A 57,164-nucleotide genomic window follows, 5' to 3' on the forward strand; every position below is an offset into this window, starting at 1 on the left:
GGGTGTTCGAGGGCGCGGTGCACAGGCAATTCGGCAAAATCGGCCTTCCCGACGCCGGGGCCGCATCCGACGTGGACAAAACGATGAAGCGGCGGCGCGAGATCGAGCGCATCGCGGACGAGGAGTGGCAAATGGCCAACAATGTCGCACCCACCAAGAACTACACAACGATGCTCGACGAGGTGTACCAGCGTGCGGCGTGCCCGAGCAGCCCGCGCTGTATGTTGCGTACCTGGGCGTAACATCAAGGAGACCATGGTTCTCGAGATTGAGGTGACGGGGCCCGGTGACTATACGCGCGGCGTGAGGCGCATCACGGGGTCGATTACCTACGAGTTCGAGACAAAGACATTCAACTACGACCGCGGGATCAAGCTGCTCGCGGGTGTGATGTCCGCAATGGAGACGGCTACATTCGCCTAAGCCAGCAACAAAGATGCTCCGAAAGCACGCCGAGTATAATAAACCCACCAGTCACCCCAGCCTTCGGAGCCTTCCATGAACGCTACGCCGCAATCCATCGTTAGTCTGCTCACCACTGCGAATCAGCGAATGGTCATTCCCGTGTATCAACGTGCGTATTCGTGGGATGAAGAACAGTGCCGCCAACTATGGGATGACATTATCACCATCGGCCGACGTCCGTCCGGGACGCACTTTACCGGTTCTGTGGTGATGGTTCTCGGCGGGGAGTTCAGCGCTGGGGGAGTGAACAAGCTACTTGTTATCGATGGCCAGCAGCGCATCACGACGCTCAGTTTGCTTATCGTCGCTATGGCGGAGTTTGCTCGCGAACATCCGGAGAAGCTCACGCACACCTCTTACGATGAGATCGTTGACAGTGGCTACCTTGTGCTTAAGTACAAGAAGGGCGAGGATCACTATCGCCTTACGCTTTCACAGGGCGACGAGACGACGCTTCGTTCGGTGCTCGACCATCTGGAAAAGCCGGATGTCGATATCGTCAACGAATCGCATCGCATCATCGACAATCTTGCCCGTTTCCGTACATGGCTCAACAACATAGAGGATCCCAATGTAGTTTGGGACGGTATTCAGCGCTTGGAGATCGTTGCCATCACACTCGCGCAAGGTCAAGACAACCCGCAGCTCATCTTCGAGTCGATGAATTCCACCGGCAAAGACCTTTCTACCGCAGACCTCGTTCGCAACTTTGTGCTCATGGGTCTTCCCATGGATGAACAGGAAGAGCTGTATTCGAATTACTGGCGCAAGATTGAGGAGACGCTCGGCGCCGATAGCTACGATCTGGTCTTCGATGATTTCCTGCGCAATTGGCTTACGGTCATCAACGCGCCCGTAAGTGTCGTCGTGCGCCACGTTTACCGGTTGTTCAAGCAGCATGTGAGAAACGGGGGCTATGACCAGCCCGGGCAGATGGCAAGTCTTTTGAAGGATATTCGCCGTTTCGCTGGGTATTACGCGAACATCACGGCGGGCTCGTGCGACGATCTCGAGCTCAAGGCCATCCTCGACCGTATCGCGCAGCTTGAGGTATCGGTGGTGAATCCGCTGATTATGGCATTCTTCGAAGACTATGGTAACGGCGCGTTCACTCACGAGGACTTCGTCTCGATGCTGCGCACCACCGAGAGCTACCTTTTCCGACGTGCCGTATGCGATGTTCCCACGAACAGCTTGAACAAGTTCTTCCCCTCGATCATTGCTCGTCTCAAAGTGGTTAAGGCGGAGGGCGGAAGTTATCGCAAGGCGTACGAGGCATTTCTTCTGAATGAGTTCGACACCGCTCGCCGTATGCCTACCAACGCCGAGTTCGAGCGTGCGCTTAAAACACGCGACTGCTACGCCTTTAGGCGCGGACGCTACTTGCTGTCGACGCTCGAAAACAGTTATCACCCCAAGAATCCGCCCAACCTCATAGATGCGAACCATACCATCGAGCACATCATGCCGCGCAACGCGCTTGCTCATGCGGAATGGAAGGAGATGCTGGGCGAGGAATGCGAACGTGTCTACGATGAGTTCATCAACAATCTTGGCAATCTAACGCTTACCGCCTACAACTCCGAGCTCTCCGACGCATCGTTTGCAGAAAAGAAGGCACGAGCTGTCGGTGGTTTCGATAAGGAATATCTGGTTATATCTTCTGACTTACATGATACGAATGTATGGAATGAACAAACCATCCGTGCTCGCTGCGCACGGCTTGTGAAGCAGGCGCTTAAGGTGTGGCCGATACCAGAGGCGAACGAACTTGTCTTTAAGAGTGTCGCGCTGAATGCACCTGCCATTTCTGGCGAGACAGTAAACGATGCCCCTCACGAGAAGCTGTTTTCGGCGGAAGGCAAAAAAGTTGCCACTAAGTTGAGAGACGTCTATCGGGAGGTTCTTGAGGAACTTGCTTCTGAGGGGAAAGTTCGCCATTACCACGATCGCGACTTGTGGTTCGGTACTGCACGGATGGACGAGTATCTGAAACCCACATCTTCGGAAACTTGTGGCTCATGGGATGACGGGCACGCCTATCGCTATTGGGTGTATGCAATCAACCGGGTCGATGCACTTGTTCCTACGGTGCGCATCGAGCTTGGTCCCAAGGATCAATCCGAGGCCATGCTGGTACATCAAGAGTTGTTGCGCCGGCATTTTGCTCCGGCGCGCAAGCCTATTGTGCCGAGCGATCGCTACCGCCAGATACTGAAGATTGATACAGGAGTCGACGAGTCTGCAACCGAGTCTCTGGATGCCATTGCCGTTGAGGAGATTCGCTTTAAGATTCGTGGCGCTGTCGAAGAGCTTCTGAATCGCGAGGCAAAGTTCTTTGAGATGACAAACGGATAGAGGGCTGCGTCGGCGCTGTTTGGTAAGAGTTTGGTGTCAGGGAAAGGCATCTAGCTTATCACTGAGGATGGCGACTGTACCCGCTGGCGGCGCAAGGCGCCACGCCCTCAGTTAAGTCAGGAGCTCCAATTTCGTCTAGACACGGTTACTGTTGCTATACTGCAAATTAGCTCGCGCGGCATGCCGCCCTCTACAACTGGAGGTTTTCGATGCCGCGCAGCAACGAGGCACGCCCCGACTTCGACGACGGGAAACGGCCTCGTTTTTGCTCTTTGCTCATCACGAGTCGAACGAGTTTCTCGATAGTTGCTGTTCAAGCTTTATCTATCCGTAGCGTTCGTGTCGTCGGCTGACGGCTTGCCGCACCGGGGCTCTTCGAATGCTGATTCGTCCCACTCGTCATTCTCATATGCGGCGCTTCGAGCGTCGGCTTCAGCTTCGGTCATCCCGATCTTTTCAAAAGTCCTTTATCGCTCACGGCCAGGCATCCGCTCCTACCTATACATCACCAGCGTATGAAACCCCTCCATGCTGCCGGTGAGTCCCTGGCCTTGGATCGAATTGAACTTTACGTCCAAGATTTCATAGCCGTCGTCTTGCATGGCAGAGATAATCGCGTCGATCTGCCCGGTGTACTTGTTCTCGCACTCGAACGTCTGGTTCAGGAATTTCGAGAAACTATTCAGCATTACAACGTGCACCTTGCCGTCCTTGGGCGCGAGGCTTGCGCGTACGGTCTCGGCGTATTGGAACATGCCGTCGTTCCGGTACTGCTGCGCCTTGTTTTCGAGCTTTTCTTCACGCGAGCCGAAGATTCCCATGATGCGTCCTTTCGAATGGTGAACGATGGCGAGCCTGCGTCTTTAGGACATCGTATCGCATGGGGACGACTGCGGTCTTTGAGCACATGGGTGAGCGGTCTGCAAGTTGGGAGACAAACAGGCGCACAGCTCATCCTGCTTTTGTGATACTATCACTACAGTGATACTTCAGATACAGAAGCGAAGGCGGTGGCGCCATGATCCTCTGGCATGGGTCGTCCGAAATCGTTAAGCAACCGCGCTTGGAGCTGTGCCGTCCATACAACGACTACGGCGCGGGCTTCTACTGTACTGAGCATGAAGACCTTGCAAAGGAATGGGCGTGCCCTGGTGAAGCGGATGGGTTTGCGAATCGCTATGAGCTTGCTACGGACAAGCTCGCCATCCTCGACCTTTCTAGTTCGGAATATTCGGTGCTCACTTGGCTTGCTTTGTTGCTCGCAAATCGCCGTGTCGATCTCTCGAATGCCATCGCTCGCACCGCTCGCGACTACCTGCTCGATCGCTTTCTCATCGATACGTCGGGTTTCGATATCATCCGCGGATACCGTGCAGACGATTCGTACTTTTCGTTCGCGCGGGCGTTTTTGAACAACACGATTTCCGTAGCGCAGCTTTCCGAGGCTATGCGGTTGGGAAATCTGGGCGAGCAGGTTGCGCTTACCAGTGCGAAGGCGTTCGAGCGCATCCGATGTACCGGCTATGAACTTGCGTCTTGCGAGATCTATCACGCGCGTAGGGCCGAACGCGATCGCCGTGCGCGGAGCCAGTACCAATCTCTTTGCGCGCAGCTCGATCGTACCGGGCTGTATGTTCGCGATATCCTGCTCGAGGAGGTCGATCCCCATGACCCACGCCTCTTCTAAAGGCCGTGGCGTCGCTGCCCGCGCGTACGACGTCCTCTACCTAGAAGACGCCATGTCCTGCCTTGCATGCTTCTTCGACTATGCGGTCTGGGACTACGGTGCTGAAGGATTTGAGGTTGCGAACCTTTTTGCGTCGAGCCAGCTCGCCCGGCAGTTCGAAGCGGGAGCACCGTGGGTGGTTTCCGGGCGGTCGGGCATCGAGCTCTTCTGGGACATGTGCTGCGAGCTTGGTTACGACGATGAGCGGGCGATGATCGAGCAGGGCTTTCGACCAGACAGGACGCCTGAGTATTGGGCGGGCTGGATCGCGGCGTACCTCCAATGGCGGTTTGCGCTTACGTTCCGTACGGTTTTCGATGTGCTGCCGTTCGATGTGCTTGTCGACTTGTACGACCCGTGGCACGAAGCATCCGAAGAGCGTGTGGCTCAGTTGTTTGCGGAGCGGATGACAAGCTATCAGGGGCAGACGAACCTCGCGCGCATGCGGAGTGCCTGTGGATACACACAGCGTGAACTCGCCGAGCTATCTGGTGTTTCACTGCGGTCGATACAGATGTATGAGCAGCGCAACAAGGATATCAACCGGGCGCAAGCTTCCGCCGTGGCGCAGATTGCTCGCGTGCTTCACTGCCGGGTAGAGGATCTGCTCGAACCGGTTGTTGCGGTGGCGTAGCCCGGTATGCGACGTCTGCGGGGCGCAGCGCTCTACCGCTCAGCCTTCCTCGCGACCTGGATTCCCGGTGCGACCTCGGAGGCGAACGCGTCGAAGTTCTCCGGCACGCCCACGATGCTGCCGTAATGGATAGGCACTACGGTTTTCGGGTGCAGCGCGTTTACGAACGCCGCGGCCTGATGCGGGTCGCACGTGTACGTCCCGCCGATGGGCACGAGCGCCACATCGCACGCCACCTGCTCGTTATCCGGGCTCTGGTCGGTGTCGCCCGCCGCGTAGTAGCGCACGCCGTCGACGGTGAGCGCATAGCCCAGCCAGCCGTTCGCCTGCGGATGCATCTCCAGGCGCTCCGGCTCCACGTTGTATGCAGGCACGGCCTCGACGGCAACGCCGGGCGGCTCGAGCCGCCCGCCCGCTTGCAGCGGGTGCACCGCCGTCGCCCCAATCTCATCCGCCACACGGGCCACCTCGGCACCCATGCTTGCCGGTGCCACGAGCTCGGTGTGGTCGCCCGCCACACGCGCGATGTCCTCCGGCGAGAAGTGGTCGAAGTGCGCGTGGGCTATGAACACGTAGTCCGCGTCGTGCGCCGCCTCGGCATCCGTGAGGCTGAAGGGGTCAAGGTAGATGACCACGCCATCCTTGCTCTGGATGCGGATGGCGCTTTGCGTGAACACGCGGATGTTCTCGAGGCTGGTCATGGGTGCTCCTCCTTGGGTTGTTCTGCGCCCGGCATATCCCGTTCATGCCCCATTTGCGCGCACTGAGCCGCGGCAGATTCTCTCAGCTTTTTCTCAGGTTCCTTCGGCATTATGACCATGCGCCCAGAGAAAGGCGCACGGATTAGCGAAAACCGCTCGAAGCGGAACGCAAGAGAAGGAGGACACCATGAAGAAGCTCGACCTCGCCAACCCCAAGCTCGCCCTCGTCCCCCTGTGCATGATCGGCCTGTGCGGCATGCTCTTCCTGACCGGCTGCGATACGTCGGCGGCAAGCGCTCTGGTTTCAGGTGCGACGAAGGGACAGAGCGTGGTAGCAAGTGGCGACGACGCCAATGGCGCGAACCAGGCTCCGGCGACCACGCAGGCTCCCGCCCCAGGCGCTACGGACTACGACGATGGCAACACCAACTACGACGACGGCGCCACGGACTACGACGGCGCCACGGACTACGACGGCAACAGCGTGTACGAATCGGGTGACAGCCTCTACGACGATTCTTGGGATGACGGAAACAGCGGCTACGATGACGGCGCTTCTGCCTACGTCGCACCCGCGCCCGCCCCCGCGGCTTCGGCACCCGCGGTCTCTGCTCCCGCTACGGGCAACAGCGGCTACAGCAACTACGACTCCGACAGCGGTTACGACTCCGACAGCGGCTACGACGACTAGCGCGGCGATGTTAAAAAACCCCTGGGGTTATTTTACATGCTGTAAGGAAACGGTAAGGCTTTTCGGATAGAGCTACCACTTGCCGAAGGAGGGGCGCTACGCTGCAAGGGCGGGCGCCCTTCTCCGTAGAATCGACTTGCACGGTGCGCTCGGAGCGGAATGGGTGGGATTCATATGCGCGTCTTGGTCGTTGAAGACGAGGAGAACATCGTCGCGTACCTCAAGGCGAGCTTGGAAGACGAGGGTTTCACCGTCGATATCGCCTGCGACGGCAACACGGGTCTGGAGATGGCGCTCACCGAGGCGTACGACGTCATTACCCTCGACATCATGCTCCCCGGCATGAACGGCTACAACGTGTGCGGCGAGCTGCGAGGCGCGGGCATCACGACGCCGGTGCTCATGCTCACTGCCAAGGATGGCGAGTACGACGAGGCGGATGCGCTCGATATTGGTGCCGACGACTTTCTTCGGAAACCCTTTTCGCTTGTGGTGCTGGTAGCGCGCCTGCGAGCGCTGCTGCGGCGCGGGGCGAGCAAGGGTTCGGCGAAGCTGCAGGTGGGTGACCTCACGCTCGATCCGGCTTCCAAGGCCGTCGAACGCGGCGGCACGGCGATCGAGCTCACGCCGCGCGAGTTCGCCTTGCTGGAATACCTCATGTACAACGCGGGACAGGTGCTCACCAAGACGCAGATCCTCGACCACGTGTGGTCGCCGGGGTACATGGGCGGCGACAACGTCGTCGAGGTGTACGTGGGCTACCTGCGGAAGAAAGTTGACGCGGCGTTTGGGCAGCGTCTCATCCACACCGTGCGCGGGGTGGGGTATCGGATGTCCGAGCCGGCGTAGGACGACGCAAGGCCGGTGTCCGGTACGGGTGATGCCGCTGGGACGTGCTGCCGCGTGGAAACGCGATGTCGCACGGGCGCGCCAGCGTGCATGACGCCGCGGGACACATTGGCCAGAAACCAGGGAGAGACCATGCATCTTTTCAAAAGCATTCGAGGGAAGGTTTCGGTAATCACCGTCGCGGTGTGCGCGGCTGCCATGGTCGCCATTACTGCCGCCGTTGCGCTGGCGACGGGTTGGGCGATCAGCGCCACCATCTCGGGCAGTCTTGATCAGCGCCTCGAAGAGATCGAAGCGCAGGTCGCTGCCGGCCAGATGCCCGACGAGCTGCGCGGGACCGGCGCCGATCTTGTACAGATCATCGATGAGTCTGGAAACGTGGTGGCGTCGAGCGATTGGGCGAGCGACGTGGCACCCATCTCGGAGGGTGGTCTGGCGCCGGGAGAGGAGCGCCGCGGCGAGCGTGAGCGCGTCTCGCTGACGTTTGACATGGCTGATGAGCAGCCTGCCGAAGACGATGCCGACGACGTGGCGCCGCAGGCGGAGGAGCGCGAGCAGGCGGATCCCTCGGCAACGCCGCAAAGTAGCCCGTCACGTCCGCAAGCTTCCGCGCCGGCAGCCTCTTCGAACTATAACAGCGGGTATTCGTCTGCTCCCGCTCCGTCGCAGCCGCAACAAGCTGCCTCGAATTACGACGACGGGGGCAACTCCGGCTACGACGACGGGGGCAACTCCGGCTACGACGACGGGGGCAGCTCCGGCTATGACGGCGACGCCTCGGCGCGCGGCCGCATCCATGCACATGCACGCCATTTCGTACAGCAGCGGCTTCCTTTCGTGGCGGAGCAGGCGGGCGCATCGTCTGCCCAGGAACTTTCGGTATCGGTCGAGGAGATGCACATCGACGCCACTACGGCGCTCGGTATCGAAGGGCCGATCCTCGTGGTGGAGCGCGGCGTCCAGACGCCCGATGGCGTGGTCACCATCGCCGCGCTGACGTCGCTCGCTCCCGCGCGCGAGGCAATGAGGACGGTCGCCATCGTACTTGCCATCGCCATGCTTGGCTCCCTGTGCGCAGTCGCGGTGCTCTCGTGGTTCGCCGTCGCGCGCACGCTCGCGCCGGTCGAGCGCATGCGCGCGGAGGCCGCGACGATATCCATCGGCGACTTGAGCCGCCGCTTGCCCGTGCCGGAGCACGATCGCGACCTGGAACCGCTGGCAACCACGTTCAATGATATGCTCGCGCGCCTCGAGGCTGCCGTCGCGGAGCAGCGCCGTTTCGTCTCCGATGCGTCGCACGAGCTCAAGAGCCCGGTGGCGGCTATTCGCGTCATGCTCGAGACCATGCGCGACCATCCGGACGCGGTTGACGCGGATACGCTTGCAAACGACCTGCTCTCTGAAAACGAGCGTCTGGGCGGTATTGTGAGCAACCTGCTGTTGCTCGCGCGCCAGGATGAGGGCGTGTCGCGTTTGGACAAGCAGCAGCTCGACCTGTGCGACCTGCTCTATGAAGAGGCCTCGTCTTTGAAAGCGAGGGCGTCGTGCGAGGTCGATGTTTCCGGTGTGGAGCCGGTGGTGTGCACGGCAGATCACGAGGCGCTTTCGCATGCGGTGCGCAACGTGTTCGACAACGCGGCGCGTTATGCACGGAGCCGCGTGGCGATCTCGTGCCGCAATGTTGAGAACGCGGACGGCGAATTCGTCGAGATCGTTGTGAGCGATGATGGGCCGGGTATCCCGGAACAGGATCGCGAGCGCGTGTTCGGTCGGTTCGTACGCCTGGAAGAGGGTCGTTCACGCAAGAGCGGCAGTACCGGGCTGGGTCTTTCTGTGGTGCGGACGATCGCGCGGCAGCATGGCGGCGATGCGCGCTTTATCGACCCCGAACTCGGCGGCGCGAGCATCGCGATTCGCATCGAGGCGTAACCGAGAGCCCCTTCGACGCCTCCTCTCTATCTGTTTTGAACTGCGCCACCAAAGCTGACATTGAGAAGCATAACTTACAGGAATTTGACCTACATCGACGATAAACGGGGATGTAGAGTGAATCTGTGCATGCGAATCGTGTGATAATCGACGCATGCGACGTTGCCGGCGCGGGTGCGCCGTCCGCGCTGCATGTCAGTCGAATCCCAGCAGAAGAAGGGGGACACCATGCTCATCGAATCCATCTATGACGAATCATTCCGCAACTATGGTCGCGTGTGGACAGATGTCCCCGCCGCGTTCACCGAGCCCGTGGTCCACGCGCTCGCCGAGTACGCGCCTTGCCCGGAGGACGGCACGAAGTACGAGGCCAGCGCCACCGCACTCGAAGAGCTCGAGGTCGCGCCTGCGTTCAAGGGGCTTCTCTTCGGCGGTCGTCCCACTCAACTGGGTTGGTGCTGCGGCCATAACACGCGTCTCAACGCCTTGGAGTACCACCGCTCCAGCGAGTTCAACCTCGGTGCGAACGACTTCATCCTGCTCCTTGCGAAGCAGCACCAGATAGAGGGGATGGGCGTCGACGCCACGCTCGACATGTCGCTCGTGCGCGCGTTCCGCGTGCCCGCCGGTGTGCTCGTCGAAGTCTTTGCCGACACCCTGCACTACGCGCCTTGTCAGACAGGCGATGAGGGCTTCCGCACGCTCGTCGCGTTGCCCCAGGGCACGAACGGCCCTCTGCCGGAGCTCGATTCTGCGCTTGCCAACGCCGGCGATGCCCCGCTCCTGTGGGCTGCCGATAAATGGCTCATCGTGCACGCGGAGAGCAACAAGGCTGCCGCTGGCGCCCACGTGGGTCTTCTGGGCGAGAGCATCGATATCGCGGAGGATATCGCGTAGTAGCCAAGTAGCATAAGGTACGGGTGCGGGCGCAAAAGCGAAGTGCCTGCAAGAAGAAAGAGGGCAACCTCATGAAGATCGCTATTCCAACCATGGGTGCGGGCGGGCTCGAGTGCGATCGCTCGGGTCATTTTGGCCACTGCGACTGCTTTATCCGGCTGGACGCAGAACGGTGCTGCGGTGGGCTCCTTCGACGATCCCTCCGCAGCTCAGACCACTTTCACGATGCCGGCGGGTGCCGTCGAGCTCACTGCGAACTACGATGCGCATAGTCTGGCGCACCACGACGGACAGGATCCCGCCTGCACCGACCCTGGCTGGGCTGCCTATGACGAGTGCGCCTGCGGCTACTCGACCTATCAGGAGATCCCTGCTGCCGGCCATAGCTTCGTAGACGGCGTCTGCACCGTGTGCGGCGAGAAGGAGTCGAGTCAGGATCCGGACCAGACGACCCCTGTCAATCCTGAGCGCCCGGCTGAACCCAGCGAGCCCGGCTCGTCTGAAGGGCTGGAGCAGGATGCGGCCGCCATTCCGGCTACGGGTGATATGAGCATGCTCGCGGTGGCTGCGGCGGCGGTTGTTGGCGCTGCGGTGCTCGCAGGCGGGCTGCTCGCAAGGCGGCACAGGAGCTAACGCGACGGTACGACAACCTTTATCTAGATGAGACTTTAGGGCGGATGCTTAGGTAACGGGCATCCGCCCTTATCGTCTGCCGTGCGCTGCATGCCAAGTCTCACTTCAAGACTCTCCGCAAGACGCTCCATCGTGCCTCTCTATGCTGGGCCATTGAACCGGTTTCGGTTAAGGCAAGGCGGCGAGCGCTTCTTCGCCGTATGCAGTCCGCGCTACAATGTCTCCATTTGATGGTAGCCGCCCTCGATGCGGCTTAGGTGCCGCGGCAGGAGGGAAAGGGGAGCCGACGCCGATGATATTCTCGCTTGCCCCCATGGAGGGGATCACGGGAAGCGTATTTCGCAGGGTCCACGCGGAGTGCTTCGGCGCCCTCGACCGCTACTACACTCCGTTCCTCGCTCCGCCGCAGGTAGGCTCTTCGTTTGGCGGCAAGGCGTATAAAGAGGTCGACCCGGAGCGCAACCAAGGTCTCGACGTAGTTCCGCAGCTGCTCACCAACGATGCAGACAAGTTCGTGTGGGCGACGCAGGTGCTTGCCGATATGGGCTATGCGGAGGTGAACTTGAACCTGGGGTGCCCTTCCGGGACGGTCGTTGCCAAGGGGAGGGGTGCCGGCTTTCTCAGAAACCTCGGGGAACTCGAAGGGTTCCTGCAGGAGGTGTGCGACCGGTCGCGTCTTCCGATCTCGGTCAAGACGCGGGTCGGTGTGCTGGAAGACGCTGAATACGAGAAGATCCTCGAGCTGTACTGCCGCTTCCCGCTCCAGGAGCTCATCGTCCATCCTCGTGTTCAGAAAGATCGCTACCAGGGCGTTCCGCGCCTGGAGCTCTACGGCGAGACGCTCAGACGGGCGCCGTTTCCTGTGGCGTATAACGGGGACATCTTTGGGACCGATGACATGGCGGCGTTACTCGAGGCGTATCCGGAGACGCGCCACGTGATGCTCGGCCGCGGCATCCTCTCCAACCCCGCGCTGGCGCGCATGCTCAACGGCGGGCAGGCTGCCACAGCAGCCGAGCTCAAGCACTTCCACGACAAGCTCTTCTGCGCCTATGAGGAAGAGATCGGCGGCAACGCGGTGTTTCGCATGAAGGAATGGTGGTCCTACGCCAAATATTCCTTCGCAGACCCGCAGGTCGTGCATCGCGCGGTGCGGAAAGCTCGCAAGGTGGGGGAGTACGAGGAAGCGGTCGAGCGCGTGTTCCAGACGCAGGGGCTGAGCGCGGAGCCGCGCTTCGGGGGGTTCTAGGCGGATGCTTCCTGCCGGGCATCCCGGCGACCGGTCCCGTCCGGTTGCCCCTGTCCGCACGGGCGGGTATCCTAGTCACTCCAACATCGAGTGGTTTGGAGCCATTGCATGGATATCACCCTCACGCTCGCGCAAGAGCTGAACCTCAAGCCTGCTGCCGTTCAGGCGGCCATCGACCTTATCGACGAGGGCAACACGATTCCCTTCATCGCGCGCTACCGCAAGGAAGCCACGGGCGGTATGGACGACGTCGCGCTCCGCACCTTGGGCGACCGCCTTACCTACCTGCGTAATCTCGAACAGCGCAAAGAGGATGTGATCATCCTCATCAACGCCCAGGGCAAGCTCACGCCCGAGCTCGAGGCCGAGATTCGCTCCGCCACGCAGCTCCAGCGCGTCGAGGACCTCTACAAGCCCTACCGCAAGAAGCGGCAGACGCGCGCGCAGAAAGCTCGCGAGGCGGGGCTCGAGCCGCTCGCCAACATGATCATCATGCAGGTCACGCCCAAGGGCGGCGCGACTCCGCTCGACGCGGCCGCCGCATACGTTACCGCCGAGGCGGCCCAGGCCGGTTACGACACGCCCGAAAAGGCCCTTGCGGGTGCTCAGGACATCGTGGCCGAGACGGTTGCCGAGGACCCGGAGAACGTTGCCGACCTGCGCTCCTTCACCGAGGGCACGGGCGAGATCGTCGCAGCTGCGGTGGATGCGGACGAGAAGACGCCGTACGAGCCCTACTACGATTTCTCCGAGCCGGCGCGCAAGATCCCCAACCATCGCATCCTTGCCATCGACCGCGGCGAGCGCGAGGGCAAACTTCGCGTGCGCGTGGGCGTGGACACGCAAGCTGCCGTTACTCGCCTCGGTTCCCGCTGGCCGCGCCGCCAGGGTCCCTTCGCCCCGGTGCTCGACGCCGCCATCGCCGACGGCTACAAGCGCCTCATGGCGCCCTCGCTCGAGCGCGAGCTCCGCGCCAAGCTCACGGTCCGCGCGCAGACGGATGCTATCAAGGTCTTCGGCAAGAACCTCGAGAGCCTGCTCTCGGCCCGTCCGGTGCGCGGCGCGCGCGTGATCGCGCTTGACCCTGGTTTCCGCACGGGCTGCAAGGTCGCAGTGCTGGACGAGACGGGCAAGCTGCTCGATCACGGCGTCGTCTACCCCACCAAGCCGCGTCACGACGTGGCGGGCACCAAGCGCGAGCTGGCGCGTCTGGTGAAGAAGCACCATATCAACACCATCGTGATCGGCAACGGTACGGCGAGCCGCGAGACCGAAGAGGTCGTGTCGGAGTTCATCGCCGAGCAGGCGCCCGATCTGCGCTATACCATCGTGAACGAGGCCGGCGCGTCCGTGTATTCGGCGAGTGAGCTGGCAAGTGCGGAGTATCCCGAGCTCGATGTGACCACGCGCGGTGCCATGAGCCTGGGCCGACGCCTGCAGGACCCGCTGGCCGAGCTCGTGAAGATTCCGCCGCAGTCCATCGGCGTGGGCCAGTACCAGCACGACCTTGACCAGGCCGAGCTCTCGCGCACGCTTGGCAACGTGGTGGAGGACGTGGTGAACCGCGTGGGCGTGGATGTGAACACGGCGAGCGCGAGCCTCTTGAGCTACGTTTCCGGCATCACGCAGCCGGTGGCGAAGAACATCGTGGCGTACCGCGAGGAGAACGGCGTGTTCACCGACCGCAACCAGCTCAAGAAGGTGCCCAAGCTTGGGCCGAAGGCCTTCGAGCAGTGCGCGGGCTTTTTGCGCATCTCGGGCGGTAAGAACCCGCTCGATGCGACGAGCGTGCACCCGGAGAGCTATGCGGTTGCCACGCAGGTGCTCGAGCGCGCCGGCGTGACGGCGGCGGACCTCGCGGCGGGCGGTATCCCGGACATCGATAAGCGCGTGGGCAACGTGGGCGCGCTCGCGGGCGAGCTGGGCTGCGGCTTCATGACGCTCATCGATATCATCGACGAGCTCAAGAAGCCCGGCCGCGACCCGCGCGACGATGCGCCCGAGGTCGTGTTCAGCCGCGCAGCGCTCTCTATCGACGACCTGCAGCCGGGCATGGAGCTTACCGGCACCGTGCGCAATGTGGTCGACTTCGGAGCCTTCGTGGACGTGGGCGTGCACCAGGACGGCCTCGTGCACATCTCCAAGCTGGCGAAGCGCTTCGTGAAGCACCCGAGCGACGTGGTGGCCGTGGGCGACACCGTGAAGGTGTGGGTGGAAAAGGTCGATCGCGACCGCGGCAAGATCTCGCTCACCATGGTGCAGGGGAAGTAGCAGCTGGGCAGCAGAGTGATAAAACGGGTCAATATGGGACGGGTCCAAATTGACCACTTTCGGTCAAAACGGGCACGTCCCCAAATTGGAATTGAGGAGATGGGGGATGAACTGGCGTGATTACGCGAAATACGCTCAGCAGAGTATCGACGAGCTTGCGCGGGACTGCGAGGTGCAGGTGTTTCGGTCGAAGGGCCCGGGCGGCCAGGGTGTGAACACCACGGATTCCGCGGTGCGCATGACGCATGTCCCCACGGGCATCACCGTGACCGCGCGCGAGACGCGGAGTCAGTTTCAGAACCGCCAGCTCTGCCTGCAGAAGATCGTGTCGATCCTCAAGCGCCGCGCCCAGCCGCCGCGCGTGCGCAAGAAGACCAAGGTACCCAAGGCCGCACGCGAACGTCGGCTGGCGGATAAGCGCCATCGGTCCCAGCTCAAGCGGCAGCGCGGGCGGGCTGGGGATGAGTGGTAGGGGCGGGTTTGCGAGCCTGGGGTGCTGTGTTCGCTCGACAGTCGTAGCGTTCCGGGCGGCGTGTGCCCCTCGGAATACGGTTTCAGACCTCCGAGATTACTTAATGAGTGCCTCGACTGCCGGGAGTTTGCCTTCATCGAAGGACTTAATCTGGTATGTCGTTTCCAAGTTGAGCCAGAACTCCGGCGTAGTTCCGAGCGCGCGGGAGAGGAGCCAGGCCATCTCGACGGAAATGGCGCGGCGCCCGTGGACGATGTCCGAGATTGCGGACTGTGGCTTGTTGATCGCCTTGGCCAGACGATATTGCGAGATACCCAGGGGCTGAAGGAACTCCTCGAGTAGGATCTCGCCGGGCGTGGAAATGAGGCTGTTAATGGTAGTCACAAAACTCAACCCCTTTTGGTTCTCCGTTTGACCAGGTGAAGCAAAGTCTCCATTGGTCATTTACGCGAATGCTATATTGCCCAAACCGATCGCCTTGAAGGCGCTTGAGCCTGTTATTGGGAGGAATCCGAAGGTCCTGTATCGCGTGCGCGGCGTCGAGCATTTGCAGCTTGCGAAACAGCACTTTTCTGCAATCCGAAGGGATGCGCCTAGGACATGCCCCTCCGTTGCTTTCCCAGAATTGCTGAAGATCTTTGTCGGCAAATTCCATAGCGACTCCAATGCTTCTGTCAAACAGTAGTATAGGTGCTCAGACATTCCATTTCAATAATGAAAAGGTGGATGAGCTGATCGGGTATATGCCTAGGAGCGGTTTGGCACTATCCAGCAACGCTAGTACACTTGGATCGCGATGCGGCTATGGAGGCATTTGCGGGATTCCTGAATGATCAGAGCTTGAATGAACAGCAGATTTCATTCGTGAAGCGTGTGGTCAACTATGTGGTTGATAACGGCTATATGGAACCGCAGGCATTGACGCAGCCCCCGTTCGATCGTCCGAAATCGTTTGTCAGGATGTTCTCAACGCAGCAGCAGATGGATTTGTTAACGGCAATTAGAAACATCAGGGAGAATGCGACCCGACCGGCTGCGTAGGAGGAGTAGAAAAATGACCTCGCTTGGTGCGCTTCATCGTTTCCTAGAGAGGCGTGCGGGGTACTGCTGCCAGATAGTTTACTGTGTCGGCTACTCGTCAAATAGATCGGAATGAGTTCCGGTGCGTGACACGACATGGACGAGCCTGAGTGCCATCTCCGGTTATTCGTTCAATGCGGTAAACATCGTCGACGCTGAGTCATAGGATTCCGCGGGCACCTTCCCCGCAAGAATATCGCGGGCTTCGCGCATCGCCGCTTCGGTCTCGCTGTTGTACCGCGGCTGCCGAACGTCGAAAGGCAGCCCGCCCTCAAGAATCGATTTGTGCAGGAAGATGTTGATTGCTTCGGTGAGTGTCATTCCAAGACTTCCGTAAATTGATTCTGCCTCTGCCTTGATCCGCGGATTGACCCTCATGCTGATCGATGCGATCTTAGCCATTGCTGTTCCGTGCATCGGCATCGCATATTCATTGCATTACTTGCCCGCTTGTGGCAAGTCTGTTCACGATGTGCGGCTATTCTTATTCAAAGCGCGCTTGGCTTTTCCAGGCTGAAGGAGAAAGCGGAGTGCATCGGCACAACGTCGAAGGAGGGACTCCCATGCAGCTTCTCTCAATCCTCCGTATGGCAAGCGGAGCCTCCCTGTGGCGCGGGCTCGACTATGTGGAGCAGGGGCGTGTGAAGAACCTTCGGCCCGTCGGCGAGGGCGCCTTCGATGCCGAGGTGAAGGGCTCCGCAAATCTGCCCTACACCGTCCACGTGGACACTGCGCATGTTCGGCAGTCCTATTGCGACTGCCCGCACGCGGCGGGCACGAGGCGTATCTGCAAACACATGGTTGCCACGGTGTTCGCCGCCTATCCCCAACAGATCGATGCCTTCAAGTGGGAGGTCGAACAGGCGGAGCTGGAATACAGGCGCGAAGAGGCGGCCCATCGCGCGGAGCTCATTCGTTACGTAAACAGCCTCAAGAAAGGCGAGCTTCGCAAGGCCTTGCTCGACGCGCTGATCGAGCTGGAGGAGCGCTGCGACCGCTGGTGGTAGAGCTCCTGAACGACGCATCCTCGCTCTTCCGAGGCACCGTTTGCAGGTTCATTCCACTTTTGGGAATATCTTTTTCAACGATACGAAGTACAGCGTTTTGAACGCAGAAAAACCGCAGGATTATGGGAACGTTGGCATGCGGCAAGGCGACCGCGGCAAAAAGATATTCCCAAAACTGGAACGAGTGGTTTTGGCAGTCTTGTTTGGGGAAGAGCAAGTGTTCGAAGGGGGTGCCGGGCGAGCATTTTCCGCTAGCAGCGCCTCGAATCGAGCGCGCCGAGCGACCCGCTAGGGCCCAACGAGAGAGGGGAGTAATGCCGTGGTTGCCTCATATGCATCGATAGCCAGCAAGGCGGACCTTCTTGCTGCCGACGCGGTGCGGGATATTGCCCTGTGCGGTCGCTCGCTCGGCGAGACGGATCCGGTGCATCCAGACCTGGCATCCGCCGGCACGCACGAACCAACCCCGACGCCGTATTTCGTGCTGGAAGAGCTGCTTGGCAAGCTTGGTCTCACGGCGAACGACCATCTGCTCGATGTAGGCTGCGGAACGGGCAGGGTTCTTGCCTATGCGGCCTCGCAGCTTCCATGCCGGGCAACGGGAGTGGAGTTGGACGCACGTCTCGCCAACATCGCCTCATCGTGGGCAGCATCGTCTCCTCAGCTCAACGTTATCGCTGGCAGCGTGCTCGATATCTCGCTCGCGCCCTATACCTGCTTTTACCTGTTCAATCCATTCGACACCGCTGTGCTCACGCGCTTCCTCGACAAGGCAGAGCGCGAGGCGGCGCGGCCCTTCACGCTCGTCCACATGTCCGATAACGGAGAATCGTTCGCCTATCTGGGCCGTCCCGGTTGACGGCTCGTCCGTTCGGGCAGCATTCAGATGTTCCAAAAGGCTTCTGGTAGAAGCATCAAGTTCTACGAGTTTCCGCAGCATTATTCCGTCTGGCGTTATGAGGGCGTGAAGTAGATTCGTCCCTGTGCGCTAGAACAAGCAGCTCTCGATCACGTTCTTTCCACGCAGCGTGCCAAACCACTCGGCGGGAATCCCCTCAATGCCGTATACGATGCCCGCCAGCGCGCCGGCTACGGCGGCGGTGGTATCGGTATCGTCGCCGAGATTGACGGCGGCGAGCGTGCAGTCTCGGTAGCTGTTCGTTGTGAGCAGACACCAGAGGGACGCCTCTAGCGTGTCGCGCACGAAGCCTCCGGAGCGCACCTCACGTACAGGGCGCTCGGCGAGCGCAGCATACGGGCCCGTGGCTTCTCGCATCGGGACGCCTGCCGCCAACCGCCGGGCGATCGCTACGAGCTCTACGCATGCTTTGGTCGAGGTGCGGTGCGCGTGCGTGATGGCCGAGACCGCCTCGATGTCCTCGTCGCGCGCATCGGTGAATGCCAAGGGGACCGTGCGCATGAGCGAGCCGTTGCCGTTGTCCCATTCGTCTGCGCAGCCAAAGCCCTGGTCGAGCGCTCGAGCCGTCGCTCCGCCGATGTCGAACAGGCCGTCCACGGTATAGGCGCCCTCGCGGTACCAGCGGAAAAACCGCGCGCGGATATCTTCTGCGTCCACACGACCCAGCTCGCGGTAGCTGTCGCAGATGGCAAGCGCCATCGATGTGTCGTCCGACCACGTTCCCGCGGGTTGGTTGTGCGAGCCGTGGCCCACCATGCCCGTGCAGCGAAACGTCCCCCGCGGGCGAAACTCGTACGGCACGCCGAGCGCATCGGCCACTGCCTGTCCGTAGATGCAATCGCGCAGCGTTCCCGCCATGGCGCCTCCCAGCTCGTTGTCTCTGCCCGATAGTCAACCATATCACGCGCGCGGTGTGAGCGGGCATCTTGCGAGCGGACAAACGAAGGCGGGCCCCGAGCGATGTGCCCGGAGCCCGCATGGTCCTATGGTGTTTGTGCGTGCCGTGGCGTTCGTTTGCTGGCTGCTACGGCAATCGAGTACCGCTTGCTAATCTCTCTTGCGGCGTATGCGCGCGGCGATCGCAGCGCCTGCAAAGGCGAGCGCGCTTCCTGCAGCGGCAACCATCATGGGCAGCGAGAGTGCGTCGCCGGTGGCGGCGAGCTTGCCGCCGTCCTCTTCCGCACGGGATGCGCCGGCGTCTTCGCTGGCCCCGGGGCGGTTTCCGCCCTCGCCGGCGCCTTCACCGGAGTCGCTATCGCCTTGCGGGGGAGTGGTCTGGTTTCCGTCCGATGATCCGTTGCCGGGATTATCGCTACCGGGCTCGTCGTCGCCCGAGCCGTCGCCCGAGCCCTCTCCGTCTTCGCCTGCCGGCGGCTGCTCGCCGCTTCCGGAGTCCTCGCCGGATCCACCTTCGCCTCCATCGCCGCCGGGCTTCTGACCGCTTCCGTCGCCGTCACCCGACCCATCGCCCGGTTCTTGGCCACCGCCTTCGGGCGGGGTCACCTCGCCGCCGGAGCCATCGCCTCCCTCGGGCGGGGTCACCTCGCCGGAGCCGCCGCCTTCTTCGCCGCCTCCAGGCTCCTCACCGGCATCGTCGCCAGCAAGCTCAGTATGCGGATTCAACCGCACGTCGTAGGCCACCACGCTAAAGGACGCCGGGTCGCCATCACCCACGTCGCCGGTGAGCTCGAATGCCCCGTCGCGCGAGAAGCCCACGAGCTGCCCGTCGCGGTAGAGCTCCCACGCCGTCGTGGCGCGTGTGAGCTCGTCACTCGGCATCGAGGCCGTCACGCGCAGCGCGTTGCCCACGATCTCGACCGTAAGCTCGGGCTCAACCGTGCCGTCTGCACCCACGATCTCCTCGTACGTCTTCGCTCCGTTGATGATCTGCGCGTCGGTGTTCAGCGAGAAGTATTTCACCTTGCGCGGCATCGAGGGGTATTGCGCGCACCATTCCAGCACCTCGGGCGCTAGGTCGCGCTCGCCGAGCTCGTAGAGGTACTCGGCGAAGTTGTAGCCCGTTCCCATGGTGAAGGCCACGGCCATACGGTTGTACTTAACACCCGTGGTGGCATTGCTCGCCAGGTCCTCGATGGTCTTCACGGCAGCCGGGTTGCCGCGCAGGATGCGCAGGGTCGCCCCGTAGGCGCCGTACGTCTCCACATCCGCTGCGATCTCTTCGGTGTAGGGGCTCGCGGAGAAGTCGTAGTCCGCGTAATCCCAGTCGTCGAAGAAATGCAGGCCGTTCCACCACGTGGTCACATGCGTCCAGATATAGGTGCCCCAAACGTTGTCGTTCATCCAGTCGGGCACGTAGTTCGGGTCGGCGGCCATCTGCGCAAGCTCGGCATCGCGGCGCTTGGTGGCGTTCATGGCGTTCACGTGGTAGTACGCCGAGGGGTTGAACGCCGTTCCCGCCGCGCGCGACGCCTCGATGCCGCCGTGGCGCGAGCCGGCGATGGAGTACAGGTTGTTCGTCTCCTCGGCAACCGCGATCACGTTGTTGTCGAGCATGTGGCCGTACTCGTGCGACATGCCCCAGCCGTACATGTCGTCGCCCGCGAGGAACGATGCGGCCGTGCTCTCCGGCATGTGGAAGTAGCGCCCGTAGGCGTACATGGTCGAGGGGCTCGAGACCGTGCGGGTGAACGCTGTGTGCACGCGTGCGGTGGTGATGGCGTTGGGGCCGCTTGCCTCCGCCGGGTCGAACCCGTCGAACGCCCAATAGAATTCAAGCCGGTTCTGGATGGCGGTGTTCGATTTCTCGATATAGGCGATGGCCTCGGCCTCGGACGAGATGCCGGAGTACGCCTTCGCCATGGCGGTCGCGCTCACGGCGAACTGCGCGCTGCCCCGGTCGCCCATCTGGATGAGCGTCATGTCGGCCACCTGGCCCGCCTGTGCCCGGGCAGCGTATGCGCGGATGTCTTGCACAAAGGTCCAGAAGCGCTCGGGGTGTGCGGGGTCGTGCTCGTAGAAGGGGTGTTCGCCCAGGCTCGTGCCCAGGGCGGGGCTGCCGCCGGCCTCGGTGCCGCCCGAGGCGCCCGCGCCTCCCGTGCTGGCCGCGTCGTTGGCCGAGGCCGCTTCTGCACCGTCGCCCGCTGCGCCCATCGCGACCGCGGCCGCATCCGCCGCCTCGATGCGCACGTGCGCCGCGCTCTCGTTGGAGTCGTTGCGCAGGTAGAGCATGGAACCATAGGTCTTCCCCGTGAGGTCCACGGTAATGCGATTGACGCCGTTCACCAACCCGCTTTTCTGGCCGAGGTTGAGCGACGGGTAGTTGTTCGTGTCGGTCACGCCCACCTGGCGCCAGGCAACCGAGAGCTTCGAAGGGTCGTCGGCATCGACGTAGACCACGATCTCGTTCACCTGGCCGGGTTTGAGGTAGAGCCCCGTGGCATCGAGGTTGTCGAACTGATAGCCCTGCTGGGTGCGCTGCGCCTCGGACCACGGATCTCCCAGCTGCGAGAGCTCGCGCACCGTGTCCGCGAGTTCGTCGCGGTGCGCGTCGAGGTAGGCCGCATAGCGCTCGATGTCCTCGATCTGCTGCAGGCGCACGCGCTTCTCGGGGGTGTCCACGCCAGCGAAGTGCTCCTCTACCGTCGCGCGAAGGCCATCGAGAGCATCGGGCCCTGTGAGCTCGTCGCGCAGCTGGAGGCCGAGGTTGTCGGCGAAGGGGTTGTCGAGCAGGTCGAAAAGCGCAGCTACGTCGGCAGAGGCAAGGGTGATGCGACGCTGGTCGGCGGTGTCGAGGCCCACGGAGGCCGTTTTTTCGGGCGTTCCGGCGTGACGCACCGAGAGGCGCTCGAGCGCGGCGCGCGACACCTCGGGCGAGGAGGCGGTTGCCACCACGCCGCCCGCCGGCCACTCGCCTGCGAGCACGACCTCGATCGGGTCGTCCGTGGTGTGTGCCTCCGGCGCGCTTGCGAACGAGAGCGCCGCCCCTTGCGCTAGGCTCACGCGGTCGGTGCCCTCGAAGCGGGCTCGCCCGCCCAGCTCAAGAGATCCGCGGGCGTCTACGCGCACGCCGAACGTGTTGTTGGGGTTGTTGTTGCCGATGGTGCCGCCCGTGAAGCTGAGCGCGCCGCCCTCGAGCACGTGCACCACGCCGTCGCTCGACACATTGGACGAGTTCCCCGCGATGCTGCCACCGCTCATGCGCACGGTGCCCTTGGTCCATACGATGGACTCGGAGTAGCTCGTGCGGTTTCCGGTGATGATGCCCGCGCGCATCTCGAAGGTGCTGCCGCGCTCCACCGCAACGGCGGCGTTGCGCATGGCGAACCCGTTGCGAATCTCGCCGCCGTCTAGCACGAACGTGCCCTCGCGCACGTAGACGGCGCCCCACGGTTTCCATGAGCACTGGGCGCCCTCGATGGCCGTGCCTGCGCGCATGGTGAAGGTGGACTGCCCGCGCAGGGTGACGACGGCGTCGTTCGAATCGGTCCGCTCGCTGTCGATGACGAGCTTGCCGGAAGAGGGGTCGGCCGCCTCCAGCGTGAGCGAGGCACCATCCGACAAGCGGAACATGCCCGCGGCCTTTCCGCCCTCCTGCGGGAATTGCTCCGCACGGGTGATGGTGGTGTCTGCGGTTGAGCGCAGCGTGATGGAGCGGCCTGCGTCAACCGTTACGGGCTCGCTGATGCTGAGCGCGCCGGAGGCCTCGATGGCGTCGCCATCTTGTGCGGCCCGGGCCGCCTCGGTGAGCGAGCTGTATTCCGTTCGGTCGCCGCCGCGAACGATGGCGACCGTGCCGGCGGATGCGCCTGCTTCGGAGGTAGGCTCGGCGTCTTCGGCGGGCGCGCTTGCTGTGGGGGCGGGCGCGGTGGCGCCGTCGGAGGCGTCTTCTGCGGGAACGGTAGCGGTCTCGGCGGACGCGTCTTCCGCAGGAGCCGGCTCGGTTGAATCGGCAGGCGCGTCTTCCGCGGGTGCGGTGGTGCTGGTCTCGCTTTCGCTATGCTCCTGGGTGCTGGTTTCGTCTGCAAAGGCGAGTGCGGGTGAGGTAAGTGCAGCGCCCGCGCCGGGGCCCGAGAGCACAAGGCTCGCGGCAAGGAGGGCGCGCAGGGTTGTAGGGGCTATTCTGCTGTTGGGCATGATGTCCAAATCCTTTCGCATCTTGCGCCCCGTGAGGGGCGTAGCCGCGCTGGGGAATCGTTTGAGCGCGGAGGCAGAGTCTGTCTAGGTGCGGAACTTGTATACCCCGGGTAACATTACGAGCGGAAGTCTCCGGGAGCCGAATCCATAGGTTCTGCATCATGTGTCGGGGGGCCGTCGGCGTGGTGTTCGGAAAGCGCCGGCTCTCACCTGCTCGACTATCGAAAAGATAGCTTGGATGGGTAGTTTACCTGCGGGGATGCTTTGAAATACGACGCTCTTGCAGCTCTGTTGACGCTTTAGCCAAAAATGTTACCCCTCTTCAGTCATTCCTAAGTATATCGGTCGTAACTAATAGGGGGTTACGGGCAGAAGAGAAGTATCTATCGCTTCGACCCGAGGTGTTGCCTCGGGCAAGAAAGGGGGCGGGCCCATGTGCACGGGCATCCGCTTTACCAGCACCTCAGGTTCCATGTATTTCGGCCGGAACCTCGATTGGACTCAAGGCTATGGCGAGCGCGTGGTGGTGACGCCCCCTGCTGCCGAGGTGCCCGCTGCCTTCGAGCGCCCCGGCGACCTCGATGGCGCGCACGCCCATACGGTGATCGGCATGGGAATCGTGGCGGGCGGCGTCCCGCTCTACTTCGATTGCGGCAACGATGCCGGCCTTGCCGTCGCGGGGCTCAACTTCCCGCAGAGCGCGCGCTATGCCGCCCATGCATGCAGCCAGCCGGATGCGGTGAACGTCGCCGCCTATGAGCTTCCCTTCTGGATTGCTCGCAACTTCTCTTCGCTCGATGAGGTGCGCCGCGCGCTCTCCAAGACTACCGTTGTGGCCAAGCCCGTCTCGTCCGACCTTCCCGTTGCAAACCTGCACTGGATCGTTGCCGACGCCACGGGCAGCATCGTGGTCGAGTGCCTCGAAGACGGCCTTAAGGTGTGGGAGAACGATGTCGACGTGCTCACCAACGAGCCCGATTTCGGCTGGCAGCGAACGAACCTCCGCAACTATCTGGTTCTCACCGATGCCGAGCCCGCCACTGCCACGTGGGATAAGGCGCAGCTTGCCCCCTTCGGGTCGGGCATGGGCATGCAGGGGATTCCGGGGGACTACAGTGGCCCTGCCCGCTTCGTGAAGGCGGCATTTGTGAACAGCCATTATCCTGTTCAGGAGTCCGAGGCTGCCAATGTGAGCCGCCTGTTCCGCACGCTCGGTGCGGTTGCCGTGCCCATGGGGGCGGCGCGCATGGCCGACGGGTCGTCGGAAATCACCCTGTATACGAGCTGTTTCTCGGCAGAGACGCTCACGTATTACCATGCCACCTATGACGAGCCGGGCATCCGCGCGTACCCGCTCTCCGCATGCGATGTAAGCGGAAGCGAGCCCTTCTTCGCACCGGCGGCGTAGGGCCCCTCTTCGAGCTCCTATGCTTTGCCCGGGGCCGCCGCATGGCCAGCGTGCTATGCGGCATGGCCCAGCGTGCCCCGGCGCATGCGGGGCGCGGTACGGCCGTGCGGGCCATGTGTGGTCTGCACGGCACCTACTAACCATCTTCGAAAGGCGTACACGTGAATAACAACCACCAGGCGCGGGCTGCGCAGCCCGCCCGGGCCTCTCAGGCCAAAACGACCGCTTCGGCGGCGAATGCGCGGCCTGCGGGTAACTCGGGCGCTGCCTCCGTTGCCACTCCGGGGGCCGCAGAGGCCCCCGCGACTACGGCGTCTGCCCCCGCAGAGGCCACCGCGAGTGCAGCGGCAGCCCCCGCGAGCGCAGCGGCTCGCTTCTTGATCTTGCCCATCATCGTCCTCATCCTTGCGCAGATGGGTGCAACCGGCGATAACGGGGCGCTCTCGCTGGCGACGGCGTCGCTCACGAGCGAGCTCGGCGCCACCACGGCCCAGATTCAGCTCGCCAACATGATCTATCCGCTCGTAGGCGGTGCATTCATGATCGCGGGCGGTCTTGCCGGCACCATGGTCGGCTGGAAGAAGACCTTCCGCGGCGGCATCCTACTTTGCGCCCTCGGCGAGGTCGTGCTTGCCCTAGCGCCCAGCATGGCCGTCTTCATCTGGGGTGGCCGCGTGCTGGTGGGCCTTGGCGCGAGCTTCATGATCCCTTCGGTGCTGGGGCTCATCCCGCTTATCTACCAGGGTCACGATCGCGTGATCGCGTTCGGTGCCATCGGTGCGGCTTCGGGACTTTCCGCGCTGCTTCCCCTTGCACTCGGCGTGGTCATGCAGTTGGCTGGCATGCACGTTACCTTCCTCGCTCTTGCGGGCTACTTCGCGATCGTGTTCGCCGCGTCGTTTACTCTTCCCGCCATCGAGCAGCCGCGCGAGCGGGCAGGCTTCGACGGCGTGGGCGTCGCTTTGGCTGCGTCGGGCCTGTTCCTCCTGCTCATTGGCCTCTCGAGCATCTCATCGTGGGGCCTCGTGACACCTCTCTCCACGGCGCCCTTTACCATCCTGGGCATCTCGCCCGCGCTTCCCATGGCTGTGGCAGGTATCGTGGTTCTCGGCATCCTCGTTGCCTATGAGCGCCGCGTCGAGGCGCGGGGCGGCATCGCGGTGCTGCCGAGCGCGTTCCTCACAACTCCCCAGGTGCGCGCCGGCCTTGTGGCCTGCGCCCTCACCTTCTTCTTTATGGGAGCGCAATCTATTCTCATGGCGCCCTACCTGCAGCTTGTGGCCGGTTGGTCGCCCGTGGCAGTGGGGACCATCTCGATCGTCACCGGCGTTCCCACCTTCGCGCTGGCGCTTGGCATCCCCAAGTTCATGCCGCAGGCTAGCCCGCGCCGTGTAATCCAAACCGGTTACGTGGCAATGGCTGCTGCACTCGGCATCATGGCGTTCTCTGTGACCGAGAACGGCGCAAGTGCGCCCCTCGTGTACCTGGGTGCCTTCATGGCGGGCGTGGGCGCGGGTACGGTCTCTGCCCACGCGAGCAACGTGGTGGCGATGGCGCTTCCCGAGCGCGAGGCTTCGCAGTCGGGCGGCATCCAGAGCACGATGCGCAACGTGGGCCAGGCCCTCGGTGTGGCGTTGCTGGGCGCGGTGCTGATCTTCGGGATCACCGGTACGGTTCGAAGCAGTGCGGCGGCGGATGCCTCCATCTCGCCTCGAGTGTCGAGCGCCTTATCGGGTGTGAGCATCGACCTAGGCAGCAACCGGACCTTCGAGGACGAGATCGCGGGAATCTCCATGACCGACGGCGAGCGCAAGGAGCTTGTGTCGATCGAGGCCACGGCGCGCCTCGATGCGGTGCGCATGGCATATGCCGTCGGCGGGGCTGTGGTGCTGGCAGGCCTTATCACCACGCCGGCAATCCGGGACGGTGAGCGAAGGGATCCAGCGGGAAGCGCCGGGTCCACTAAGGCGAAGGGTGGTCGCTCCTGACGGGAGATAGCCCGTGCTTTTGAGATGCTCGCCGTTTGACATCACGAGAAGCGCCTCGCTTGGGGCGCTTTTTCATGGCGGGCGTACGATCCTCCGGCAAGGATATGCCTCCCGCGCTCCTCGGTTGCGTCTGCTATGCTGGTCCGCGCATATGCGCTGTTTGCGCCTGCGGGTTCAGTGGGCGAGGGAAGGGGCCACCATGCCGCGAACATCCGATGCGCCGGAAGCCGCGCCTCATGCGGTAGACGGAGCGGCGCCGGGCACAATGCCCGGGCCGGACGGTTCCTGGAAGCTAAAGCTTGCCTGCGTGTGGGGCGGAGAGCTCGTCTCGGTGCTCACGAGCTCTATCTTGCAGATGGGGTTCATCTGGCACATTACGCTCACCACGAATTCTGCGAGCATGCTGTCGCTGGCATCGCTCATGGGCTTCCTGCCGCTTGCGCTCATGGGTTCTGTCGCGGGAGCGATCGTCGACCGCCTTCCGCTTAAGCGCGTGCTTATCGGGGCCGACCTCTTCATCGCTGCGGTGAGCGCGCTCGTGGCGCTTGCGTCGATGGCTGGCTCCTTGCCGGTGTGGATGGTAATCGTTGCCTTGTTCTTCAGGGCCATCGGAAGCGCGTTTCACACTCCCGCCTTCCAGGCGTTGACCCCGCTTGTGGCTCCGCCTGAGCACCTTACCCGTCTTGCGGGCGTAACGCAGCTTGTGCAATCGGGCGGGTACATCTTGGGAACGGCCGCGGCTGCGGCGATGTACCCGGTGTGGGGACTTACCGCGATGGTCGCGCTTGACGTTGCCGGTGCGCTGTTCGCGAGCGTGGCCGTTCTCGCTGCGCGGCTAAGCGGACGGCCTACGGCTCCTGTGGTTCGCGAGGGCCTTGCGACGCAGGTGCGCCAACTCGCTCGTGAGACCGCGGAGGGCTACCGCGTGCTCCGCAGGTATCGAGGGCTTTTCGCCCTGCTGTGGTGCGGGTTTGCCTTCACGCTCGTGTTCTCGCCCATATCGGCGCTCTTTCCCATTATGACGCTCGGCCACTTTGCGGGCACGACGGCCGATGCCGCCCTCGCAGAGGTGGTGTTCTCGGTGGGCATGATCGCGGGCAGCATGCTTTTGGCAGCCACCGGCGGCTTTGCGAATCGCGCGCTGAGCGTGGTGGCTTCGTGCGCGGTGTATGGGGTGGCAACGCTGGCTGCGGGGCTCTTGGGGCCAGACGGTTTCATGGGTTTTCTCGCTGCAAGCGCGGTGATGGGGCTCAGTTCCCCCTTCTATTCGGGCCCGCAGACCGCGCTCATGCAAGAACACATTCCGCCCGAGTACCTGGGACGCGTTTTTGGCCTCTACGGGAGCATCATGGCCTGGGCCATGCCGGCGGGGCTCGCGGTGTCCGCGTTGCTCGCCGATACGGTGGGCGCGCCCATCTGGTTCGTGCTCGCCGGTTCGTCCATGCTGGTGCTCGCTGTGATCACCTGGTTGATTCCGAGCATCAGGCATATCGAGCGCGTGCCGTGATGAATCCGGCCGGGGTTGTGCGTCATGCCTCGCTCTCGATGCGCTCGAGTAGCGCCGTGCACCCCTCGAGCACGTCGCGATAGGTGGTTTCGAAGTCGCCTGTGTACCACGGATCGGCGACGTCGTCCGTGCGCCCGGCGAAGGCGAGCAGCTTGAACGTGCGCCCCAGCGCGCCTGGCCCCAGCATGCGGCCGATATTGCGCACGTTGGCCTCATCCATGCCCACGATATAGTCCCAGGTCGCCGCATCGTCTGCGCGAAGTCGCCGCGCGCTCCGTGGCGCGAAGGGCACGCCGTGCTCGGTGAGCACGCGGCGCGTGCCCCAGTGAATATCGTTGCCGATCTCCTCGGTACTGGTGGCGGCCGAGGCGATCAGGAATCGGCTTTCGAGCCCGTGTTTCCGCACGAGGTCTTTCATGACGAACTCGGCCATGGGCGATCGGCAGATGTTGCCGTGGCAGACGAACAGGATGCGGGTTGATTGCTCGCTCATAGGGCTCCTTGGTCGTGCAGCTTCGCGCTTGGAAACATTTTCATGCCTCCCGCGAGGACGGTTCGAAGTATACGATAATGGTTCGCGCATGGGGTGAGGCGCCCCATCGTCTTCTGTGTTCAGAGCTCTACAGAGCAGGCCAATGGATAGGGAGTACGTAATGGTCAAGGGCGTCATCTTCGACATGGACGGGCTCATGTTCGACACCGAGCCCGTATGGGGAGAAAACCTAAAGCCGGCGACCGATGCCCTGGGCCTCGCCTATAAGCCCGGGCTCTCGGACGCGGTGCGCGGTACCGCGGGAGGTGAGTTCGCGAAGGTTGTTCACGCGTGGTACGACGAGAGCGTCGACGCGGATGAGCTCTGGGATGTTTGGCATGCCATCGTGGAGGAGCACCTGCGCGCCGGGGTGGAGAAGAAGCCCGGCCTCGATGAGCTCCTCGCGTATCTGGGAGAGCAGGGCATACCCGCGGCGGTGGCGTCTTCTTCGCCGGCGAGCCAGATCGCGCAGAACCTTGAGAACGCGGGCGTTTCTGCGTGCTTTTCTGCCACGGTGTCCGGGCTTGAGGTTGAGCACGCCAAGCCGGAGCCCGATGTGTTCCTTCGTGCGGCGGAGCTCTTAGGGTGCGATGCGCACGAGGCGCTCGTGCTCGAGGATTCTTTCAACGGTGTGCGCGCCGGTGCCGCAGGCGGCTTCATTACCATCATGGTGCCCGACTTGGTGCAGCCGGATGACGAGATGCGCTCCCTGGCGACGCGCATCTGCCGGGACCTCTTCGAGGTGCGCGATCTGCTGCAGGCGGGTGCCATCAGTTAGCTTGCTGCTACCCGATGGCACCCCTCAAAACCGGCCCAAACGTGCAGTTTCTGGCTCCGGCTACACGCGCTCTGCGAGATCGAGTACCAGGCGCTCGGTCTTCTCCCAACCGAGGCATGGGTCGGTGATGGACTTGCCGTACACGCCGCCGTCGATGGGCTGGTTGCCGTCTTCCAGGTAACTTTCCACCATGAAGCCCTTGATGAGATGACGGATTTGCTCCGAGCGGCGCATGGAATCTGCAACCTCGTGGCTGATGCGGATCTGCTCGAAGGGGCGCTTGCCCGAATTGTCGTGGTTGCAGTCCACGATAACCGCCGGGTTGACGAAATCTGCCTCGGTGTACTTTTCTGCCAGACGCTCCAGGTATTCATAATGGTAGTTGGGGTAGTTGAGCCCGTCCTCGCCGATATAGCCGCGCAGCACGGCGTGTGCGAGCGGGTTGCCCGTGGTCTCGACCTCCCAGTTGCGGAAGATGAACGTCTGCGGCTGCTGCGCCGCATAGATGGAGTTGAGCATGACGCTCGTGGATCCTCCGGTGGGGTTCTTCATGCCGACGGGCATGGGAACGCCCGAAGCCACGAGGCGGTGCTCCTGGTTCTCTACCGAGCGCGCGCCCACGGCGATGTAGCCAAGCACATCGATGAGGTACTGGTAGTTGGTGGGGTAGAGCATCTCGTCGGCGGTGAACATGCCAGTTTCCTCCGCAACGCGCAGGTGCATGCGGCGGATGGCCTTGATGCCGCCCAAAAGATCGCTCGGGCCCTCGGGGTCGGGGTTGTGCAGGAGCCCCTTGTAGCCCGTGCCCTTGGTGCGCGGCTTGTTGGTGTAGACGCGCGGTACGATGAAGAGGCGCTCGCTCACGCGCTCGGCAAGCTTCGCCAGGCGGCCAGCGTATTCGAGGACGGAGTCCTCGCGGTCGGCGGAGCACGGGCCGATGATGACGAGCTTGCGGTCGTCCTTGCCCGTGAGAATGTCGGCCACCTGTGCGTCGAACGCCGGCTTCTTCGCCGCGGTCTCGGCAGAAAGCGGCATCTCCTCGCGGATCTCCTTGGGGATGGGCAGCAGGCGCTTGAACTTCATGGACATATCGACCCCTAACCTTGCATGGGCGGGCGCGCCGTTGCGGTGATCGCTGGCGCGATGGCCCGCCCGTTGATATTCAGGTGGGGTCTATTATGAGGCCGCGCCGCAGGAAACGCGCGCGAAACGCCGCCGTAACGCAGTTGTTACCGTGATCGGGACGGCGAGGGAGCTAGGTTTAGAAGTGTTTTCAACTTTTGGGCGCTTAAACGGAGATCTGCTGAGTAGCGACATATTGGCCAAGCCTCTGACCTGCGATTATGGTAACGAGGGGTCGCTTTATACTTGGACATTCGGGAATCAAGTGCCCAAAAGTTGCAAAAGCGAGCCCCGCGCCTTGGCCGAAGCCGTGACGCGGGGCGGATTGCGCATGCGGCGCGCTCATTTCGGATATGGCGGGGCGGTTTTTTCTCACTCCGCAAGCAGATGCGCGTACTCCGCGTGCTTCTCGAACCACCGAACGGCGTACGAGCATGAGGGGTGGGCGCGCCGCCCGCTCTTCTCGAGCTCGGCTGCTGCACGGGAGAGCAGCTCGCCCGCGATGCCCTGCCCGCGCAGCGATCCGTCTACAAAGGTGTGGTTGATGTCCACGATGCCATCGCCGCAGCTTGGAAAGGTAACCTCGCCGAGTACGGTGCCATCATCTGCGAGGTACTGAACGTCGTTCTCATGGGTGGCGTAAGGCATGGGGCCTCCTCAGATAGTTTGCAGCGCGCCCTGCAGATCCGGTCGCGCGGGCTCGTTAATTGCGCAGCTAGTCGATATGGTAAGCGTAGTCTGTCTTGCGCGGGGCGGCTTCCGGCGCGGGCTCGGCGGCATGGCCTACGATGCAGTTGCCGATGCCCTCGTATGCGTCGGCATCGATGCCCAGGCCCTCCAAGATGGCGCGGCCCTCGGGTGTTTCGAACTCTTCCTTTGCGCGATGGATCCAGCAGCTGCCAAGGCCCAGCTCATGGGCAGCGTTCAGCATGTTTCCCATCACCAGGCTGCCGTCGTACACGTGCGTGCCCACATCCTTGCGTGCGAGCACGACGAGCACGACCGGCGCCCCGTAGAACGGGTCGTCTTCACTGTCCATGACGCGCGCGTTGATGCGCGAAAGCCGGTCGCGCACCTCTTTGTTCGTGATGGCGACGATGATGGGGGATTGGCGCCCCATGCCGGTGGGGGCGTAGGTTCCCGCCTCGATGATCTGGTCGATGAGCTCCGGTGCGACGGGCTCGCTGGTGTAGGCTCGGCAGCTCCGGCGTGTTACGAGTGCTTCAATCGTGTTCATGGTGCCTCCTTGCTCGTGGGATGTCCCCCTAGTTGTACCCGAAGGAGCCGGTGGGCAATCGGCGCGAGCCGGGGCCTGGCGGGCAGCCGGCGGGGATTGTCGCGAGCCGGGGCCTGGCGGGCAGCCGGCGGGGATTGTCGCGAGCCGGGTCTTGGCGAGCAGCCAGCGGGAATCGGCGCCCGTGGGGTACAGGCCGGCGCTACGATGCCGCGCCCTCGTTCACGACGCGTTCGTAGCGGGCATAGGCCTCGTCCCAGGAACGGTAGGCGCTCTCGCCGGAATGATCGGGCAGGTAGTAGCGGTCCTGCAGCAGCTCGCCGAGTTTGGCCGTTGCCTTCTGCGCGCCCTGGAGGTTCAGGTGATCGCCGCCATCGAAGGTATCGGTCGACCAGTCGATCTGAGCGCGGTTCTTGCCCGTGTTGAGATCGATGTAATCGACGTCGAGCTCGCCTGCAAGCTGCTGCACGCAGTTGTGGCGCTTCATATTCCAGTTCACGGTGCTCGGCGTGCTCACGAGCACGAGCTTGATGTCGTGGCTACGGCAGACGTCTGCGATTTGCTCCAGGTACCAGCGGTTGAGCGATCGAATGGACTCGCTGTCCATCGTGGGCGTCATGTAGGACGAGTCGTCGGCAGCGCTGACGCCCGTCTTGAGGCGATAGCCCTTGAAGTCGGCGGTGCCGATGGAGAAGGGAGCCGCCGTGAGGTCATCGGGCCGAAGCGTCTTCCACCGGTTGTGGTATTCAAACACGGGGAGGGCGTCGTTTGCGGTCTGGCGCGCCACCGTGCCCGGCGTGACCGCGCGGAACAGGCAGTTGGTTTCGAGCATCACGACCTTGGGGCGCTGGCAGCCGAGGACGCGGTTGAGCATGGAGAGCGTGAGCGGCAAGCGCTGGGCGCCCGTGGCGCTGATGTACGAGGCGATGCCGTGGTCGCGCCAGAGCTCGAGGGGCGTGATGGCACAGTAGGTTTCGGAATCGCCAAGAAATAGCAGGTCGACGGAGTTTTCCGGCTCGGCGAAGACGCCGTGGGCGGCTTCGTAGTTATTGGGGCCGTGCGCATCTTGGTTGTGTTTGGGCAGCACGATGCGCGATATGCCGGCGAGCGCGATGACGAGCGCGGCGGCGGTGACGGCGAGGCGCAGGGCGATGTGCCTGAGCTCGGGTGAAGGCTTGCTGAGTGGCATGGGTTCCTTTCGGTGTGGATAGGGCGGGGCTTGGGAACGCGATAAGGCGGGTAAGGCGCCACGGCAGGCAGCGTGCTAGGAGGCGGCAGGGCGCCGAGGAGCGCGGGCGCCGGGGACGGGCGAGGGTGCCAGCGTGCATCGGCTCCGCGCGGCATCACGTTCCGGCGAGCTGCTTGGCGTAGCGCGTGTACGCGTCGTTCCAAGAGGCATATGCCTTCTCGTTCGCATGGCTCGGCACCTGGTACGTAGCGCGCAGGATCTCGCCAAGCTTGCTCGTGACCTTTTGAGCGCCGTAGATATTGAGATGGTCGCCTTTGTCGCAGGTATCGGTGGCCCAGTCGATCTCGACGCGCTGGCTGCCCATGTTGAAGTCGATGTAGTCGATGCCCAGCTCGCCCGCTAGGAGCTGGGTGCGGTTATGGCGCGCCGTGTTCCAGTTCACCGTACTCGGCGTGCTCACGAGCACGAGCCTGGTGCCGTTATCACGGCAGATCCTCGCAATGCTGCGCAGGTACAGTTCGCTCAGGCGCGGCATCGGCGCCAGCTCGTCGGTAGGGGCCATGTAGCCGGAAGGGTCTGCGGCAACCGTGTCCTTCTTGATGCGAAAGCCCTTGAGCTCGTGCGTCCAGGTGGTCTGGGGCGCATAGACGAGGTCTTCCGCGCGCAGCTTCTTCCAGCGGTTGTGGTATTCGAACACCGGGAACTTGTCTTGGAGGGCGCGGTTGAGCGCGAACCCCGGTCGGAACGGGCGGAAGAGGCAGTTGGTTTCGAGGATCACGACCTTAGGATGCTGCTTGCTCAGGGCGCTCAACAGCAGGGAGCGAGTGAGCGGGAGTATCTGCCCGCTCGTGCCGCATACGTAGGAGGTGATGCCCTGCTCGCCCCAAAGCTGCAGGGGCGAGATGGAGCAAAACGACTCGGAGTCTCCCAGAATGAGGACGTCGATGCTGTCGCGCGGCTCGCCGAGCACGCCGTGGGCCTCGGGATCGCTCTGACCGAATTCGGCCTGGTTGTTCTTCGGCTGCACGATGCGCGACACCGCGGCGAGGAGGCCGCAGAGCAGGATGCCGGTAACGACGAGGCGCAGCGCGATGCGCATGTACCGCGCCGCCCGCTGTTGGGTGCGCCCCGTGGCGGGCGTTGTTGCGTCATGAAGCATGGGACCTCCTATCAGCTGCTGTCGTGCCCGGCGGGACCTGTTGCCTGCCGGTACTGTTGCTTGCTAGAACGATGCGTACATGGGGTCGACGGGAACATAGCCCGTTCCATAGGCGCCGAACACCACGATGGCAAGGATGAGGGCGCAGCCAAGTACCCAGCGCACGTTGAAGTTCTGCCACCAGGCGAGGGCGAAGCGGGTGGCTGCGGTGTTCGCGGTGGCTGCCGCCGGCATGCCCGCGTGTCCTGCCGGGGTGGCGGAGGCGGCAGGGTCGTGCTGTGCACGCTCCCTCAGCAGTCCAACGACGAAGAGCACTGCGATCGCGATGCCGACGCAGGCAAAATCGGCGCCGTCCATACCGAGCTTGAGCACGGTGCCATCGGCGAACGATGCGAGCGAGAACTGGCCGAAGAGCCGCCTCAGCATGCCGAGCGCCGCCCATCCGCCATCGGCGCGGAAGATGAGCTCTCCGCAGAAGACGATCGCGAGCGTGCGCGCGTGCTGGAAGGCGCGGTACGAGAGCGCCGAGCGGTCGATCCCCAGGCGCTCGCAGATGGACTGCGCGATCGGCTCAGCGAAGCCGCCGAGCCAGATGACCGCGAACCAGAACAGTCCGAACAACACGTACTGCCCGCCTGCGCCGTGCCAGAGGCCGTTGCCGAGCCACACGGCGAGGAGCGCCACGCCGCTCGCGGCCACCGGCCCCATGCGATTGCCCAGGAGATGCCGAGCCGAGGTGGTCAGGCGCTTCACCGGCTTGCTGAGCGACACGGGGTAGAACACGTAGTCGCGAAACCACGTGCCCAGGGTGATGTGCCAGCGCTGCCAGAATTCGGATGCGGTGCGCGAGAAGAAGGGCTGGCGGAAGTTCTCGGGCAGGCGCACGCCGAAGATGCGCCCCGTGCCCACCACGAAATCCATCGTGCCCGAGAAATCGCAGTACAGCTGGATGGTGTAGAGCACCGCGGCGAGGGCGATGATGCCGCCGTCGTAGGACTCATATGAGGCAAAGACGGTCTTCACCAGCAGATTCACCCGATCGGCAACGATAAGCTTCTTCGCCGCGCCCCAAAGGATGCGCTGGCTTCCCGATACGAGGTTCTCCCAGGTGATGCCGTGACCCGCCCAGAGCGCTTGCGCCGTCTGGCCGTAGCGGCAGATGGGCCCCTCCATGATTTGGGGGAAGAACGCCATGAAGAGCGCCAGGCGGCACAGGTTGCGATCGGCGGAGACGCTCTGGCGATACACGTCCACGAGGTACGAGACGGCCTGCAGCGTGTAGAAGGAGATGCCGATGGGCGCAGCGATTGCCGCGGGTGCTGTCCAGCCGATCCCCAGGTGGGTGAGGAGCGGGGCGGCGAGCGGAGCGAGCAGGCGGTGCGCGAACACCACGTATTTGAAGGCGAAGAGCATTCCAAGGTTGACCGCCGCGCCCGCCGCCATGATGAGGCGCATGCGCCTCGCATAGCTTTGCTTGACCGCCTTGCGGTTGGCGCCTGGAGCCCGCAGGGCCTCGCCGCGCTGCTTGATCTCGCGATCGAGCGCAAGGCCGCAGAGCCAGATGGTCACGGTCGACGCCAAAAGGAAGGCGAGCAGCTTTCCGCTGATGGCCCAGAAGGTGACATAGCTAGCGGCGAGAAGCACGGCCCAGCGCGCCCGGCGCGGCATGACCTGGTAGGCGACCGCCGTGCCGGGCAGGATGAGCCCGAGCATCGTCAAAGAGAAGTACGAAGTCATGAGAGCTCCGGCACCTCGCTAAAAGCCGGCTTCGCGCAGGCGCTGCACCATGCTCCACATGCCCTCGAGGGAGTTGAAGTTAGCGGGCACGATCTCCACGGCGGGGATGGTGATGTCGAAGGCATCCTCGAGCTCCGAGACGAGCGTGATGATGGTGAGCGAGTCGAGCTCGCGCGTGTCGACGAGGTCGTGGCGCGTGCGGTAATCGATACCGGGCTTGAGTTCGTTCAAGATGTCGAGAATTGCGTCCATGATGGTCCTTTCTTAGATGTAGCCCAGCGCGCTTGTTGCGCCGGGGTGTTACCTGATGGGGAAGAGCGGGGTGTTGAGGATGTCGGTGCGCAGCCCGTCGCGCACGAGCGTGGGGGCGCCATGCCCGTCGACCATGATCACGCGCGGAAGATCGCGGCTCAAAAAGAGCGAGATGCCCTCGGTCATGCAGTAGGCGCCGGCGTTCTCGAAAGCAAGGATGCTACCCTGCTCGAGCCCGGAGAGGGGGAGCTGCTTGGCAAGGATGTCGTTTACCGTGCAGAGCGAGCCGCAGATGTTCCAGAGCTCTTCGTCTGCTGGAGCGGAATTCTCGTCATCGGCGCCAAGCAGGTGGCAGCACGGTTGCTTCATGGCCATGGATTGGCCGAAGTACACGAGCTGGTGCATGCCGCCGTCCACGATGGCATATCGCTGCCCCGCGTTCACCTTGGCGTCTACCACGCGCGTGAGGTAGGTACCGCATGAGGCGGTAAGGCTGCGGCCAAGCTCGAGCATGATGTGGCCATGAAAGGACATGCCCTCGATAAGCTCGCTGAATTCCGTCAGAAACTCCTTCTCATCGAAGTCGTCGTGGGCGAAGTACGAGATGGGGAACCCGGGGCCAAACTCCAGCTCGGGTACGCGCCAGCCGCAATCCTGCTCAAGCTCCTGAATGAACGCATCCAGGCCGCGGAGCTCGCGGGCAAGCCGCTTGAGGGAGTTCTTCTGCGTGCCGGAGAAGAACTGGAGCCCTGCAAGGCGCACGCGCCCGTTGTGGCGCAGGCGCGTGACCGCAGCCTTCACGTCGTCGCGCCCCATGCCAAATTGGTTACCGCTGGTGAGTCGCAGGAGCACTGGCACGCGTGCCGAGTGCGTGGCGGCTTGGTGCAGGACCAGGTCAAGCTGGGAGACCGACTCGATGGTGACGGCTGCGGGCGCCTGCCGTTCGCTCACGGCGCTCGATACGGTCTGGATGTCCTTATGCACGCCCGAGACCACGATTTTGTCGTGGGGCAGGCCGAGGGCGCGGCAGATGCGGTACTCGCCGGGCGAGCACACCTCGAGCCGGTCGACGAGGGGCTCGAGCGCGGGGAGAACGAAGGGGTTTGCCTTGATGGCGAAGCAGATGCCCACGCGAGCCGGCAGGGCCTCGCGCAGGTAGCGGACGCGCTGCACGAGCGCGCGGTCATCGAAGATGTAGAGTGGCGTGCCGAAGCGGTCGGCGAGTGCACGCAGTGCGGAATCGGTCATCAGATCTCCTCCTCATGAGACAGTTGTGCCGGGTTAAACTGTCTCTGAGACAGTTGTACCGGGGGAAAGTGTCACGCGTTGAGCAGCGCGCGGCGGTCGACCTTGCCGTTCTTGGTGAGCGGCATGCGCTCCACGCGCTCGATGCTTGCGGGCACCATGGGGCCAGGGAGCATCGAGCTCACGGCGCGGCGGAGCTCATCGATTTCGGCCGAGCCTTCGAAGAACGCATGGATGCGTTTGAAGCGCTCGTTATAGGCGCAACGGCAGCGCTCGACACCGGGGCATCGCTCGAAGGCGGCGTCGATCTCTTCCAGCTCGATGCGGTGGCCCTGATGCTTGATCTGGTTGTCCGCCCGCCCGCTGAAGAAGAGCTCCCCGCTCTCGCCTATGCGCACGAGGTCTCCGGTGCGGTATACGGTTTCCGGTAACGCTCCGGGGATGGGGTTCGGCATGAAGGCGCCCTCCGTGCGAGCGGGGTCGGCGTAGTAGCCGAGCGCGATGTTCGGGCCGCCCACATAGAGCTCGCCCACCTGTCCGGGCTCGCTAACGGGCTGCATGCCTTCGTCCAGCACCAGGATGCGGCGGTCGCCGAGCGGCTCGCCCAGGGGCAGGCCGTCAAGGTAGGCGCGGCTGCGATCCACGATGTGATAGAGGCAGTTGCAGGTGATCTCGGTAGGCCCGTAGAGGTTCGCGAAGGTTGCCTCGGGCAGGTGCTCTAGCCAGCGTGCGAGATGCTTGCGCGGCATGACCTCGCCCGAGAACAGGACAAGGCGCACGCTCGGCAGCGGGGCGTGGTCGAGGCCGTGCAGGCTGCTCACGAGGCAGAGCGCGGCCACCGCCCAGGTCATGACCGTGACCTCGTGCTCGCGAAGGGCATCTACCAGCTGCGCGGGGGCGCTGAACAGCCTGCGCGGCAGCAAGACGATCGTGGCGCCTGTCGCGAGTGCGCCGTAGATGTCTTTGACCGAGACATCGAAGTCGAACGGCGCCTGGTTGCCGATGACGTCATCGTCGCGGATGCCGAAGGCTTCCACGAATGCATCGATGAACCCGCAGATGGAGCGATGGCTCACGGCCACACCTTTCGGCATGCCGGTCGATCCAGACGTGAAGAGCACGTAGGCGGGATTGCTGCTCACCAAAGAGCGCGCGACGTTCTCGAGCGCCGCGCTATCGACCGTGTGCTGCAGCAGGTCATCCACGAGCGCTACGCGGCCTTCCGGAAAGATTGCACGCGCGGCGGTTATGGTATCGGCGTTCGCAATCACGACCGGGCCGTTTTCTTCTGGCTTCCCATTCGCCAGGGTGGCATAGACATTTCTCGCTCGCTCTGCAGGCACGCTGGGATCGACCGGCACGTAGAAGCGGCCCGCCATGAGGGCACCGAGGAAGGAGGCGAGCATATCGATGCGCTTCTCCATGAAGACGACGACGGGCTGCGGCGCGGGCGCGTTAATGGAGCCCGCAGCGCGGATCCCCGGGCTGCCGGAGGCGTTCGATCGCGCGTCTGCGGCAAGAAGGCCTTGAGCGATGGCTCGGCTGCGCTCGAGCAGCTCGGCATAGGTGCAGGTGCCAAACTCGTCGATCGCTGCGGTCTTGCTTGGGAACAGCCGGGCAGATCGCTCAAGGTATTCGATCGGTGTATGCGCCGTCGTGTGCATTGCTTCCTCCAACTGGTCGGTTCGATGGATTCCAGTATGGGAAGGGAAGCTTTAGCGCACCTGAACGCTTGCTAAAGGTTTCTTTAGGTTCGCGCGCACTGCGACCCCGCGTGCGGTTGGGCAGCCTTTAGGTTCGCACGCGGTGGGTGCGAACCGGTTTATGGAAGCCGACCGCGCGCAGCGTTCACCACGACCGCCGCGACGATGAAGCCGAGCATCGCACGGAAGCCGACCGCGCGCAGCGTTCACTCTTCCGTGCAGCGGGGCAGTTCGATCACGAACTCCGTAGCGCACGGGCGGGGAGGGTTCGGGGAAAGGGTGAGCGTGCCACCCATGAGCTCGGCAGCGCGCCGCGCGATGGTGAGGCCCAGGCCGGTTCCCCCGTTGGTGGAACGTGCGGCGTTTTCGGTCACAAAGGGGTCGAAGGCGTGCGAGGCGATATGGTCGGGGATTCCCGTGCCGGTGTCGGCCACCCGCACACGCACGAGGCCGCGCCCGGCGTCGACCTCGCAGGCGAGATAGATGCTTGTGCCCGAAGGGTTGTGGGCGCAAGCATTACTGATGAGGTTCATGAGCAGCCGATGGAAGAGCTGCCGGTCTATGCGGGCGATGGGCTCGGCGCTGCTCGTCGCCATGTCAAGGTTCTCGTCGCCCCGTGCGGCCTGCGCGAGCGATGCGCCTTCGGGAACCACGAAGAGCGAACAGCCTGCCTGCTCTACCTGGGCCTCCGCCTCGTGCGCCACCGAGCGTACCAGCTCGTCTACGCGCCATGGCTCGAGGTTCGGGGCGTATTCGGGGTGCTCCATCTTGGCATAGGCGAAGAGCGTGTCGATGAGCTCGCTTGCGGCAAGCGCCTTCTCTCCGATGATGCGGTGGTAGTCTTGCTCCTTTTCCGGCGGAACGCGCCCGTCGCGGAAGGCCTGTGCGTACCCGTAGATCACGGTGAGCGGCGTCTTGAGGTCGTGCGAGATGTTTGCGATGATGCGCTGGCCGTCCTCGCGCGCCTCGCGCAGCTCGTCCATGAGGTCGGTGAAGTTGTCGTAGATGGGCACGAGCTCGGTGGGAACGTCGGTCGCCGCGTCCACTTGCTCGTCTCCGCGGCGGTAGGCGTTGATCGCGCGGTCCAGCGGGCGCGTCGCGCGTTTCGCGACGCCCACCAGGTACCATGCGCAGCCAATGGTGATGACGAGCGCCGCGGGGGTAGCAAGGAGCGGCAGGCGGTTGGCTTCGTCTATGACTTGCTGGTAGCGAATGTCGCTTACGAGCGGGGCGGCCAGCACGAGAATGCGCTCTTCGCCGTCTACGGTCTGGTAGCTCACGCGCTCCACAGACATCTGCGCACTGTAGACGCCCTGCAGGAAGTCGAATTCGCGCTGTGTGAGCGCACCGCGATCGGCGAATAGATCGCCGGCCACCACGGTTAGGTTTTCGTCGAGCTCGCACCACGCCGTGATGCGTTTGGTGAACCCGTCTTCGAGGCTGTAGGTGCACTGCACGATGCGGTAGTGCAGGCCGTCGACGGTGCTTTCCTGGAATACCTCGTAGAAGCTCTGCTCATCGTATTCGCTGATGAGGTCGAGGTCGGAGGCATGGATCTTCTCCGCTGCCCGTGCGCTCGATGCGTAGAGCCGCGTGCCGTCGCCGTCGAAGATGACGATCCTGCAGTGCTCGAGCGCTTGCGTCTGCAGCGCATCGAAGCGGTCATGCTCCAGATCGTCGGCATACGTCAGCACGGTTTCCATGGAGGGAAAGGCGCTGTCGAACAGATTCTCGCTAGCGCGGTTGATACCCCAGAGCACGAGTGCTAGGAGCGCTGCGTAGACGATAAGGCCGGCGAGGCAGCGCAGGGCGATGCTCTTGCGCAGGCGATGCAGGGGACTGCGGGAGGAGGGCGTGTGTTCGAATTCGCTAGCCATCGATCTTGTATCCCATACCGCGGATGGTCTTGATGTATGCCGGCCGCAGCGGGTCGTCTTCCAGCTTGGCGCGGATGTTGGAGACATGAACCATCACGCTTGCCTCGCTGCCGGCAAAACTCTCCCCGTTGATGCATGCATAGAGCTGAGCTTTGCTGAAAACGCGACCAGGGGCGGCCATGAAGGTTGCCATGATCTTGAGCTCGGCGGCGGTGAGCGGAATCGGCGTGCCGCCTTTGAAGAGCTCGAGCCGTTCCGTGTCAAAGGCGAGGTCGCCAACGCGAAGCACATGCGCGCCGTCTTGCGAGGGGGTTGAAGGCGCGGGGGCGCTCTCTGCAGCCGCGCGATCGCTGGGACAAGAGGTGTCTGGTCCTGGAAGGGATGCCTCGCCTTCCGATGGTGCGGTAGCACACGCCTCATCTGCGGCGGGGGCGGTGCGGCCGGCTGCGGCGAGGGCGTCGGCAACATCGGTGGCCCGGCGGCGCAGGAGGGCGCGAATCTGCGCCGTGACCTCGAGCGGGTTGAAGGGCTTCGCGATGAATCCATCCGCCCCAGCGTCAAGCCCCACGATTTTGTCGGCAGCCTGCGTGCGAGCCGAGATGATGATGACGGGGATGTTGTCCGTGGCGCGGAGGGCCTTGATGAAGTCGTAGCCGTTCATGCGCGGCATCATGATGTCGACAAGCGCGATATCGGCAGGGTGCTGCTGAAGTTGCTCGAGAGCATCTTCCCCATTTCCAGCAGTGACGACGTCGTACCCGCTGCCGGTTAGATAGAGCGACAGCAGCTCGACGATATCCCGGTCGTCCTCTACGATCAAGACTGTTTCTGCCATGGTTTAGCCCCCTTCCGTTTATCGGCACTCTCTCGATTCTACGGTGAACCGCTGCCCTGCATGGGCTTTCCACAGCAGTGAAGCCTGGCTTAAGCGGCCGTGAAGAATCCATGGGGCGATGGGCGGCGCGGCTTGTCAGCCCTGCCCGGCGACGGGCGACGAAGGTGCCGAGGAAGCCGACTACCTTTTTCATGCGCCGCGCTATACTCAAAAGCCATGATTAAGTGAGGTATGGCATGGTACAGGCGAAAGAACCCAACATTGTTGGCTCGGGTGCAGACTACAAGCTTTCCGATGTGCGGGAGCCGAGCGAGCGCCCCAAGTTTGGTGCGTTGCCGCATACGGTAGGCGTGGTGTTCGAGGGTGGCGGTTTTCGCGGCCACTATACCGAGGGCGTGTTTGACGTATGGCTCGAGGAGGGCATAGGGGCCACGCATACGGTGGGAGTTTCCGCGGGCGCGACCTTCGGGTGCAATTTCAAGTCGTGCCAGTTGGGGCGCGCGGTTCGCTATAACAAAAGGTTCTGCAACGATCCCCGCTATGCAGGCATGAGAAGCTTGCTTACCACGGGGAATCTCTTCAATCGGGAGTTCGCCTTCGGGCGCCTCCCTTGGGAGCTCGATGTGTTCGACGTGGGGACCTATGCTGCCAACCCCATGCGATTCACCGTGGTGGCGACCGATATCCAAACCGGCGAGCCGGTGTACCACGACGTGAACCGCGGTGACGTGGAGGACGTGGAGTGGATGCGCGCCTCGTCGGCGATTCCGGCGCTTTCTCGCCCCGTTGAGCTGGAAGGGCGGTTGCTGCTTGATGGCGGAACGGCCGATTCCATCCCTTTCCGCTGGATGCTCGATCAGGGTTACGACCGCTGCGTGGTGGTGTGTACGCAGCCCGAGGGGTATCGGAAGGAGCCCAACGGCCTCATGCCCGCGCTGCGCGTACTGCTGCGCCGGTATCCCAAGCTGGTTGAGCTTCTGGACAACCGCCATGAGCGCTACAACGCGCAACTCGACGAGCTCGCGCGGTTGGAGCGCGAGGGCAAGGTGTTCGTGATTCGGCCGAGCGAATCGGTCAAGACGCCGCTCTCGGTGAAGGATCCGGCGATTCTCGACCGCGTGTACCAGGTCGGACGCCGCGACGGCAAGGCTACGCTCGACGCGCTGCGCTCGTACCTCGGGATGAACAGGGAGACAGTTGTGCCGGGTTAAACTGTCTCACCCAATCACTGACGGCGTTGCTGGGCGGCATCCGCCGTTGCTCTTCTGCGCCGGGCGACATTCGGACACTCTAACTGTTTTCGGGCGGCATTCGGACATGTTTGCTGCCTTCGGGCAACATTTGGACATTCGAGGGTCCTGTTCCGTCTGAATCTCGCCCGAGAACGCTGGCCGTGTCCGAATCCCGCCCGAGAATGGCAAAACGTCCCGCGCGCGTCCGAATCCTGCCCGAGAACACAGGCGATGTCCCAGTCCGGCCCGGGAACGGCAGACACGCGCCGGGCTCGTCCGAATCCCGCCCGAACGCACGGGGAAGCCTTAACCGTCCGATGACCTTAACCGCCCGCGACGTGCGGCGTTCGTGGCGGACAGGTACGGTTCGTCTGCTCGTCTACATACGTTTCGTTAGTTCTCCGGGCCAGCGCCGCATTTTTCTGTCCGCATGCCGGGGTAGACTGATTCCAGTAAAAGGAACCATGGGCGCAGGCGTCTTTGGAAGAAAGGTCCGTTTATGAACGAGATAAAGTGCCCCCAGTGCGGTACGGTGTTCCAGGTAGACGAACAAGGGTATGCGGATATCGCGCGCCAGGTGCGCGACCAGGAGTTCTCCCGTCAGCTCGCCGAGCGCGAGCGCATCATGGAGCGCGAGCGTGCGGCAGCGGTGGAGCTTGCCGAACAGAAGGCCGAGCGCCAGCTTCAGGAAACCGTTTCGGGGCGCGATGCGCGCATCGCCGAACTCGAGGCACAGCTTGCGTCCGCGGCGAACGAGCGCGGGCTCGCTGAAGAGCGCGCTGCGGCGCAGGCGCAGCGAGACGCTCAGCAGCAGCTGTCGGAGCTCGAGCACACGTGCGACGAGCTGCGGGCGAAGTTGGCTCAGCAAGAGACGGAGGCGGAGCTCTCCCAAGCGCAGGCAGCTCGGCGTCTTCAGGAGGATATCGCCGCTCGCGATGCCGAGATCGCTCGACTCAAGGCTCAGGCCGAGGCTTCTGCCCAGCAGCAGGCGGTTGCGCTTGAGAACGTGCGCGCTGCGACGCGCGAGGAGCTTTCCCGGGGCATTGCCGCTAAGGATGCCGAGATTTCCAAGCTCAGGCAGCAGATTGCCGCCGATGCGGCGAGGCAGGAGCTTGCCGTAGCGCAGGCGGTTACGGCGGCGGAGCGCGAGCGCGACGAGGCACGCTCGGCACTTGCGAGCGAGCGCGCGCTTCACGAAAGCGAGCGCCAGCAGCTCGAGGCCTCGCACGCGCTTGAGCTCGAGCAATCCAAGAAGGCGAGCGATGCGCTCATTCGCTACAAGGACGAGGAAATCGAGCGCCTGCGCGACATGAAGGTGCGCCTGTCTACCAAGATGGTGGGCGAGACGCTCGAGCAACACTGCGAGACCGAGTTCAACCGCCTGCGCATGACGGCCTTCCCGCGCGCGTACTTCGAGAAAGACAACGACGCCGTGGAGGGCGAGGACGGCTCGCGCCGCTCCAAGGGCGATTTCATCTTCCGTGAATGCGACGATGACGGCAACGAGATCATCTCCATCATGTTCGAGATGAAGAACGAGAACGATGCCACGGCCACCAAACATAAGAACGAGGACTTCTTCAAGAAGCTCGATGCGGACCGCACGAAGAAGAAGTGCGAGTACGCGGTGCTGGTGAGCCTGCTGGAACCGGAGAGCGAGCTCTACAACACGGGCATCGTGGATGTGAGCTACCGCTACGAAAAGATGTATGTAATCCGCCCGCAGTTCTTCATCCCGCTCATCACACTTCTGCGCAATGCCGCCATGAACGCGCTTACCTACAAGCAGGAGCTCGCCATCATGCGGCAGCAGAACGTGGACGTCACGAACTTCGAGTCCAAGCTGGAGGCGTTCCAAGAGGGGTTCTCGCGCAACTTCGAGCTGGCGAACCGCAAGTTTCAGACGGCGATCGAGGAGATCGATAAGACCATCAGCCACCTGCAGAAGACCAAGGAGGCGCTGCTCTCGAGCGACCGCAACCTGCGCTTGGCGAACGACAAGGCGCAGGGTCTCACCATCAAGAAGCTCACGCGCGGCAACCCTACCATGAAGAAGGCGTTCGAGGAAGCGCGCATCGCCGAAGCTGCCGAGCGGGACGACGCAGAGGCGTAGCCGTGAGACAGTTGTGCCGGGTTAAACTGTCTCACTCAGGCATGACGATTATGAGACAGTTTAACCCGGCACAACTGTCTCGCTACGGGTGCGATGCTGGCGCAGAGGACGAGGAATGTCGATGCCGCGCGAGGCGGAGCGTCGGGCGTTCGGCCTGTGGCCCGCCTCTCGGGCGGATCCTATGACAGCGAACCTCCGAAGGTGGGGATCGCGACGATTAGGGCGATGAGGCTCGCGCCCCAGATCACGCCGCCCACAGCCATGAGCACCTTTGCCCAGAGCGGGGTGGGGCGCATCGTCATGCGTCCGCCCGCGGCAAAGCAGATGGCAAGGCCGATGCCGAGGCCAATCATCGAGAGGCCTTCGATGAGCGAGAACGCGGGCAGGTCCGCAGCGGCGATATGCTCGTAGTGGTAGCTGTGAAGCAGGCTCACGTCGCCAGTCGCGATCATATAGACGCCGGGCACGATGCAAACGAGGCCGATGATTGCGCCTAGGACGACGCCGCCTCCGGTATTGAGGCCGATGTGAAGCCCACGCCCTCCATGTGCCTTTTCCTCGCTTGAAGGGAACGAGAAGAGCGAGCCGTTATGCCTGATGATGGAAATAAGGTTGATTGCGATACCGGCGACGAGCAGCACGATGCCCGCTACGCCTGCCCAGACTCCAAAGAAATCCGAAAGCCCCATGAGTGCGCAGCCCACACCGGTCACGATGAGTCCGGCGCCCGATTCGCGCGCAAGCGCCGGGCGGTCCGCGAGCGGGGTGGTCGCATAATGATAGCTATGCAGAAGTGAGGGGTTGCCTGTTACGACCATATACGCGCCGAGCCCAGCGCAAAGCAGCCCGCACCCCGCTGCAACGATGATTCCGATCAGAGACTCGTCCATGTTGGCCTCCTCCACTATGGAATAACGGCATTGTGCCGCGATTCGCGCGCGATTATACACCTGCTTTTTTTTTTCAACGCTAGAGCATGTGGGCGCGGGGGCGAAGTTCGCATCGACAAGGGCCTCGCGCTGTCTTCCGGCGTGGGGCGCGATTGAAAGGGGCGAGGGAGCGAGGGGCGCGGCGGAAAGCACGCGGCGGAAGGAGCGTGGGGCCCACCGGGCGAGCGTCGCGCGCGACGGAAGGAGCGAGGGGGCTCGGTGAAATGGGAGCAAGGGGCACGCGGCAGAGAGCCGGTGGGGGTGAGCGGCGTGGCTTGCTCCCGGCTGCCGGGAAGCGCGCGCATTCGCCATGCGTCTTTCCGCGCTATTCATATCCTTCGCGCTGCGAAGGAATGGCTCACGTATAATGGCAGCATCATCAGTCATATATGAGGGGGAGCGATGGGCGGATTCTTTGGCGCGGTTTCGAAGCGCGATGTGGTGCTGGACGTCTTTTTCGGCGTGGACTACCACTCTCACCTGGGCACGCGCCGTGCGGGCATGGTCTTTTGCGAGGGCACGGGCGGCTTCCAGAAGGAGATTCACTCCATCGAGAACACGCCGTTCCGCTCTCGCTTCGATAAGGATCTGGAGCGCTTCCACGGCACGAGCGGCATCGGCTGCATTTCCGATACCGACCCCCAGCCCTTGCTCGTTCGCGGCCGCCACGGCACCTTTGCCATCACGACGGTCGGTGCCATCACCAACGCCGACGAGCTCATCGAGCGGTATTTCGAGCAGGGCGGCGCGCAGTTCATGGCAATGAGCTCCGGTGCAGTCAATCACACCGAGCTCGTCGCGGCGCTCATCAACCAGAAAGACGACCTGGTCGAGGGCATCGTTTTTGCGCAGAAGGCCATTCAGGGATCGCTCACGTTGCTCGTCATGACGGAGGATGGCGTCGTGTACGCTGCACGCGACCGCATGGGCCGCCTGCCGGTGCTGATCGGCCGCGATATCGAGGGCCAGGGTTACTGCATCTCGTTCGAGTCCTTCGTCTACCACAAGCTCGGGTATGAGGACGAGTGCGAGCTCGGTCCCGGCGAGATCATGCGCGTGACGAGCGATGGCTACGAGAGCCTCGTGGCGCCGGGCGACCAGATGAAGATCTGTGCGTTCCTGTGGGTGTACTACGGATACCCCAATTCGAACTACGAGGGCATGAACGTCGAGGTCATGCGCTATCGAAACGGTCATATCATGGCGCGCGACGAGGCTATGGCGGGAACGCTGCCCGAGGTTGACTATGTGGCGGGCGTGCCGGATTCCGGTTTGCCGCATGCCATCGGTTACGCTAACGAGTGCGGCGCCACCTTCGCGCGGCCGTTCATCAAGTACACGCCCACGTGGTCGCGCTCGTTCATGCCGACCAACCAGGAGGTGCGCGACCGCATCGCCGAGATGAAGCAGATTCCCGTACCGGAGCTTATCCGCGACAAGCGCTTGCTGCTTGTCGACGATTCCATCGTGCGCGGAACGCAGCTGGGAAAGACCGTCGACTTCCTGTACGAGGCCGGTGCCGCCGAGGTGCACATGCGCTCAGCGTGCCCGCCGATCATGTTTAGCTGCAAATATCTGAGCTTCTCGCGCGGCAAGAGCGACCAAGATCTTATCGCCCGCCGCGTGGTGCGCGAGCTTGAGGGGCCGGAGGGCGATGAGCACCTCGACGAATACGCCGACAGCTCGACCGAGCGCGGCAAGTGCATGCTTAAGCGCATCTGCGAGCAGCTTGGCTTCGATTCCCTGGGCTACCAGAGTCTGCCCGGCATGCTCGAGGCCATCGGCATCGACCCCGCGCAGGTTTGCACCTACTGTTGGGACGGCCGCGAGTAGTTCGCTTGCCGCCGGGTTGGTTTGAGTAGCGTATCCGCCGCCGGGATTGCAGTGGGTGGTGTGCCTGCTGTCGGGATTGCGGTGGGCGGCGCGCCTGCTGCCGAGGCGGTCGCGAACAGCGCTTCTGCCGCTGGAATTGGCTCGAGCGGGTTTAGAGAACAAGGGGTAATTTACCTTTGAGGGCGTTTGTTGCATTGGAGTTGCCTGAGCCGTTTGCGGGCGAGGTGTCCGCATTGGCCCGGCAGCTCCGGCCTGCTGTTGCCGGGCGATTCATGAAGCCAGAGACCTACCATCTGACCTTGGCGTTTTTGGGAGAGATTGGTGAGCCGGAAGCGGCTCGTGCTATTAGCGCGCTTGACGAGGTATGCGAGCGCTGCGGGGCGGTGCGGCTTTCCTCGGATGGCTTGGGCACCTTCGGCCGCCCGCATGACGCGACGCTCTGGCTGGGCATTGCGCTAACCGAGGAGCTTCGCGCTTTAGCCGAGGCGGTTCGCTCGGGACTCGAAGAGCGGGGCATCGCCTACGACCGCAAGGCGTTTCGACCGCATATTACGCTAGCACGTCGCGCCCGGCTGCCTCAAGGTGACTTGCCGGAGTTAGTGTTTCCGGATCCGGAACGTGCCTATCGGGTAGCGCTTTTTAAGAGCGAGTTGAGCCAAGAGGGCGCTTCGTATAAAGAGCTATATCACATAGATTTGGGATAGCGGATCGTACTGCTGAGCAGGTTCGTCGCCATGGCGGCGCACGACCGTTGTACTACGGGTGTGCTCGCTGTTGCGTACGAGCCTGGTCGTTGCGCTGTCGCACATACCACCGTTATGAGAGATCGCGCCCGGTGCGCCGCGGGCCGTGCCCGCCGCTATTGGGGCGCCGCCCGTTGCAGCGCCGCATGCACTTGTCGCTGGGAGCCGGCTGTGGCGATCGGTAGCGTTTGATTGCGATGGCTTTACCGTATCGCGGCAGCCTTAGACTGTATCCGTTGATTTGGAAGAGGAATTGGCTAAAAATGTCGATTTCTGGCGATTGATGCTCTGTGCACGGGGCTTTATCGAGATTAATTCCTGTGAAAACTCCCGCGAAGGGTCTCCGCGGCGGCTTTTTGGCCCAAATTGCATGCCCGCCAGCCTTTGTCAGCGCCGAAAATCGACAAAGTTATCCAGTTTTGCGCAATGTTTTAAGAATTGCCCAGCGAAATGGCTCGCTTTCAATCTAGCGGCATTGCTTCGGCTGCGGGTTGATGCGTCTCAGTCCGGGAATTGTTCAAAAAGCATGGAGTCTGCGTGCTCAGAGCTACAGGTTCAATATAAATTGAACTTTAAACCTAATGTTATGGCATACTTACCAAAAGAGTTCAATCTAAATTGAACTAAAGGAGGACAAATGGCGCGCCAAGAGGCGTTTTCCGCACGGCTGATCGAGGCGATGTCCCGCGCCGGAATGAAACAGGCGGATGTAATTCACGCTGCTTCCGAGTACGGCGGCAGGCTCGGAAAAAGCCAGGTCAGTCAATATGTAAGTGGGAAGACCGTGCCGCGTCGCAATGTCATGGCGCTGCTTGCGCAGGTTCTCGACGTGCGTGAAGTGTGGCTGGCAGATGGCATGGGCCCCATGGTTGACGAAAGCCATTCGGCGGACGGCGCCAATTCGGTAACGCGCGGGGCTTGGCAGGAATCCGCTTCGGGTCCAGCTAAGATGGGCGACGTTAACGAGGCCCCCGCGCCTGCGGATGATGTGACGCGAGCTTCCGCGCGGCCTGCGGCCGCCAGCAACTCCTTCACATCCAACCCGAAAAGGAGCGCATCCATGCGTGAGTTCAAAAAGTCTACCAAGCTCGATAACGTTCTCTACGATGTTCGCGGCCCCGTGGCCGACGAGGCCGCCCGAATGGAATCGGAAGGCCTGCGTATCCTGAAGCTCAACATCGGCAATCCGGCCCCCTTTGGTTTCCGCACGCCGGACGAGGTCGTAACCGACATGCGCCAGCAGCTGCCCGACTGCGAGGGCTACTCGGATTCGCGCGGGCTCTTCTCTGCGCGCAAGGCCATCATGCAGTACGCGCAGATCAAGAACCTGCCCAACGTGGGCATGGAGGATATCTATACCGGCAATGGCGTCTCCGAACTCATCCAGCTCACCATGAATGCGCTGCTCGACAACGGTGACGAGATCCTCATTCCCAGCCCCGACTATCCGCTTTGGACCGCGTGCGCCACGCTCGCCGGTGGCGTGCCGGTGCATTATGTGTGCGACGAGCAGGCCGAGTGGTGCCCCGACATTGCAGATATGGAGGCGAAGGTTACTGAGCGCACCAAGGCCATCGTCATCATCAATCCCAACAACCCCACGGGCGCCGTCTACCCGCGCGAGATTTTGGAGCAGATTGTCGAGATTGCCCGCCGCCACCAGCTCATGATTCTCTCCGACGAGATTTACGACCGTCTTTGCATGGATGGCTACGAGCACATTTCCGTCGCATCGCTTGCGCCCGACCTTCCGTGCGTGACCTTCTCCGGTTTGTCGAAAAGCCATATGATCGCAGGTTATCGCATTGGATGGATGGTGCTCTCGGGCGACAAACGCTGCATGCGCGACTTCATCTATGGCATCAACATGCTGTCCAACATGCGCCTGTGCTCAAACGTGCCCGCGCAGTCCATCGTGCAGACGGCGCTCGGAGGCCACCAGAGCGTGACGAGCTACATCGTGCCGGGCGGCCGCGTGTACGAGCAGCGCAACTACGTGTACGAGGCGTTGAACGCCATCGATGGCATCACCGCGGTGAAGCCCAAGGCCGCGTTCTACATCTTCCCCAAGATGGATGTCAAGAAGTTCAATATTACCGACGATGAGCAGTTCGCGCTCGACCTGCTGCACCAGAAGCGCATCCTCATCACGCGCGGCGGCGGCTTTAATTGGGACAAGCCCGACCATTTCCGCATCGTGTACCTGCCGCGTATGGAGGTGCTGCGCGAGGCGATGACGGACCTTGCCGACTTCTTCGAGCATTACCGCCAGCACTAGACGAGAATGGGGCACAATAGGGCGGAGGTCCGGCGCCTGTCCGTGCTTGCCGCGAGGGAGGCCGGCGCCCGCGCGCGCAAGCTTGGCCGGTGCTCGTGCACGCATTCCTGGGCCGGTGCCCGTTCGCCTGCCGAGAGGCTCGGCGGTCTTGGCTTCGCGGCTGGACGAGACCGGGCTTTCGGTGCGGCCGAAGGGCGTGCTCCCGGGGCGCTTCGGACCGAGCCAGTCATTGTGCCGTATGTGTTATGAGGAGTGACCATGCCTGACAAGCGCAACGATGTCATTACCTGGGACGAGTTCTTCATGCGCGTGGCGGTGGCTGCGCAGCTGCGGAGCAAGGATCCAAACACGCAGGTCGGGGCGTGCATCGCCGACACGAACCACCGTATCCTTTCGGTGGGGTACAACGGAACTCCGTCCGCGCTGAACGACGACGACTTCCCGTGGGGCGTGAGCGACGATCCGTTGCTGGACAAGCACAGCTATGTGGTGCATGCCGAGGCAAATGCCGTGCTCAACTACCGCGGGTCGCTCAAAGACCTCAACCACGCGACCATCTACGTCACGTTGTTCCCGTGCCATGAGTGCGCGAAGATCCTCGCGCAGGTGGGCATCGGCGAGGTCGTGTACCTGAGCGACAAGTACGACGGCACCGAAAGCAACCAGATTTCCAAGCGGATCTTAGATTCATGCGGAATCTCGTATCGCGGGATGAGCTTGCAGAACTGAGGGCGAATCTCTGGCCTAGGATGCTCTTCTAGAAAAATGTGGGCGATCGCTTCGGATAGCCCTTGCTCATCGCCTCGCGGTCGATTCTGGCTGCGTGAATCGATTGTTCGTTCCACTTTTGGGAATATCTTTTCGGAGCCGTTGGAAAGCGCTGCCCGCTGCTAGGAAATCCGCAGGATTCGAACGCTCCTTCGCGTGCGTACGGGCACATCCTGAAAAAGATATTCCCAAAAGTGGAACGAATATCTTGTGCCGGGTCGTTTGGGGCTATGGATTGCGCCGGTCGCTACCTGTTCCACGGGAGTCAGGCGGCGGGCGGCCGATATTGCCTGCTGAGCGGTGCCGACTTTACCAACCCATGACATGCCTTTAACCGTTTTGCGCGTAGAACGGGGTAGGGTGTAGGCATGCAGGGCGTGCGGCGGGCATTGCGACCGATGCACGAGCGGTAGGAAAGGTGAGGCACCATGGAGACGCTGCAAGCTGTAATCGGGAAGCGCGACAGCGAGTTTACCGGGCTCAAGGGCCAGCTCCTACGCTATCTGGGCACCGCGTTCTTCTTTACGGTGTTCGGCCTGCTTCTTGTTGCGGCGGGTGAGCGGCACCATGTGATCGCGGTGGCGACCGAGCCCCTTTCCGACCTGTTCTTTGCGTGCGCGATCTCGCTATACCCGGTATGCACATGCTGGTCGCACCTCGCGCGCATGTCGCATGCCTATCGTGCGGGAGGCGCTTTTGAGCTGGCGGGGATCGTCCTCGCGCTCTATGGCCGTGAGGGCGCTGCGCGTGCCGAGGCAGAGCAGGGGTCTATGCTCGAAAGCGCGGAGCTTGTTGCTGCGATGCGCGAGGAGGGTGCCAGTGCGGTGATCGCGCGCTTTGGCCGCGACCGCACATACCGCATGTGCCAGGCTATCTATCTGGCTGGGATCGTGGGCTTTGGCATCGTATTCGTAGCGATGCTTGCGATTGCTCCGTTCTAGAGTGCTGCGCTTCTTTTCGAACTTGTCGGTGCTCGCTAGGATTTTCATAGGGGAGCGGCTTAAGTGCGGCCCGTCTTTGCGAGCTGATGTCTGAGCGCGGAAGAGTGCCTTTCCGTTGCCTGCCCCTCTCGATTGTCCGGCTTTCGTGTACACGAAGATTTTCCTGCGAATATGACCGTGGCGACCTCTACACTTGGGTGCGCAGCAACGACGCTGCCCAGCCGAAAGGCTGCTTTGAGTGATGGGCGAGATGCAATGGCGCCCAAGAGAGCCCGGAAGGGCGTAGGAGGAACGCATGTCTGAGTACAGCGAAAACGAGAACATGGTAGAGAACGAAATTATCGAAGAGGTCGAGGCCGCCGCTGCCGTTGAGGCGGGGGAGCTTGAGGCTGATGCCACCGAGGCCGTGGAGAGCATCGAGGCAAACGAAGCGGCTGAGGAGTCTGAAGAGGTCGTAGCCGAGGCTGCCGAGGAGCCCCAGGTTGAGAAGCCTGCGGAGGAGAAGCCGGCGGAGCCTGCAAACGAGGACCTCGATGATCTGCTGTTTGATAAGGTGAACCGCGCTGCTCGCCTGCTGCGTAACCGCAAGTCCGCGCTGGCCGAGGAGGCCGAGGCGGAGGCCGAGCGCACCAAGGACCTGGTTCGCGCGCTGCACCTGCTCGAGCTCAAGCCCAAGATGGAAGAGAAGGAGATGGCCGACCTTCTGGGCATGCGCCTTCGCGCCCTCAATGAGCTGCTGATTGAGGCGGAAAAGCAGGATATCGTGGGCCGTATCGAGCCCGAGGATGGCGACATGCGCCATATCGTGGTCTTCGCAGGCGAGGACGCCGTGGCGATGGCCGAGGCGCGCGGCAACAAGCGCAAGAAGCTCGTTCCGCAGCTTTCCGCTGAGAGTGCGCGCGAGCTGCTTTCTCTGCTCGACGAGGTAATCAATCCGCTCGTGGAGATGGGTTGCGAGAACGATCGCACGCATGGTGGTCGCGATGAGCGCGGTGGTTCGCGCGGCGGCGACCGCGGTGGCCGTGGCGGCTTTGGTGGCCGTGACGACCGCGGCGGCTCGCGCGGTGGCTTCGGCGGCCGTGGTGGATATCGCGGGTAAGTTCTGCACGGTATCCAAGCTTGTGCAGCGCGAAAGGGAGGCATCCAACTGGATGCCTCCCTTTTTCGTACACGGTGCGCGCTAGGCTTCGATGCTCTCAGGGAAGATGCTATGGACAACTGGGGGATTGCTCGCTCGATTGCATAGATTTCGCAGTGATAGATCACTCGTGACGGTTATCAACGGTTATTTCTCGACTCGTTGAGTGGACGATAACTCCGCAAGCTCTTGACCTGCATCTTTTATATGACATTCCTCGTGTCTACTCGGTGTGTCCAAATATAACCGTTGATATCCGTTGCGAATGGCGTTACAAGGGTCTTTGAACCAAAATGAGGGGCCGTTCTTTCGAGCGACCCCTCAAAACAACTAAGCTGTTTTCGTACGGTTTAGCCAAAGTAGCGCTTCAGCAGGCCGGCGAAGGCCTTGCCATGACGGGCCTCGTCGCGAGCCATCTCGTGCACGGTGTCGTGGATGGCATCCAGGCCGGCGGCCTTGGCGCGCTTGGCCAGGTCGAACTTGCCGGCGGTGGCGCCGTTCTCGGCCTCAACGCGCATCTCGAGGTTCTTCTTGGTGGAGTCGGTCACGACCTCGCCCAGGAGCTCGGCGAACTTGGCGGCGTGCTCGGCCTCCTCGTACGCGGCCTTCTCCCAGTACAGGCCGATCTCCGGATAGCCCTCGCGGTGAGCAACGCGGGCCATGGCCAGGTACATGCCCACCTCGGAGCACTCGCCCTCGAAGTTAGCGCGAAGGTCGTTCACGATGTCCTCGGAGACCTCGGGGAGCTTGCCAACGCCCACGATGTGCTCGGCGGCCCAGGTCATCTCGGTCTCGGACTGCTTGATGAAACGGTCGCCAGAGACGCCGCACTGCGGGCACTTGAAATCAGCGGGCAGCTCCTCGCCGTCGAACTCCTCAACGTAACCGCAAACGGGGCAAACAAACTTCATGGTGTACTCCTTCTTTTGCAGGCGATGCACGCCGACCCAAGTTTCCCCTCTGTGGGACGGTGCGCGGTACATCTCGATTATGACAAAATGTTGCTTGGATTGCTTCATATTGAGATTGATTCTCAAAAGTACGCATGACCTCCACAGTAAGTTTGATGCGGAGAACTCGGATGCATCGTGCGTGTTGGCTATCGCGTGTTGGCGTCTCATACGCTCGCAGGTGATTAACAGCCGTCTTCAGTCCGGTATAAGTTGATACGCTCTATGATGAACGAGCTGTATTACAGTACGGGCAGGGGGTGGGGAATGATTCCAGACTTCGATAACGATGGCAGAATCGAGCAATGGGAGGGCGCTGCTGCCGATGCATGGCAAAAGCGTGCGCGGGGACGGTTGCGGGGCGATGGGTCCAACGTGCCGAATGCCTCCGCAACCTCGAATGGGGACAGCTTCTCCAGTCGTAGGGGCGCGGTTCGCAGTTCAGGTGCTTCAGGATGTGGATGCGGCAATGTTGTGCTTGGGTGTGGGCTTGTATTTGGCGTGCTGCTCGCGCTGGCGATCGTAATCGTTGTTTTCGTCAATGCATTTATATAGGGTGGCTTGCTTAGGAGTAGCCCACGTGTCCTTTTGTGAGCGGTGGCTTGAAGATCCGTTGCGTGGGCGGTGCAGACGCTCTGTGCCTCCGCACCGCCCGCTGTGAAAAAACGATTCCCCTAGACCGTCATGCCGCCATCAACAGGCAAGACCGCGCCGGTAATATATGAAGCGAGGTCACTTGCAAGGAAGACGAAGGCGTTCGCCACGTCCTCGGGCTGTCCTACGCGCTTCATGGGGATGGCGTCGGCGATGGGCTTAATCATCTCTTCAGGTAGCGCCGCAACCATGTCGGTGGCAGTCACTCCAGGAGCTACGGCATTTACTCGTATGCCGAGCGGCCCAAGCTCGCGGGCGAGGGAAACGGTAATTCCGTTCACCGCAAACTTGCTCATGGGGTAACCTACGCCCGAGGGCTGCCCATTCTTGCTCACCATTGAGCTGGTATTTAGGATTACGCCACCTTCACCGAGTGTGCGGGCCGCGGCTTGGCATCCATTGAGTACGCCTTTCACATTGGTATCGATGACGCGATCGAATTCTCCTGGCGTGTAGTCTCCGAGAGGCGTGGATTGTGAGATGCCAGCGTTGTTTACTATGATGTCGAGACTGCCAAAGTGCCCGGCAACCTCTCGAAACGCTGCCTCAAGTTCGGATTCGTTGGTGATGTCAGGGGAAATGCCCATCACGGGCGCGTTGGGAATCTTGGCGAGAATGGCCTCAACCCCTTTCTGAGCGGTTTCGGGCCGACTTCCGCAAAGCGCGACATTTGCTCCTTCTTCCAGGAATCGCTTCACGATGGCCAGGCCGATGCCTCTTGATCCCCCTGTGACAACGGCGGTTTTGCCTCGAAGCAGCATAATTGCTCCTTTCATGTTCCCGGGCGATTCGCTGATGCTGCGCGGCGAGTTTCTATATCGCCTTTCGTGGCCCGGAAGATTGCCTGCAAAGACGGCGTACCCCGGAGGGGAGATTTGATACTGCGAGTTCGTTCGAGTTCGACGTGTGGCGACACGTGATTCGGTGGAGCGATGGGAGACTGGCTTGTTTGGGCAGCCCTGCCGCTTGGCCTTGTCTGCTGGAGCACTGGCTTGATCCACAGAGACCATATGAGCGATCGATACAATCATCGGATCGAACAAATGTTTGATCTTGGAGCAAACTATGCATGTTGAGCAGACTACCTACGATGCTTCATCAGTTGAATCAATCTTGCGGTACGCACGCCAGCTTGAGGGTACGACGTTGCGTGATGCATGCGAGATTGACGAGGTCGCCAATCCCAGGAAGCGTCGCGGTAGCTTTGGCAATGCGCTCGAGAAGTATTTCTTTCACTACGATATCAACAACAGTCCTGACGCGGATTTCAGGGAAGCAGAAACAGAGCTCAAGTCCACACCGCTTCGCAAAAAGAAAAATGGCGAGTTTTCGGCGAAGGAACGTCTCGTTATCAGCAAAATCAACTATATGACCGTGGTCGACGAGACATGGGAAACGAGCTCGTTGCAGAAGAAGCTCCATAAGATACTTCTCGTGGCGTATGAATACGATCCGGAAACGAATCCCGTCGATTACCTCATTAAGGTCGTTGATTTGTGGGGTATTCCCGCGTCGGATGTTCCGGTATTCAAGCATGACTGGGATACGGTGGTGGAAAAGGTTCGCCACGGAAGGGCGCATGAGTTATCTGGCTCGGATACGCTGTATCTAGAGGCGGCGACAAAGGGCGCTACGGGAAGAGACCGCACCAAGCAGCCATATTCGGCAATTCCGGCGAAGCCGCGGTCATGGGCGATCAAGCCCTCATACATGACAGTAACCCTTAATGGCCTGCTTGATATGCAGAGTATTCGCCGAAATCAGGCTGAGCGAGAAACTGACTTGCTCGCATTGATTCAGAAGCGCTTCGAGCCGTATATCGGCATGACCGAGGACGAGCTTGCTGAGGCATGTGGCTATGACGTCGCGGGCAGACGCAAACCGAAAAGCCTTTGCGCGCTCATCACGAAGCAGTTATTGGGCATCGATGTGCGCTACAAGATCGCGGAGTTCGAGAAAGCCGGCATCAAGACGAAAACGATGCGCCTGCAGCGAAATGGCGTGCCCAGGGAGTCGGTCTCATTCCCAACGTTCAGCTATTTCG

49 protein-coding genes and 2 pseudogenes (1 of these 51 running past the window's edge) are annotated in these 57,164 nt (G+C 62.4%); 29 read left to right on the plus strand and 22 right to left on the minus strand.

Features of this window, described 5'->3' with window-relative positions; genetic code table 11:
• The 3 genes and pseudogenes from AC1VS5_RS01070 to AC1VS5_RS01080 all read left to right on the plus strand — a co-directional run.
• Nucleotides 1–242, plus strand: a pseudogene (locus AC1VS5_RS01070) (hypothetical protein); the annotation flags it as partial.
• Nucleotides 243–255: 13 nt separating this feature from the next.
• On the plus strand, nt 256–423 hold the full coding sequence (locus tag AC1VS5_RS01075) for a hypothetical protein (RefSeq protein ID WP_481217401.1): 168 nt from the start codon (nt 256–258) through the stop codon (nt 421–423).
• 75 nt (nt 424–498) lie between these two features.
• Nucleotides 499–2,823, plus strand: a complete 2,325-nt coding sequence (locus AC1VS5_RS01080) for a DUF262 domain-containing protein (protein WP_481217402.1) — start codon at nt 499–501, stop codon at nt 2,821–2,823.
• Nucleotides 2,824–3,317: 494 nt separating this feature from the next.
• Here AC1VS5_RS01080 and AC1VS5_RS01085 read toward each other — a convergent pair whose 3' ends face one another.
• Nucleotides 3,318–3,644: a hypothetical protein gene (locus tag AC1VS5_RS01085; protein ID WP_368285192.1), complete on the minus strand. Its 327-nt coding sequence runs from the start codon at nt 3,642–3,644 to the stop codon at nt 3,318–3,320.
• Between the two features lie 197 nt (nt 3,645–3,841).
• On the opposite strand from AC1VS5_RS01085, the gene AC1VS5_RS01090 reads away from it, so the two are divergent.
• Together AC1VS5_RS01090 and AC1VS5_RS01095 are read left to right on the plus strand one after the other, a co-directional pair.
• Nucleotides 3,842–4,510, plus strand: a complete 669-nt coding sequence (locus tag AC1VS5_RS01090; protein ID WP_481217403.1) for a DUF3990 domain-containing protein — start codon at nt 3,842–3,844, stop codon at nt 4,508–4,510.
• Entirely contained in the window at nt 4,491–5,183 is a 693-nt protein-coding gene (locus AC1VS5_RS01095) for a helix-turn-helix transcriptional regulator (protein ID WP_481217404.1), read from the plus strand. The genes AC1VS5_RS01090 and AC1VS5_RS01095 overlap by 20 nt, the downstream gene beginning before the upstream one ends.
• Before the next feature lie 32 nt (nt 5,184–5,215).
• Here the strand turns inward: AC1VS5_RS01095 and AC1VS5_RS01100 are convergent, their stop codons facing one another.
• A complete protein-coding gene (locus tag AC1VS5_RS01100) occupies nt 5,216–5,884 on the minus strand; it encodes an MBL fold metallo-hydrolase (protein ID WP_481217405.1) in 669 nt (222 codons plus the stop codon).
• A 187-nt stretch (nt 5,885–6,071) separates the two neighbouring features.
• On the opposite strand from AC1VS5_RS01100, the gene AC1VS5_RS01105 reads away from it, so the two are divergent.
• From AC1VS5_RS01105 to AC1VS5_RS01140, 8 genes and pseudogenes are all read left to right on the plus strand, one after another.
• Nucleotides 6,072–6,575, plus strand: coding sequence for a hypothetical protein (locus AC1VS5_RS01105; protein ID WP_481217406.1), 504 nt, complete (start codon nt 6,072–6,074; stop codon nt 6,573–6,575).
• A gap of 159 nt (nt 6,576–6,734) precedes the next feature.
• Nucleotides 6,735–7,424 (plus strand): response regulator transcription factor, encoded by a 690-nt coding sequence (locus tag AC1VS5_RS01110; protein ID WP_481217407.1) that lies wholly within the window; start codon nt 6,735–6,737, stop codon nt 7,422–7,424.
• A 132-nt stretch (nt 7,425–7,556) separates the two neighbouring features.
• Entirely contained in the window at nt 7,557–9,353 is a 1,797-nt protein-coding gene (locus tag AC1VS5_RS01115; protein WP_481217408.1) for a HAMP domain-containing sensor histidine kinase, read from the plus strand.
• A gap of 228 nt (nt 9,354–9,581) precedes the next feature.
• Nucleotides 9,582–10,250, plus strand: coding sequence for a DUF4867 family protein (locus AC1VS5_RS01120; protein WP_418742820.1), 669 nt, complete (start codon nt 9,582–9,584; stop codon nt 10,248–10,250).
• Between the two features lie 96 nt (nt 10,251–10,346).
• Entirely contained in the window at nt 10,347–10,883 is a 537-nt protein-coding gene (locus AC1VS5_RS01125) for an InlB B-repeat-containing protein (RefSeq protein ID WP_481217409.1), read from the plus strand.
• 292 nt (nt 10,884–11,175) lie between these two features.
• Nucleotides 11,176–12,132 carry a tRNA dihydrouridine synthase gene (locus AC1VS5_RS01130; RefSeq protein ID WP_087185807.1) on the plus strand — a complete coding sequence of 319 codons (957 nt, stop codon included), beginning with the start codon at nt 11,176–11,178 and terminating at the stop codon, nt 12,130–12,132.
• A gap of 108 nt (nt 12,133–12,240) precedes the next feature.
• A complete protein-coding gene (locus AC1VS5_RS01135) occupies nt 12,241–14,403 on the plus strand; it encodes a Tex family protein (RefSeq protein WP_481217410.1) in 2,163 nt (720 codons plus the stop codon).
• Nucleotides 14,404–14,572: 169 nt separating this feature from the next.
• Nucleotides 14,573–14,875: pseudogene (locus AC1VS5_RS01140) on the plus strand (peptide chain release factor-like protein); the annotation flags it as partial.
• Between the two features lie 96 nt (nt 14,876–14,971).
• Here AC1VS5_RS01140 and AC1VS5_RS01145 read toward each other — a convergent pair.
• Together AC1VS5_RS01145 and AC1VS5_RS01150 are read right to left on the minus strand one after the other, a co-directional pair.
• Complete coding sequence (locus tag AC1VS5_RS01145) at nt 14,972–15,259, minus strand: HigA family addiction module antitoxin (RefSeq protein WP_481217411.1); 288 nt, start codon at nt 15,257–15,259, stop codon at nt 14,972–14,974.
• Nucleotides 15,246–15,530 (minus strand): type II toxin-antitoxin system RelE/ParE family toxin, encoded by a 285-nt coding sequence (locus tag AC1VS5_RS01150; protein ID WP_081580893.1) that lies wholly within the window; start codon nt 15,528–15,530, stop codon nt 15,246–15,248. The genes AC1VS5_RS01145 and AC1VS5_RS01150 overlap by 14 nt, the downstream gene beginning before the upstream one ends.
• A 131-nt stretch (nt 15,531–15,661) precedes the next feature.
• Between AC1VS5_RS01150 and AC1VS5_RS01155 the strand changes: the two genes are divergently transcribed.
• Entirely contained in the window at nt 15,662–15,916 is a 255-nt protein-coding gene (locus AC1VS5_RS01155) for a type I restriction-modification enzyme R subunit C-terminal domain-containing protein (RefSeq protein ID WP_368285184.1), read from the plus strand.
• A gap of 162 nt (nt 15,917–16,078) precedes the next feature.
• Here the strand turns inward: AC1VS5_RS01155 and AC1VS5_RS01160 are convergent, their stop codons facing one another.
• Nucleotides 16,079–16,357, minus strand: a complete 279-nt coding sequence (locus AC1VS5_RS01160; protein WP_417061898.1) for a type II toxin-antitoxin system RelB/DinJ family antitoxin — start codon at nt 16,355–16,357, stop codon at nt 16,079–16,081.
• A 161-nt stretch (nt 16,358–16,518) separates the two neighbouring features.
• Between AC1VS5_RS01160 and AC1VS5_RS01165 the strand changes: the two genes are divergently transcribed.
• Both AC1VS5_RS01165 and AC1VS5_RS01170 read left to right on the plus strand, forming a co-directional pair.
• A complete protein-coding gene (locus AC1VS5_RS01165; protein ID WP_303214694.1) occupies nt 16,519–16,962 on the plus strand; it encodes an SWIM zinc finger family protein in 444 nt (147 codons plus the stop codon).
• A 319-nt stretch (nt 16,963–17,281) separates the two neighbouring features.
• The gene (locus AC1VS5_RS01170) at nt 17,282–17,821 is read left to right on the plus strand and encodes a class I SAM-dependent methyltransferase (RefSeq protein ID WP_481217412.1); all 540 of its coding nucleotides are present in this window, start codon (nt 17,282–17,284) and stop codon (nt 17,819–17,821) included.
• 129 nt (nt 17,822–17,950) lie between these two features.
• On the opposite strand, the gene AC1VS5_RS01175 is transcribed toward AC1VS5_RS01170, so the two are convergent.
• Nucleotides 17,951–18,739 (minus strand): ADP-ribosylglycohydrolase family protein, encoded by a 789-nt coding sequence (locus AC1VS5_RS01175; protein ID WP_417047004.1) that lies wholly within the window; start codon nt 18,737–18,739, stop codon nt 17,951–17,953.
• A gap of 189 nt (nt 18,740–18,928) precedes the next feature.
• Nucleotides 18,929–22,996: a M60 family metallopeptidase gene (locus AC1VS5_RS01180; RefSeq protein WP_481217413.1), complete on the minus strand. Its 4,068-nt coding sequence runs from the start codon at nt 22,994–22,996 to the stop codon at nt 18,929–18,931.
• A 412-nt stretch (nt 22,997–23,408) separates the two neighbouring features.
• On the opposite strand from AC1VS5_RS01180, the gene bsh reads away from it, so the two are divergent.
• The 3 genes from bsh to AC1VS5_RS01195 all read left to right on the plus strand — a co-directional run bounded on the left by bsh (nt 23,409) and on the right by AC1VS5_RS01195 (nt 27,878).
• A complete protein-coding gene (bsh, locus tag AC1VS5_RS01185) occupies nt 23,409–24,383 on the plus strand; it encodes a choloylglycine hydrolase (RefSeq protein ID WP_481217414.1) in 975 nt (324 codons plus the stop codon).
• A gap of 161 nt (nt 24,384–24,544) precedes the next feature.
• Nucleotides 24,545–26,371, plus strand: coding sequence for an MFS transporter (locus AC1VS5_RS01190; RefSeq protein WP_481217415.1), 1,827 nt, complete (start codon nt 24,545–24,547; stop codon nt 26,369–26,371).
• A 199-nt stretch (nt 26,372–26,570) separates the two neighbouring features.
• On the plus strand, nt 26,571–27,878 hold the full coding sequence (locus tag AC1VS5_RS01195; protein WP_481217416.1) for an MFS transporter: 1,308 nt from the start codon (nt 26,571–26,573) through the stop codon (nt 27,876–27,878).
• A gap of 22 nt (nt 27,879–27,900) precedes the next feature.
• Here AC1VS5_RS01195 and AC1VS5_RS01200 read toward each other — a convergent pair whose 3' ends face one another.
• The gene (locus tag AC1VS5_RS01200) at nt 27,901–28,371 is read right to left on the minus strand and encodes a low molecular weight protein-tyrosine-phosphatase (protein ID WP_481217417.1); all 471 of its coding nucleotides are present in this window, start codon (nt 28,369–28,371) and stop codon (nt 27,901–27,903) included.
• Between the two features lie 160 nt (nt 28,372–28,531).
• Here AC1VS5_RS01200 and AC1VS5_RS01205 point away from each other — a divergent pair, with 160 nt between their 5' ends.
• Nucleotides 28,532–29,188, plus strand: coding sequence for an HAD family hydrolase (locus AC1VS5_RS01205; RefSeq protein ID WP_481217418.1), 657 nt, complete (start codon nt 28,532–28,534; stop codon nt 29,186–29,188).
• 60 nt (nt 29,189–29,248) lie between these two features.
• Here AC1VS5_RS01205 and AC1VS5_RS01210 read toward each other — a convergent pair whose 3' ends face one another.
• The 11 genes from AC1VS5_RS01210 to AC1VS5_RS01260 all read right to left on the minus strand — a co-directional run bounded on the left by AC1VS5_RS01210 (nt 29,249) and on the right by AC1VS5_RS01260 (nt 41,541).
• Nucleotides 29,249–30,277 (minus strand): 3-deoxy-7-phosphoheptulonate synthase, encoded by a 1,029-nt coding sequence (locus AC1VS5_RS01210; protein ID WP_204627772.1) that lies wholly within the window; start codon nt 30,275–30,277, stop codon nt 29,249–29,251.
• 405 nt (nt 30,278–30,682) lie between these two features.
• Nucleotides 30,683–30,958, minus strand: coding sequence for a GNAT family N-acetyltransferase (locus AC1VS5_RS01215; RefSeq protein ID WP_019129066.1), 276 nt, complete (start codon nt 30,956–30,958; stop codon nt 30,683–30,685).
• Nucleotides 30,959–31,025: 67 nt separating this feature from the next.
• Nucleotides 31,026–31,547 (minus strand): nitroreductase, encoded by a 522-nt coding sequence (locus tag AC1VS5_RS01220; protein WP_481217419.1) that lies wholly within the window; start codon nt 31,545–31,547, stop codon nt 31,026–31,028.
• 199 nt (nt 31,548–31,746) lie between these two features.
• Nucleotides 31,747–32,733, minus strand: coding sequence for a hypothetical protein (locus AC1VS5_RS01225; protein WP_481217420.1), 987 nt, complete (start codon nt 32,731–32,733; stop codon nt 31,747–31,749).
• Between the two features lie 154 nt (nt 32,734–32,887).
• Complete coding sequence (locus AC1VS5_RS01230) at nt 32,888–33,892, minus strand: hypothetical protein (protein ID WP_481217421.1); 1,005 nt, start codon at nt 33,890–33,892, stop codon at nt 32,888–32,890.
• Nucleotides 33,893–33,955: 63 nt separating this feature from the next.
• Nucleotides 33,956–35,629, minus strand: coding sequence for an MBOAT family O-acyltransferase (locus AC1VS5_RS01235; RefSeq protein WP_481217422.1), 1,674 nt, complete (start codon nt 35,627–35,629; stop codon nt 33,956–33,958).
• A gap of 18 nt (nt 35,630–35,647) precedes the next feature.
• Nucleotides 35,648–35,881: a phosphopantetheine-binding protein gene (locus AC1VS5_RS01240; RefSeq protein ID WP_276868418.1), complete on the minus strand. Its 234-nt coding sequence runs from the start codon at nt 35,879–35,881 to the stop codon at nt 35,648–35,650.
• Between the two features lie 48 nt (nt 35,882–35,929).
• Nucleotides 35,930–37,129, minus strand: coding sequence for a diaminopimelate decarboxylase family protein (locus AC1VS5_RS01245; RefSeq protein WP_481217423.1), 1,200 nt, complete (start codon nt 37,127–37,129; stop codon nt 35,930–35,932).
• A gap of 71 nt (nt 37,130–37,200) precedes the next feature.
• The gene (locus AC1VS5_RS01250; RefSeq protein ID WP_481217424.1) at nt 37,201–38,790 is read right to left on the minus strand and encodes an amino acid adenylation domain-containing protein; all 1,590 of its coding nucleotides are present in this window, start codon (nt 38,788–38,790) and stop codon (nt 37,201–37,203) included.
• 245 nt (nt 38,791–39,035) lie between these two features.
• Complete coding sequence (locus tag AC1VS5_RS01255) at nt 39,036–40,706, minus strand: sensor histidine kinase (protein WP_481217425.1); 1,671 nt, start codon at nt 40,704–40,706, stop codon at nt 39,036–39,038.
• Nucleotides 40,699–41,541 (minus strand): response regulator transcription factor, encoded by an 843-nt coding sequence (locus AC1VS5_RS01260; RefSeq protein WP_481217426.1) that lies wholly within the window; start codon nt 41,539–41,541, stop codon nt 40,699–40,701. The genes AC1VS5_RS01255 and AC1VS5_RS01260 overlap by 8 nt, the downstream gene beginning before the upstream one ends.
• Nucleotides 41,542–41,777: 236 nt before the next feature.
• On the opposite strand from AC1VS5_RS01260, the gene AC1VS5_RS01265 reads away from it, so the two are divergent.
• Together AC1VS5_RS01265 and AC1VS5_RS01270 are read left to right on the plus strand one after the other, a co-directional pair.
• Nucleotides 41,778–42,752 (plus strand): patatin-like phospholipase family protein, encoded by a 975-nt coding sequence (locus AC1VS5_RS01265; RefSeq protein ID WP_481217427.1) that lies wholly within the window; start codon nt 41,778–41,780, stop codon nt 42,750–42,752.
• A gap of 520 nt (nt 42,753–43,272) precedes the next feature.
• Nucleotides 43,273–44,886, plus strand: a complete 1,614-nt coding sequence (locus tag AC1VS5_RS01270) for a DUF2130 domain-containing protein (protein WP_481217428.1) — start codon at nt 43,273–43,275, stop codon at nt 44,884–44,886.
• Nucleotides 44,887–45,065: 179 nt separating this feature from the next.
• Here the strand turns inward: AC1VS5_RS01270 and AC1VS5_RS01275 are convergent, their stop codons facing one another.
• Nucleotides 45,066–45,776 carry a hypothetical protein gene (locus AC1VS5_RS01275; RefSeq protein WP_481217429.1) on the minus strand — a complete coding sequence of 237 codons (711 nt, stop codon included), beginning with the start codon at nt 45,774–45,776 and terminating at the stop codon, nt 45,066–45,068.
• A 441-nt stretch (nt 45,777–46,217) separates the two neighbouring features.
• Here AC1VS5_RS01275 and AC1VS5_RS01280 point away from each other — a divergent pair, with 441 nt between their 5' ends.
• The 6 genes from AC1VS5_RS01280 to AC1VS5_RS01305 all read left to right on the plus strand — a co-directional run bounded on the left by AC1VS5_RS01280 (nt 46,218) and on the right by AC1VS5_RS01305 (nt 53,477).
• Entirely contained in the window at nt 46,218–47,648 is a 1,431-nt protein-coding gene (locus AC1VS5_RS01280; RefSeq protein WP_019129079.1) for an amidophosphoribosyltransferase, read from the plus strand.
• 176 nt (nt 47,649–47,824) lie between these two features.
• Nucleotides 47,825–48,352: an RNA 2',3'-cyclic phosphodiesterase gene (gene thpR / locus AC1VS5_RS01285; protein ID WP_481217430.1), complete on the plus strand. Its 528-nt coding sequence runs from the start codon at nt 47,825–47,827 to the stop codon at nt 48,350–48,352.
• 676 nt (nt 48,353–49,028) lie between these two features.
• The gene (locus tag AC1VS5_RS01290; protein WP_481217431.1) at nt 49,029–50,669 is read left to right on the plus strand and encodes an aminotransferase class I/II-fold pyridoxal phosphate-dependent enzyme; all 1,641 of its coding nucleotides are present in this window, start codon (nt 49,029–49,031) and stop codon (nt 50,667–50,669) included.
• 258 nt (nt 50,670–50,927) lie between these two features.
• Complete coding sequence (locus AC1VS5_RS01295; RefSeq protein WP_022348705.1) at nt 50,928–51,398, plus strand: deoxycytidylate deaminase; 471 nt, start codon at nt 50,928–50,930, stop codon at nt 51,396–51,398.
• Nucleotides 51,399–51,865: 467 nt separating this feature from the next.
• Entirely contained in the window at nt 51,866–52,378 is a 513-nt protein-coding gene (locus AC1VS5_RS01300) for a hypothetical protein (RefSeq protein ID WP_022348704.1), read from the plus strand.
• Nucleotides 52,379–52,673: 295 nt separating this feature from the next.
• Nucleotides 52,674–53,477, plus strand: coding sequence for a hypothetical protein (locus AC1VS5_RS01305; RefSeq protein ID WP_481217432.1), 804 nt, complete (start codon nt 52,674–52,676; stop codon nt 53,475–53,477).
• A 389-nt stretch (nt 53,478–53,866) separates the two neighbouring features.
• Here AC1VS5_RS01305 and AC1VS5_RS01310 read toward each other — a convergent pair whose 3' ends face one another.
• Entirely contained in the window at nt 53,867–54,427 is a 561-nt protein-coding gene (locus AC1VS5_RS01310) for a ferritin family protein (RefSeq protein ID WP_019129086.1), read from the minus strand.
• Between the two features lie 713 nt (nt 54,428–55,140).
• Complete coding sequence (locus AC1VS5_RS01315; protein ID WP_481217433.1) at nt 55,141–55,881, minus strand: SDR family NAD(P)-dependent oxidoreductase; 741 nt, start codon at nt 55,879–55,881, stop codon at nt 55,141–55,143.
• 304 nt (nt 55,882–56,185) lie between these two features.
• Between AC1VS5_RS01315 and AC1VS5_RS01320 the strand changes: the two genes are divergently transcribed.
• Nucleotides 56,186–57,164: the 5' portion of a Sau3AI family type II restriction endonuclease gene (locus AC1VS5_RS01320; RefSeq protein ID WP_481217434.1), read on the plus strand. Its footprint extends 1,598 nt past the window's final position; the window shows 979 of its 2,577 coding nt (coding positions 1–979); it begins with the start codon at nt 56,186–56,188; its stop codon lies beyond the right edge, outside the window.

The sequence above is a fragment of the Enorma sp. genome (assembly GCF_982429025.1).

Coding starts and splice junctions, on each gene's coding strand:
- AC1VS5_RS01075 (WP_481217401.1), top strand. CDS start 256: ATGGTTCTCGAGATTGAGGTGACGGGGCCCGGTGACTATACGCGCGGC.
- AC1VS5_RS01080 (WP_481217402.1), top strand. CDS start 499: ATGAACGCTACGCCGCAATCCATCGTTAGTCTGCTCACCACTGCGAAT.
- AC1VS5_RS01085 (WP_368285192.1), bottom strand. CDS start 3,644: ATGGGAATCTTCGGCTCGCGTGAAGAAAAGCTCGAAAACAAGGCGCAG.
- AC1VS5_RS01090 (WP_481217403.1), top strand. CDS start 3,842: ATGATCCTCTGGCATGGGTCGTCCGAAATCGTTAAGCAACCGCGCTTG.
- AC1VS5_RS01095 (WP_481217404.1), top strand. CDS start 4,491: ATGACCCACGCCTCTTCTAAAGGCCGTGGCGTCGCTGCCCGCGCGTAC.
- AC1VS5_RS01100 (WP_481217405.1), bottom strand. CDS start 5,884: ATGACCAGCCTCGAGAACATCCGCGTGTTCACGCAAAGCGCCATCCGC.
- AC1VS5_RS01105 (WP_481217406.1), top strand. CDS start 6,072: ATGAAGAAGCTCGACCTCGCCAACCCCAAGCTCGCCCTCGTCCCCCTG.
- AC1VS5_RS01110 (WP_481217407.1), top strand. CDS start 6,735: ATGGGTGGGATTCATATGCGCGTCTTGGTCGTTGAAGACGAGGAGAAC.
- AC1VS5_RS01115 (WP_481217408.1), top strand. CDS start 7,557: ATGCATCTTTTCAAAAGCATTCGAGGGAAGGTTTCGGTAATCACCGTC.
- AC1VS5_RS01120 (WP_418742820.1), top strand. CDS start 9,582: ATGCTCATCGAATCCATCTATGACGAATCATTCCGCAACTATGGTCGC.
- AC1VS5_RS01130 (WP_087185807.1), top strand. CDS start 11,176: ATGATATTCTCGCTTGCCCCCATGGAGGGGATCACGGGAAGCGTATTT.
- AC1VS5_RS01135 (WP_481217410.1), top strand. CDS start 12,241: ATGGATATCACCCTCACGCTCGCGCAAGAGCTGAACCTCAAGCCTGCT.
- AC1VS5_RS01150 (WP_081580893.1), bottom strand. CDS start 15,530: ATGGAATTTGCCGACAAAGATCTTCAGCAATTCTGGGAAAGCAACGGA.
- AC1VS5_RS01160 (WP_417061898.1), bottom strand. CDS start 16,357: ATGGCTAAGATCGCATCGATCAGCATGAGGGTCAATCCGCGGATCAAG.
- AC1VS5_RS01165 (WP_303214694.1), top strand. CDS start 16,519: ATGCAGCTTCTCTCAATCCTCCGTATGGCAAGCGGAGCCTCCCTGTGG.
- AC1VS5_RS01175 (WP_417047004.1), bottom strand. CDS start 18,739: ATGGCGGGAACGCTGCGCGATTGCATCTACGGACAGGCAGTGGCCGAT.
- AC1VS5_RS01180 (WP_481217413.1), bottom strand. CDS start 22,996: ATGCGAAAGGATTTGGACATCATGCCCAACAGCAGAATAGCCCCTACA.
- bsh (WP_481217414.1), top strand. CDS start 23,409: ATGTGCACGGGCATCCGCTTTACCAGCACCTCAGGTTCCATGTATTTC.
- AC1VS5_RS01195 (WP_481217416.1), top strand. CDS start 26,571: ATGCCGCGAACATCCGATGCGCCGGAAGCCGCGCCTCATGCGGTAGAC.
- AC1VS5_RS01200 (WP_481217417.1), bottom strand. CDS start 28,371: ATGAGCGAGCAATCAACCCGCATCCTGTTCGTCTGCCACGGCAACATC.
- AC1VS5_RS01205 (WP_481217418.1), top strand. CDS start 28,532: ATGGTCAAGGGCGTCATCTTCGACATGGACGGGCTCATGTTCGACACC.
- AC1VS5_RS01210 (WP_204627772.1), bottom strand. CDS start 30,277: ATGTCCATGAAGTTCAAGCGCCTGCTGCCCATCCCCAAGGAGATCCGC.
- AC1VS5_RS01215 (WP_019129066.1), bottom strand. CDS start 30,958: ATGCCTTACGCCACCCATGAGAACGACGTTCAGTACCTCGCAGATGAT.
- AC1VS5_RS01220 (WP_481217419.1), bottom strand. CDS start 31,547: ATGAACACGATTGAAGCACTCGTAACACGCCGGAGCTGCCGAGCCTAC.
- AC1VS5_RS01225 (WP_481217420.1), bottom strand. CDS start 32,733: ATGCCACTCAGCAAGCCTTCACCCGAGCTCAGGCACATCGCCCTGCGC.
- AC1VS5_RS01230 (WP_481217421.1), bottom strand. CDS start 33,892: ATGCTTCATGACGCAACAACGCCCGCCACGGGGCGCACCCAACAGCGG.
- AC1VS5_RS01235 (WP_481217422.1), bottom strand. CDS start 35,629: ATGACTTCGTACTTCTCTTTGACGATGCTCGGGCTCATCCTGCCCGGC.
- AC1VS5_RS01240 (WP_276868418.1), bottom strand. CDS start 35,881: ATGGACGCAATTCTCGACATCTTGAACGAACTCAAGCCCGGTATCGAT.
- AC1VS5_RS01245 (WP_481217423.1), bottom strand. CDS start 37,129: ATGACCGATTCCGCACTGCGTGCACTCGCCGACCGCTTCGGCACGCCA.
- AC1VS5_RS01250 (WP_481217424.1), bottom strand. CDS start 38,790: ATGCACACGACGGCGCATACACCGATCGAATACCTTGAGCGATCTGCC.
- AC1VS5_RS01255 (WP_481217425.1), bottom strand. CDS start 40,706: ATGGCTAGCGAATTCGAACACACGCCCTCCTCCCGCAGTCCCCTGCAT.
- AC1VS5_RS01260 (WP_481217426.1), bottom strand. CDS start 41,541: ATGGCAGAAACAGTCTTGATCGTAGAGGACGACCGGGATATCGTCGAG.
- AC1VS5_RS01265 (WP_481217427.1), top strand. CDS start 41,778: ATGGTACAGGCGAAAGAACCCAACATTGTTGGCTCGGGTGCAGACTAC.
- AC1VS5_RS01270 (WP_481217428.1), top strand. CDS start 43,273: ATGAACGAGATAAAGTGCCCCCAGTGCGGTACGGTGTTCCAGGTAGAC.
- AC1VS5_RS01275 (WP_481217429.1), bottom strand. CDS start 45,776: ATGGACGAGTCTCTGATCGGAATCATCGTTGCAGCGGGGTGCGGGCTG.
- AC1VS5_RS01280 (WP_019129079.1), top strand. CDS start 46,218: ATGGGCGGATTCTTTGGCGCGGTTTCGAAGCGCGATGTGGTGCTGGAC.
- AC1VS5_RS01290 (WP_481217431.1), top strand. CDS start 49,029: ATGGCGCGCCAAGAGGCGTTTTCCGCACGGCTGATCGAGGCGATGTCC.
- AC1VS5_RS01295 (WP_022348705.1), top strand. CDS start 50,928: ATGCCTGACAAGCGCAACGATGTCATTACCTGGGACGAGTTCTTCATG.
- AC1VS5_RS01300 (WP_022348704.1), top strand. CDS start 51,866: ATGGAGACGCTGCAAGCTGTAATCGGGAAGCGCGACAGCGAGTTTACC.
- AC1VS5_RS01305 (WP_481217432.1), top strand. CDS start 52,674: ATGTCTGAGTACAGCGAAAACGAGAACATGGTAGAGAACGAAATTATC.
- AC1VS5_RS01310 (WP_019129086.1), bottom strand. CDS start 54,427: ATGAAGTTTGTTTGCCCCGTTTGCGGTTACGTTGAGGAGTTCGACGGC.
- AC1VS5_RS01315 (WP_481217433.1), bottom strand. CDS start 55,881: ATGCTGCTTCGAGGCAAAACCGCCGTTGTCACAGGGGGATCAAGAGGC.